Annotated in this window: 51 protein-coding genes (1 of these 51 running past the window's edge); 4 read left to right on the top strand and 47 right to left on the bottom strand. The window is 44.3% G+C overall.

Annotated features, from left to right (window positions below; all coding sequences use genetic code 11):
• Nucleotides 1-153: 153 nt before the first annotated feature.
• The 7 genes from OCV47_RS07045 to OCV47_RS07020 all read right to left on the bottom strand — a co-directional run bounded on the left by OCV47_RS07045 (nucleotide 154) and on the right by OCV47_RS07020 (nucleotide 7,346).
• A complete protein-coding gene (locus tag OCV47_RS07045) occupies nucleotides 154-1,101 on the bottom strand; it encodes a glycoside hydrolase family 43 protein (RefSeq protein ID WP_262654491.1) in 948 nt (315 codons plus the stop codon).
• A gap of 18 nt (nucleotides 1,102-1,119) precedes the next feature.
• Entirely contained in the window at nucleotides 1,120-2,631 is a 1,512-nt protein-coding gene (gene arfA, locus OCV47_RS07040) for an arabinosylfuranosidase ArfA (RefSeq protein WP_262654490.1), read from the bottom strand.
• A gap of 20 nt (nucleotides 2,632-2,651) precedes the next feature.
• On the bottom strand, nucleotides 2,652-4,145 hold the full coding sequence (locus OCV47_RS07035; protein ID WP_262654489.1) for an alpha-L-arabinofuranosidase C-terminal domain-containing protein: 1,494 nt from the start codon (nucleotides 4,143-4,145) through the stop codon (nucleotides 2,652-2,654).
• Between the two features lie 12 nt (nucleotides 4,146-4,157).
• Entirely contained in the window at nucleotides 4,158-5,000 is an 843-nt protein-coding gene (locus tag OCV47_RS07030) for a carbohydrate ABC transporter permease (protein ID WP_262654488.1), read from the bottom strand.
• A 3-nt stretch (nucleotides 5,001-5,003) separates the two neighbouring features.
• The gene (locus OCV47_RS15860) at nucleotides 5,004-5,405 is read right to left on the bottom strand and encodes a carbohydrate ABC transporter permease (protein ID WP_331481261.1); all 402 of its coding nucleotides are present in this window, start codon (nucleotides 5,403-5,405) and stop codon (nucleotides 5,004-5,006) included.
• A complete protein-coding gene (locus OCV47_RS15855) occupies nucleotides 5,406-5,912 on the bottom strand; it encodes a carbohydrate ABC transporter permease (protein ID WP_331481259.1) in 507 nt (168 codons plus the stop codon).
• Nucleotides 5,913-6,026: 114 nt separating this feature from the next.
• Complete coding sequence (locus OCV47_RS07020; RefSeq protein WP_262654487.1) at nucleotides 6,027-7,346, bottom strand: ABC transporter substrate-binding protein; 1,320 nt, start codon at nucleotides 7,344-7,346, stop codon at nucleotides 6,027-6,029.
• A 244-nt stretch (nucleotides 7,347-7,590) separates the two neighbouring features.
• Here OCV47_RS07020 and OCV47_RS07015 point away from each other — a divergent pair, with 244 nt between their 5' ends.
• Nucleotides 7,591-8,616: a LacI family DNA-binding transcriptional regulator gene (locus OCV47_RS07015; protein WP_262654486.1), complete on the top strand. Its 1,026-nt coding sequence runs from the start codon at nucleotides 7,591-7,593 to the stop codon at nucleotides 8,614-8,616.
• Nucleotides 8,617-8,771: 155 nt separating this feature from the next.
• Nucleotides 8,772-9,536, top strand: a complete 765-nt coding sequence (locus tag OCV47_RS07010; RefSeq protein ID WP_262654485.1) for a transposase — start codon at nucleotides 8,772-8,774, stop codon at nucleotides 9,534-9,536.
• A gap of 51 nt (nucleotides 9,537-9,587) precedes the next feature.
• Here OCV47_RS07010 and OCV47_RS07005 read toward each other — a convergent pair whose 3' ends face one another.
• From OCV47_RS07005 to proS, 15 genes are all read right to left on the bottom strand, one after another.
• Complete coding sequence (locus OCV47_RS07005) at nucleotides 9,588-10,031, bottom strand: cytidine deaminase (protein ID WP_262654484.1); 444 nt, start codon at nucleotides 10,029-10,031, stop codon at nucleotides 9,588-9,590.
• An 82-nt stretch (nucleotides 10,032-10,113) separates the two neighbouring features.
• The gene (locus tag OCV47_RS07000; protein ID WP_117449702.1) at nucleotides 10,114-10,737 is read right to left on the bottom strand and encodes a cytidylate kinase-like family protein; all 624 of its coding nucleotides are present in this window, start codon (nucleotides 10,735-10,737) and stop codon (nucleotides 10,114-10,116) included.
• A 174-nt stretch (nucleotides 10,738-10,911) separates the two neighbouring features.
• The gene (locus OCV47_RS06995; protein ID WP_262654483.1) at nucleotides 10,912-11,622 is read right to left on the bottom strand and encodes an ABC transporter ATP-binding protein; all 711 of its coding nucleotides are present in this window, start codon (nucleotides 11,620-11,622) and stop codon (nucleotides 10,912-10,914) included.
• 13 nt (nucleotides 11,623-11,635) lie between these two features.
• On the bottom strand, nucleotides 11,636-12,394 hold the full coding sequence (locus tag OCV47_RS06990; RefSeq protein WP_256297648.1) for an ABC transporter ATP-binding protein: 759 nt from the start codon (nucleotides 12,392-12,394) through the stop codon (nucleotides 11,636-11,638).
• A gap of 4 nt (nucleotides 12,395-12,398) precedes the next feature.
• Nucleotides 12,399-13,490: a branched-chain amino acid ABC transporter permease gene (locus tag OCV47_RS06985; protein ID WP_117449700.1), complete on the bottom strand. Its 1,092-nt coding sequence runs from the start codon at nucleotides 13,488-13,490 to the stop codon at nucleotides 12,399-12,401.
• 12 nt (nucleotides 13,491-13,502) lie between these two features.
• Entirely contained in the window at nucleotides 13,503-14,378 is an 876-nt protein-coding gene (locus tag OCV47_RS06980) for a branched-chain amino acid ABC transporter permease (protein ID WP_262654482.1), read from the bottom strand.
• Between the two features lie 129 nt (nucleotides 14,379-14,507).
• Entirely contained in the window at nucleotides 14,508-15,653 is a 1,146-nt protein-coding gene (locus OCV47_RS06975; protein WP_262654481.1) for an ABC transporter substrate-binding protein, read from the bottom strand.
• Between the two features lie 186 nt (nucleotides 15,654-15,839).
• The gene (locus OCV47_RS06970) at nucleotides 15,840-17,159 is read right to left on the bottom strand and encodes an ABC transporter substrate-binding protein (protein WP_262654480.1); all 1,320 of its coding nucleotides are present in this window, start codon (nucleotides 17,157-17,159) and stop codon (nucleotides 15,840-15,842) included.
• 21 nt (nucleotides 17,160-17,180) lie between these two features.
• Nucleotides 17,181-17,846 carry a response regulator transcription factor gene (locus OCV47_RS06965; RefSeq protein ID WP_117449697.1) on the bottom strand — a complete coding sequence of 222 codons (666 nt, stop codon included), beginning with the start codon at nucleotides 17,844-17,846 and terminating at the stop codon, nucleotides 17,181-17,183.
• Entirely contained in the window at nucleotides 17,839-19,143 is a 1,305-nt protein-coding gene (locus OCV47_RS06960) for a sensor histidine kinase (protein WP_262654479.1), read from the bottom strand. The genes OCV47_RS06965 and OCV47_RS06960 overlap by 8 nt, the downstream gene beginning before the upstream one ends.
• A gap of 17 nt (nucleotides 19,144-19,160) precedes the next feature.
• Complete coding sequence (locus OCV47_RS06955) at nucleotides 19,161-20,120, bottom strand: sugar ABC transporter substrate-binding protein (protein WP_262654478.1); 960 nt, start codon at nucleotides 20,118-20,120, stop codon at nucleotides 19,161-19,163.
• 154 nt (nucleotides 20,121-20,274) lie between these two features.
• Nucleotides 20,275-21,246, bottom strand: a complete 972-nt coding sequence (locus OCV47_RS06950) for an ABC transporter permease (RefSeq protein WP_262654477.1) — start codon at nucleotides 21,244-21,246, stop codon at nucleotides 20,275-20,277.
• Nucleotides 21,247-21,277: 31 nt separating this feature from the next.
• The gene (locus OCV47_RS06945) at nucleotides 21,278-22,762 is read right to left on the bottom strand and encodes a sugar ABC transporter ATP-binding protein (RefSeq protein WP_262654476.1); all 1,485 of its coding nucleotides are present in this window, start codon (nucleotides 22,760-22,762) and stop codon (nucleotides 21,278-21,280) included.
• 144 nt (nucleotides 22,763-22,906) lie between these two features.
• Entirely contained in the window at nucleotides 22,907-23,785 is an 879-nt protein-coding gene (locus OCV47_RS06940; RefSeq protein ID WP_262654497.1) for a sugar ABC transporter substrate-binding protein, read from the bottom strand.
• 305 nt (nucleotides 23,786-24,090) lie between these two features.
• Nucleotides 24,091-25,530 (bottom strand): proline--tRNA ligase, encoded by a 1,440-nt coding sequence (gene proS / locus OCV47_RS06935; protein ID WP_256297665.1) that lies wholly within the window; start codon nucleotides 25,528-25,530, stop codon nucleotides 24,091-24,093.
• Between the two features lie 201 nt (nucleotides 25,531-25,731).
• On the opposite strand from proS, the gene OCV47_RS06930 reads away from it, so the two are divergent.
• Nucleotides 25,732-26,223, top strand: a complete 492-nt coding sequence (locus OCV47_RS06930) for a ribonuclease FAU-1 family protein (protein WP_262654475.1) — start codon at nucleotides 25,732-25,734, stop codon at nucleotides 26,221-26,223.
• A 41-nt stretch (nucleotides 26,224-26,264) separates the two neighbouring features.
• Here OCV47_RS06930 and OCV47_RS06925 read toward each other — a convergent pair whose 3' ends face one another.
• The 7 genes from OCV47_RS06925 to OCV47_RS06895 all read right to left on the bottom strand — a co-directional run bounded on the left by OCV47_RS06925 (nucleotide 26,265) and on the right by OCV47_RS06895 (nucleotide 31,704).
• Nucleotides 26,265-26,750 (bottom strand): deoxycytidylate deaminase, encoded by a 486-nt coding sequence (locus tag OCV47_RS06925; protein WP_262654474.1) that lies wholly within the window; start codon nucleotides 26,748-26,750, stop codon nucleotides 26,265-26,267.
• 19 nt (nucleotides 26,751-26,769) lie between these two features.
• The gene (rpiB, locus tag OCV47_RS06920) at nucleotides 26,770-27,201 is read right to left on the bottom strand and encodes a ribose 5-phosphate isomerase B (protein ID WP_117449211.1); all 432 of its coding nucleotides are present in this window, start codon (nucleotides 27,199-27,201) and stop codon (nucleotides 26,770-26,772) included.
• A complete protein-coding gene (locus OCV47_RS06915; protein ID WP_117449212.1) occupies nucleotides 27,182-27,667 on the bottom strand; it encodes an arsenate reductase/protein-tyrosine-phosphatase family protein in 486 nt (161 codons plus the stop codon). The genes rpiB and OCV47_RS06915 overlap by 20 nt, the downstream gene beginning before the upstream one ends.
• 16 nt (nucleotides 27,668-27,683) lie before the next feature.
• Nucleotides 27,684-28,730: an L-threonylcarbamoyladenylate synthase gene (locus OCV47_RS06910; protein WP_262654473.1), complete on the bottom strand. Its 1,047-nt coding sequence runs from the start codon at nucleotides 28,728-28,730 to the stop codon at nucleotides 27,684-27,686.
• A gap of 77 nt (nucleotides 28,731-28,807) precedes the next feature.
• Complete coding sequence (locus tag OCV47_RS06905; protein ID WP_262654472.1) at nucleotides 28,808-29,518, bottom strand: N-acetylmuramoyl-L-alanine amidase; 711 nt, start codon at nucleotides 29,516-29,518, stop codon at nucleotides 28,808-28,810.
• Between the two features lie 67 nt (nucleotides 29,519-29,585).
• Complete coding sequence (locus tag OCV47_RS06900; RefSeq protein ID WP_262654471.1) at nucleotides 29,586-31,286, bottom strand: glycosyl hydrolase family 18 protein; 1,701 nt, start codon at nucleotides 31,284-31,286, stop codon at nucleotides 29,586-29,588.
• A gap of 136 nt (nucleotides 31,287-31,422) precedes the next feature.
• On the bottom strand, nucleotides 31,423-31,704 hold the full coding sequence (locus OCV47_RS06895; RefSeq protein ID WP_262654470.1) for a hypothetical protein: 282 nt from the start codon (nucleotides 31,702-31,704) through the stop codon (nucleotides 31,423-31,425).
• A 457-nt stretch (nucleotides 31,705-32,161) separates the two neighbouring features.
• Between OCV47_RS06895 and OCV47_RS06890 the strand changes: the two genes are divergently transcribed.
• A complete protein-coding gene (locus tag OCV47_RS06890) occupies nucleotides 32,162-32,926 on the top strand; it encodes an adaptor protein MecA (RefSeq protein WP_262654469.1) in 765 nt (254 codons plus the stop codon).
• Between the two features lie 57 nt (nucleotides 32,927-32,983).
• Here the strand turns inward: OCV47_RS06890 and OCV47_RS06885 are convergent, their stop codons facing one another.
• The 18 genes from OCV47_RS06885 to OCV47_RS06800 all read right to left on the bottom strand — a co-directional run.
• Nucleotides 32,984-33,193, bottom strand: a complete 210-nt coding sequence (locus OCV47_RS06885) for a DUF1858 domain-containing protein (RefSeq protein WP_117449218.1) — start codon at nucleotides 33,191-33,193, stop codon at nucleotides 32,984-32,986.
• Nucleotides 33,194-33,335: 142 nt separating this feature from the next.
• Nucleotides 33,336-34,205: a patatin-like phospholipase family protein gene (locus tag OCV47_RS06880; protein WP_262654468.1), complete on the bottom strand. Its 870-nt coding sequence runs from the start codon at nucleotides 34,203-34,205 to the stop codon at nucleotides 33,336-33,338.
• A gap of 2 nt (nucleotides 34,206-34,207) precedes the next feature.
• The gene (locus OCV47_RS06875; RefSeq protein ID WP_117449249.1) at nucleotides 34,208-34,660 is read right to left on the bottom strand and encodes a MarR family winged helix-turn-helix transcriptional regulator; all 453 of its coding nucleotides are present in this window, start codon (nucleotides 34,658-34,660) and stop codon (nucleotides 34,208-34,210) included.
• Nucleotides 34,661-34,802: 142 nt separating this feature from the next.
• Nucleotides 34,803-35,873 (bottom strand): NAD(P)H-dependent flavin oxidoreductase, encoded by a 1,071-nt coding sequence (locus tag OCV47_RS06870; RefSeq protein ID WP_262654467.1) that lies wholly within the window; start codon nucleotides 35,871-35,873, stop codon nucleotides 34,803-34,805.
• Between the two features lie 11 nt (nucleotides 35,874-35,884).
• Nucleotides 35,885-37,603, bottom strand: coding sequence for an acetyl-CoA carboxylase carboxyltransferase subunit alpha (locus OCV47_RS06865; RefSeq protein ID WP_262654466.1), 1,719 nt, complete (start codon nucleotides 37,601-37,603; stop codon nucleotides 35,885-35,887).
• Nucleotides 37,600-38,937, bottom strand: coding sequence for an acetyl-CoA carboxylase biotin carboxylase subunit (locus tag OCV47_RS06860; protein WP_117449222.1), 1,338 nt, complete (start codon nucleotides 38,935-38,937; stop codon nucleotides 37,600-37,602). The genes OCV47_RS06865 and OCV47_RS06860 overlap by 4 nt, the downstream gene beginning before the upstream one ends.
• Before the next feature lie 16 nt (nucleotides 38,938-38,953).
• On the bottom strand, nucleotides 38,954-39,382 hold the full coding sequence (fabZ, locus tag OCV47_RS06855) for a 3-hydroxyacyl-ACP dehydratase FabZ (protein ID WP_117449223.1): 429 nt from the start codon (nucleotides 39,380-39,382) through the stop codon (nucleotides 38,954-38,956).
• Between the two features lie 17 nt (nucleotides 39,383-39,399).
• Nucleotides 39,400-39,828 carry an acetyl-CoA carboxylase biotin carboxyl carrier protein gene (gene accB, locus OCV47_RS06850; RefSeq protein WP_262654465.1) on the bottom strand — a complete coding sequence of 143 codons (429 nt, stop codon included), beginning with the start codon at nucleotides 39,826-39,828 and terminating at the stop codon, nucleotides 39,400-39,402.
• A gap of 21 nt (nucleotides 39,829-39,849) precedes the next feature.
• The gene (gene fabF, locus OCV47_RS06845) at nucleotides 39,850-41,088 is read right to left on the bottom strand and encodes a beta-ketoacyl-ACP synthase II (RefSeq protein WP_262654464.1); all 1,239 of its coding nucleotides are present in this window, start codon (nucleotides 41,086-41,088) and stop codon (nucleotides 39,850-39,852) included.
• A 2-nt stretch (nucleotides 41,089-41,090) separates the two neighbouring features.
• Nucleotides 41,091-41,828, bottom strand: coding sequence for a 3-oxoacyl-[acyl-carrier-protein] reductase (gene fabG / locus OCV47_RS06840; RefSeq protein ID WP_117449226.1), 738 nt, complete (start codon nucleotides 41,826-41,828; stop codon nucleotides 41,091-41,093).
• On the bottom strand, nucleotides 41,810-42,730 hold the full coding sequence (fabD, locus tag OCV47_RS06835) for an ACP S-malonyltransferase (RefSeq protein ID WP_262654463.1): 921 nt from the start codon (nucleotides 42,728-42,730) through the stop codon (nucleotides 41,810-41,812). Before fabD ends, fabG begins: the two co-directional genes overlap by 19 nt.
• Nucleotides 42,723-43,661, bottom strand: a complete 939-nt coding sequence (fabK, locus tag OCV47_RS06830; RefSeq protein WP_262654462.1) for an enoyl-[acyl-carrier-protein] reductase FabK — start codon at nucleotides 43,659-43,661, stop codon at nucleotides 42,723-42,725. Before fabK ends, fabD begins: the two co-directional genes overlap by 8 nt.
• 19 nt (nucleotides 43,662-43,680) lie before the next feature.
• On the bottom strand, nucleotides 43,681-43,905 hold the full coding sequence (gene acpP / locus OCV47_RS06825) for an acyl carrier protein (protein WP_262654461.1): 225 nt from the start codon (nucleotides 43,903-43,905) through the stop codon (nucleotides 43,681-43,683).
• A 30-nt stretch (nucleotides 43,906-43,935) separates the two neighbouring features.
• Entirely contained in the window at nucleotides 43,936-44,901 is a 966-nt protein-coding gene (locus tag OCV47_RS06820; protein ID WP_262654460.1) for a beta-ketoacyl-ACP synthase III, read from the bottom strand.
• A 282-nt stretch (nucleotides 44,902-45,183) separates the two neighbouring features.
• On the bottom strand, nucleotides 45,184-46,974 hold the full coding sequence (locus OCV47_RS06815) for an ammonium transporter (protein ID WP_262654459.1): 1,791 nt from the start codon (nucleotides 46,972-46,974) through the stop codon (nucleotides 45,184-45,186).
• A gap of 350 nt (nucleotides 46,975-47,324) precedes the next feature.
• A complete protein-coding gene (locus OCV47_RS06810; RefSeq protein ID WP_117449230.1) occupies nucleotides 47,325-49,436 on the bottom strand; it encodes a glutamine synthetase III family protein in 2,112 nt (703 codons plus the stop codon).
• Between the two features lie 276 nt (nucleotides 49,437-49,712).
• A complete protein-coding gene (locus OCV47_RS06805) occupies nucleotides 49,713-51,230 on the bottom strand; it encodes a C40 family peptidase (protein ID WP_262654458.1) in 1,518 nt (505 codons plus the stop codon).
• 199 nt (nucleotides 51,231-51,429) lie between these two features.
• A protein-coding gene (locus OCV47_RS06800; protein ID WP_262654457.1) for a cobaltochelatase CobT-related protein crosses the window boundary here: on the bottom strand, nucleotides 51,430-52,207 show its 3' end. Its footprint extends 962 nt past the window's final position; 778 of the gene's 1,740 nt are visible here — the last part of the coding sequence; its start codon lies beyond the right edge, outside the window — the gene reads right to left on this strand; its stop codon occupies nucleotides 51,430-51,432.

Genomic DNA, 52,207 nt, shown 5'->3' with positions numbered 1-52,207 from the left:
TTTAGCTACACGGCTCACTGGCGATTACCGTGACCGGACTTACACCGGCAAGTGTGGTCCAGCTTCGCTGGACACACGTCATGAAAAACGGGGCGAAGATCGTTCGCCCCATTATCATTGTTGTATTAATTTTGCTGTTTATAAAAGTGATTTCTAATACTTAAAGACCGGTCTTCCATCCTCTCCCCATGTGAGTTTCATCAGCATCGCATGACGATTCGGATTGTATAATGGATTGCCCTCAATCTTTTCTTCCGTTCTGGCATGATATACCATAATCGGATTTCCCTGCTCATCTTCTGTAAAGGAATTGTGTCCCGGTCCATAGATGCCTTTTTCCGCATTGGTCTCTAATACCGGGTAACGTTCCTTTTTCCACATAGCAGGATCCAACAGGTCAGCATCTTCCGATATACTTAACATACCCATACAATATGCTGCACCTGTTTCCGAAGCAGAATATGTCATATAAATCTTTCCATCGTGATGTATGACAGCCGGGCCTTCATTTACCCAAAAACCAATTCTTTCCCAGTCATAATCCGGTGTTGTTAACAGCACCTGCACCGTTTTCAACTTACAGGGATTTTCCATTTCAGCAATATACAGATTTGAAATCTGTTTTCCAACTCCTACTTTTTCTGCCCATATATAATAGTGTTTTCCACGATTTTCAAATACCGTACCATCCAGTGAGAATGCCTCAAATGAAAACTCATCTTCTTCTGCCCGGGTCATTTTACCTTTTTCCACCCAGTTCCCTGTCATAGGATCCTGATCTGCACATTCCAGAATATAAGGTCTGATTGCCCAAACATCATCTATATCGCCACCGGCATAATAGATGTACCACTTTCCATCCAGATAATGCAGCTCCGGTGCCCAGATATGTTCACTCATAATCCCTTTGTCATGTTTTTGCCACACTCTGACTTCTTCTGCATCTTTTAAGCCTGCCAGTGTATCACTATGTCTGAGTACAATCCCATCATAAGCCGGAATGGATGCTGTAAAATAATACGTGCCATCTGTATGCTTATACACATACGGATCTGCTCTCTGTAAAATCCATGGTTTGTTATATTCTAATTCCTGACTCATTTCTGCCTCCCGGATATCTTATTTTTTTAATCGAATCACATTCCAGGATGCTTTGGTCAGCATGGATGTCATTTTTCCATCTTCCATGGTACTTCTCTGTACAGGTTTTGGCATTACCAGTTCTTCTCCTGCACTGTTGCAGATTTTCATATCATTGCTTTCCAATACAATATGTTCTTCCAGATGATATCCCTCAAGACTGCGCAGATCTGTGATCAGTTCCATATCTTCTTTCGTGTTTCTGTTTACTGCGAAAATAGTCAGTTCTTCTTTTTCCTGATTCCATACCGCTACGCTGGAAAGATCTGTTACATTTTCATGCTCTTTTGTATCATGTACCGGTGTTTCAATTACTGGCTGAAGGACCATGCCCCGTCCATATCTGGATGCATGCATAAACGGATAGAAAATGGTCTGTCTCCAGGCCTTTCCGCCATCTTTCTCCGTCATAATCGGAGCAATTACATTTACCAGCTGTGCCATACAAGCCATCTTCACACGATCTGCATGTTTCATTAATGTAATCAGCATCAGGCCAACCAGAAGAGCATCTTCAAAGTTATACTGATCTTCCAGAAGCGGCGGTGCAATATGCCACGGATCTTTTTCCATAAATTCATCATCTGCTTCTCTTGTATGGAACCACACATTCCATTCATCAAAACTCAGATTAATATCTTTTTTACCACGCTTCTTTGCTTTTACAAAATCGCAGGTGGCAATAACAGAACGGATAAACTGATCCATATCATCCGATAATGCCAGGAAGTCTTCCGTATCATTGTTCAAATTTCCATAATACTGATGCATAGATACAAAATCCACATGGTCATATGTATAACCAAGTGTGGTTGCTTCCCATTCTGGGAACGTCGGCATATCCAGATTAGAACTTCCGCAGGAAACCAATTCAATGGAAGGATCTATCAATTTCATAGCTTTTGCCGTTTCCTGTGCCAGACGACCATATTCATGCATGTTTTTATGACCAACCTGCCAGTCACCATCCATTTCATTTCCCAGACACCATACTTTTACATTATGTGGATCTTTTACACCATGACGAATTCTCATATCACTGTATTTCGTTCCACCTGGATGATTGCAATATTCAAGCAAATTGCAGGCATCCGCCACACCTCTGGTTCCCAGATTCACTGCCATCATCATTTCCGAATTTGCTTTTTCCAGCCATTTGGAAAATTCATTTAAACCGATCTTGTTCGTTTCCAGACTTCTCCATGCCAGTTCCAGACGAGTCGGACGTTCTTCCACCGGACCCACACTGTCTTCCCAGAAAAAATTAGATACAAAATTTCCACCTGGATATCTGACGATCGGCACATTCAATTCTCTGACCATTTCCAGCACATCTTTCCGGAAACCATCTTCGTCTGAAAGTGGATTGCCCGGCTGATAAATACCATCATATACAGCTCTTCCCAAATGTTCGATAAAAGATCCATAGATTCTTTTATCAACTTCTGAAATTTTAAATGCTTTATCTATCATCATTTTTGCCTGTTTCATATTCTTCATTCCTCCTATCATTATTTTTCAAGAATTTGAATTATATTTACAGAATGTGGTTTTAATCTTACTGACATTCCAGATTGGAATGTTCCAAGTTCTTCATGCTGTATTGTTACCATTTCCCGATCAATGTCATTATAGGCTTCTGTACTCTCCCCGCTAATATAATGCAGGATCACCTGACCCTCAGCCTGTAATTCCAAAACCAATTCAAGTTCTTCTTCTGCCTGTTTATTAATCGCAGCCACTGCATATCCGCTTCTATTACTAAATGAAGTCACAAGTACATCTGCCTGCTTTACGCTTTCTGTCTCTTTGGCAACAGACATGTTCTTTACAGGTACATCCTCTGTCCATGAATCTACAATCTGATCTCCCAGATAGTTAACATACAGATCAAACACATAATATGTACTTCTTAAAACAATGCCTTTTTCATGTGTATAAATACATCCTCGGGTATTTACGATTGGTGCAAAATTAGCCATTCCCACAATATCACAATTTCGATTGCACATATTTAGAAAACATGCTGTAAATACTGCATCTGCCATCGTATACTGAGCATTTATATCATTCTTATCTCTTGGATAAAGATACTCTTCTTTTGTTATCCCCTGTTCGACAGAATGAACGCATGGATGATACCACTGTCTCAGATTCCATTCATCATAAGCTATCTTAATTTTTTTCTCCAGTCCTAAAGCTTCCAACAAACCACGGACTTTTTTTACTGAATCTTCCACATGTTCGGTATATACCATACATGCTTCGTAATTCGCAAAATCGTTCGTTTCATGTATTGGATCCCAGTAATCGTGAATAGATATCCAGTTCAGAAATTTTCCACTGTGTTTCAGAAGATTGATATTCCATTCCACATCTGTCAAAGCTGCTGCTGTGAGTTCTGTCTCAGGATCTACATGCTTTATCATTTTAGCAGCCTCTTCCACAAGACTTCCCCATTCCTCAGCAGATTTTGCACCGATTTCCCAGAAACCATAATTTTCGTTTCCAATGCTCCAATATTTTACTTTATATGGATCTGGATGCCCATTGGAAATTCTCCACTTTGCATATTTTCCTTCATGATCCAGATTACAGTATTCTACCCAGTCGCTCATTTCTTCTGCTGTACCGGTTCCTGCATTTGTACAGATGTATGGTTCACAGCCGATTTTCTGACACATCGATATATACTCATCTGTTCCAAATGAATTCGGATCTTCTACTCTCCATGCTTTGTCAAAAAATGGTGTTCTATTTGGCCCAACACCATCTTTCCAATGATAAGCGGATACAAAGCATCCTCCCGGCCATCGCAAAATCGGAACCTTAATTCTTTTCATTGCTTCCAGAACATCTTTTCTTAATCCTTCTTCATCAGATAGAGGATGATCCGGATCATACACTCCACCATATATCTGTCTGTGAAAGTGTTCAATGAAATGTCCATATATCATGAAATTTCTCTTTTTCCCAGGCTTACGTATATCTGCATATAATTTCATGATGTCTCCTTTCTATCCTTTTACACCTCCGGCTGTCATACCTTCGATAAAGTATCTCTGGAAACAGATAAATAAAATCAAAATCGGTATAATCGCAAAACAGGATCCCGCAATCAGTATGTCGTAATTATTTCCATATGGTGATAACAAGCTCTGTAATCCGACAGGAAGTGTAATCTTGTCAATCGAATTTGTCACAACCATTGGCCACAGGAAGTTATTCCAACTCTGCATTCCCTGATAAATACCCATTGCCGCAAAAGATGGTTTCATTAAAGGAATCATAATTTTGAAAAAGATACCATACTCGGTACAGCCATCCACACGGGCTGCATCCAGGAAATCCTTCGGAATACCTGACAAATATTGTCGGAAGAAAAATACCAGCATCGGTACAACCAGATACGGAAGGATAATTCCCCACATATTATTGATCAATTTCATCTTTACAATCAGACGATACAATGGCAGTAATATAACTTCTGTCGGAACCATCATAACAAGCAATACACAAAGGAATAAGATATTTTTTCCTTTAAAATCATACATAGCAAACCCATATCCTACACAGGCACTGAGAAATAATGCCAATCCCACCTGTACAACAGTGATGATCAAGCTATTCTTATACCAGATGAAATATGCATTCTGTCCACTGAATAACATCTTATATTCGTTTAGATTTGCATTTGCCCAATCAATGGAGAAATTCAATCCATAACGCATCAGGTCAGAACCAGGACGTAAAGATGATACTGCCAAAAGTGCCAGTGGTAACAGCGTAATCGCTGCAATCAAAATGAAGAAGATAAATAAACATATTGTAAAGATTCTCGATTTTTTTGTCATTGACATTGTTTATTCCCCCTTCTTACTTCCAATTGTACCGTTAATACGCAGCTGAATTACATTGACTACCAGAACAATCAAAAGGAAAATTACACCTATTGCGCTGGCAATACCAAGCTGATTCTGTTCAAATCCCATTCTGTACAACATACCAACCAATGTGGTTGCCACATTATTCGGGGACTTGTTTCCATTAAATAACATATAACTTTCTGAAAACATCGCCATACCACCAAAAATGGAAATGGTCAGTACATAGATTGTCGTCGGTTTCAGCAGTGGAATCGTGATATAACGAAGCTGCTGCATTCCTGTTGCCCCATCAATAGAAGCTGATTCATACAGATCTGCCGGTATCTGCTGTAAACCAGACAGATAATACATCATGTTTACACCTGTCCATCTCCACAGTCAAAGGAAGAATAATGTAATCCATACTGTAACCGGCTTTCTCAACCAGATAATCGGTTCTACTCCAAACAGATTCATAACCTGGTTCATAAAAGATCCTTCCAGTTCTCCGAACATCAAACGGAAAACCACACCTGCTACTACTACAGAAGTGAGTGCCGGTATAAATAAAATACTTCGAAATGTTCCTTTTGCTCTCATATGCTTACTGTTCAGCATAGCTGCCAGTATCATAGGAATCGGAATCATCATAATACAGGTTACTATGGTATAAAAGACACTGTTTTTCAAGCTTTTAAGAAATACTGCATTGGTCAGTATCTTGTAATTTTCTAATCCGATAAATGTTGTATTTGCACCTGCTACTTTCTGAAAACTCATAAGAATCATGCTTACAATGGAATATGCAAAAAAGATTGCAAACGTAAGTATAAATGGCATTACAAATACATATGGTGCTACTTTCTGTGAATATAAAAATTTCTTTACCACACTTTGTTTTTTCATATTTTCTCCTTTCATCACATAGGAGAGTTCCCCGTATGATTCAAAAATGCCGCGGGTTATCCTCCCGCGGCACCCTAATGGTTCTATGCCTGTAAATCAGACGTTTGATTTGGTTTAGTAAATAATGGAATCCTGTTCACCCTGAAGCAGTTCCATAGCATCCTGATCTACTGAAATTTCAAATGCATTTGAATATGTTGTAGATACCAATGTGCTGTATGTTGCTGAGTAAGCGCCAGAGATATTTGGTGCTGTAACGTCTGTTCCGTTTGCTTTCAGAACATCAAATGGATTGGTTGTGAAGTAAGCAAGGAACTTATTGTCTTTGTTGTCTGTGATTTCCGGATCATCCCAAAGTTCTGTACGGATAGGGTCAAATCCTAATTCATTCCATTCATATGTACATCCTTCTTTGGATAATTTTGCAAATGCAAGGAAATCTTTTGCAAGCTGTTCATTTTCTGTACCTTTAATTACGGATGTACCTGTACCACCCTGAAGGACTTCACGAACATCGCCTTCGTTCCAAACCGGGATTGGGTAAATAGCCATCTTGCCATCCAGATCTGCACAGTAATCTGTAAATCTTCCCATGTACCACAGCGGCATAATTACGGAAGCAACACCGCCATCATTCAGATGACCATACCATTCTTCTGTATGGAATCCACCGCCTGGAGCGATTTCGCAAACACCAAGGTTAATCATTTCTCTGATGTAATCGATAACTTCTGCATGCTCTTCTGTTACAAGATTTGGATTTCCTTCATCATCTACGTACTGAGCGTTCTTTTCCAGCATCATGCACTGTGGGAAGAACAGGTCAGATGTCTCTACTGCACACATTGGTTTTCCTGTCTTTTCCAGAACTGTCTTACCTGCTTCTACATAATCATCCCAGGTAACAATATCTGCAGGATCAACACCAGCTTCATTCATGATGTCCATGTTGTAATATGCTACTGTTGCACCAAGGTGGAAGTCTACACCATAATAGTTGCCTTCACTGTCGCCATACATGCTGACACGGGACATAACCACATCATCTTCATATGGTTCTACTGCATCATTGATTGGAAGCAGATATCCGTCTTTCAGGAAAGATCCATAGTAACCAATCTCAATATCTGCCATATCCGGTGCACCTTCACCTGACTGGCAGGCAATCAGAAGTTTACTGTGAGTAGAATGAGATTCTCCTGTAGTAACTGTCAGGTTAATCGGTCTGTCTGGATTCTGCTCATTCCATACATCTGCCATGGATGTCCAGAAGCCTACGTGCAATTCCTGGAATGTCCAAAAGCTAAGTTCTGTACCACCATCTACGAATGTATTCGTTCCCTGTGTAGATCCATCATCCGTCGCTCCTACACCAAAAGACATCCCAAGTGCCATTGCTGTTGCTAATGCGCCTGCAAGCAATTTCTTTTTCATGTTTTTTTCCTCCCTTAATTTGGTATCACGTTTTTTGTAATTATAGGTTAACGTTAATCCTATAATTTGTCAATTACTTTTTTGCTTATTTACGTCATTTTGTCAAAAGCATACAGTTTTTAAATCGTTATTTTGTACATTTTTGCATGTACAGAAGTGCTCTAGCTTGCTTATACTTGTTGATTTTTGTTTCTTTCTGTTATAGAATAATACTTGTTTTTTTAAGAAAGGGAGGAGTTGCGATTTGAGCCAGACAAACAAACGTGTTACATTAAAAGATATTTCGAATGCATGCGGTTACTCTGTAAATACCGTTTCCCGTGCACTGCGTAATGATAACAGACTTTCTCAGAAAACAATTACAAAGATTCAGCAGATTGCTGATGATTTAGGATATATGCGCAACATTATGGCCTCATCTTTGCGTTCCGGTCATACGAATCTGATCGCAGTTATCATCGAAGATATCCAAAATCCACACTACTCCGATATGATCTCTCAGATATCTATAAAGCTGCGGGCATATGATTATCACTTATTTATTCTTTGCTCCCAGTTTGAAGATGATTATGTGGAAAATGCCTTAAGCCTGGCACTTTCTTATAATGTCAGCGGTATTTTTTTGTTTCCGAAAATTGACAGTACCAGAGACGTCGACATCATTAACCAGAATCACATTCCTCTTGTCCTGATCGACCGTGAGACAGAGAAGAATTCGAATGATGTTGTGCGCTGTGATGACTATCAGGGAGGATATCTGGCGGGTCAAAGATTAGCCGGCGAAGGGCATCGCCGTTTTCTATTCCTGGCAGGACCTCAGACAAACCAGTCACAGATTTTACGTTATAATGGTTTTCTTCAGGCTATTTCCGATGCAGGAATTGATACAAGCCAGGTACGTATGCTTTCTCATACTCTGGTGGTAGATGCGATTTACTATGGCAATTTGGAATCTGTTCTTTTTCCTGTTGATTACACGGCTATTGTTGGTTTTAATGATACCAGAACTTATTCTGTTATGAATTTTCTTTTAAAAAACGGATATCGTGTGCCGGAAGATATTTCTGTCATCAGCTTCGACTACCTGCGACAGATGCAGCCTTATCTTCTTCCACTGACCAGCATTTCCGCACCACCGGATAAAAATATGGCTGACACGGCAGTGGAGCTTTTGCTTAGACGTATGACGAACCCAGAAGCCCCGGCAGAATCAGTTATCCTTCCAGTTATGATATATGACGAAGGTACCACTGGTACAGTACCGACTTAATCCATTGGGGACGGTGTTTTCTGGTTTTTTTACTGTCCCATCTGGTCAAATTCCATTTTCCTCTTGCATTATATATCAGATTTTTCTATAATGGCTCTTAACAATTCGCTTATTTTCTGAATTCATTTCTCAGCAGTTCATGAAAGGAGTCATTTATGCCGCGAAAGCCAAGAAAGCCAAGTAGTCTTTGCATTCATCATGTTATTCTGCGTGGTGTTAATCAGCAAATTATTTTTGAAGATCAATCTGATTATCTGCAGTTTATCAGCATTTTAAAACATTATAAAGAACGCTGTGATTTTAAGATCTATGCTTATTGTTTGATGAGCAATCATATTCATTTGTTGCTTGAACATACCACCACGGATCTTGAGATTATCATGAAAAAAATTGAAGTGAAATTTGTCAGATGGTATAATCGCAAATACCAGCGCACAGGATATTTATTTCAGGATCGTTTTAAAAGCGAGCCGGTAAATGATATGAGATATTTTCAGACAGTATTTCGATATATTCATCAAAATCCGCTTCATGCTGGTCTGGAGTCTGTTCCCGGAACTTATCCCTGGACCAGTTATCACGATTATGTCACTTCTGATTTCTCTTTTATTGATATCGACAAAATTCTTACTTTATTTCCAAGTCATTCTGACTGCATTCAATATCTGCATACTATTTCTGATCAAAACTGCATGGAATATTATTCTTCGTTTCGTCTTCCCGACAGTGAAGCTCTTAAAATTATTCAAGAGAAAACATCCTGCAATTCTCCGTCTGATTTTCAATGCCTCGATCTTTCTACCAGGAATCAATATCTCCACTCACTGCTGCTTTCTGGTATCTCTATACGTCAGCTCAGCAGGCTGACTGGAATATCCAGAACAGCAATAAGTAATGCCCTAAAAACGACTCATACATAAAAAAACGGAGTTTTCTTGCTCTAAAAAGCCAGAAAACTCCGTCCCAATGAACTAGATCAGATCTTCCGGGCCGAATCCCAGCGGAAGCAGTTCTTTTAGCTTATATATGTGATATTCGGTCTCAGACTTTGCCAGAATAATCTGAAAAGTCTCCGGATTGCAGAATTCCCGCATCACCTGTCTGCATACACCACATGGTGGACAATAGTCCCCTTCTCCCTTTGGTACAAACTTTTTATTTCCCACAATGGCAATGGCATCAAATTCTGTGATACCTTCAGACACTGCCTTAAAAAATGCGGTTCGTTCTGCACAATTAGTCGGCGTGTAGGATGCATTCTCAATATTACATCCCTGGTATATTCTGCCTCCTCTGGAAAGAAGTGCAGCTCCTACTGCGAACTGGGAATATGGTACATAAGCTCTCGTCTGAGCTTCAAATGCCTGATGAATCAGGTCTTCAATCATTTCTTTTTTAAATACCTTTGTTTCCATGTTTGCATATATCCTTTCTAAGAGACCATTGGGGACGGTGTTTTGTGGCTTTTGAAAGCCAGAAAACACCGTCCCCAATGGCTTATTTAAATCTGACTTCTATATATTTTTCAATGGCTTCTACGCATCCCTCGAATCCAAGTTTACTGCTGTCCAGGCACAAATCGTAATTTTTTGCATCATTCCACTCATGACCTGTATGATAACGATAATAATCTCCCCGGAATTTATCCGTTCTGGCTATGAACTTGGACAAATCTCCCACATTTTTCGCTGTACGCTCTCTCGCCTGCTCCAGGCAGTAATCCTTCGGTGCATGAACAAACACACTGACTACATTTGGCTTGTCAGCCAGCACAAAGTCTGCACAACGTCCAATGAAAACGCACGGACCTGCTTCTGCCAGTTCACGAATCACCTTGGCCTGATAATTAAACAGGTTCTGAGTGGAGGTAAAATCTGGGCTGGATGGTGGAATAAGATCTCCTATGGTATAGATCTTCTTGGAGATTCCGAACAAGCTTCCACTTTTCAGACGTTCATCTACTTCTCCAAATAATGCTTCGTTGATACCACTGTCATCTGCTGCCAGTCTCAAAATATCTCTTTCATGACACGGGATGCCATGTTTCTGTGCATACATCTGAGCGATTGTTTTACCGCCGCTTCCATACTGTCTTGCAATCGTAACAACTACATTTTTCATTGGATCCCCTCCCCGACTCTTTGTTTTTATGATAACATGAACTGATTCACGCTTCTCATTTTCAGTTTTATCTACTTATATTTTACCACAAAATAATGATAAAAAAAAGAAAAAAGGCCATTAGGAACGTAAGTTTCTGGCTGTTGAAAGCCAGAAAACTCCGTCCCCAATGGCCTATTCGCCAAGATATGCTTTCTTAATGGAATCATCATTCAACAGATCTTTTGCATTGCCATCCAGAGAGATCTTGCCGGTCTCCAGGACATAGGCACGGTCTGCAATAGCCAGAGCTTTTTTCGCATTCTGCTCTACCAGCAGTACGGTTGTGCCGCTGGCACTGACGCTCTGAATAATATCAAAAATCTCATTTACCAGAATCGGCGAAAGTCCCATGGATGGTTCATCCATCAGGATGATTCTTGGCTTGCTCATCAGGGCGCGGCCCATTGCAAGCATCTGCTGTTCGCCACCTGACAGAGTTCCTGCCATCTGGTTCTTTCGTTCTTCCAGTCGAGGAAAACGCTTATATACCATCTCCAGTGATTCTTCGATCTCATTCTTATCTGATCTGGTATAGGCTCCCATCTTCAAATTCTGATAAACAGAAAGCTGCGCAAAGACACGTCGTCCTTCCGGTACATGGGCCATACCAAGTTCTACGATCTTGTGTGCCGGCGTCTTTGTGATATCTTTTCCTTCAAACATCACCTGACCGCCTTTTGGAGTAAGCAGTCCGGTAATGGTATGAAGGATGGTAGTCTTTCCTGCTCCATTCGCTCCGATCAGAGCAATGATTTCACCTTCATTTACATGGAAAGAGACACCCTTGATTGCATGAATCATTCCATAATATACCTGTAAGTCTTTTACTTCCAGCATTGCCATCGTTTCGTTCCTCCTATTCCCCAAGATATGCGGTGATAACCTGTGGGTCGTTCAATACCTCTGATGTGGTACCTTCTGCCAGAACTTCGCCAAAGTTCAGCATGGTCAGTTTCTCACAGATACCGGAAACCAGTTTCATATCATGCTCAATCAGCAGAATAGTCATATCGAACTCATCTCTTACAAATCGGATCATATCCATCAGTTCCCCGGTTTCCTTCGGGTTCATACCTGCTGCCGGTTCATCCAGCAGCAACAGCTTAGGATCTGTGGCAAGAGCACGGGCAATCTCCAGTCTTCGCTGCTTACCATAAGGAAGATTGGCAGCATTGGTCTCTGCCATATCTGCCAGATCAAATACCTTCAAAAGCTCCATGGCTTTTTCATCCATCAGCGCTTCTTCTTTTTTATACTTAGGAGTATGGAAAATACCTGCCAGGGCAGAATACTCATGATGATTATGCATTCCCACTTTTACATTATCCAGAACACTCATTTTAGAAAACAGTCGAATGTTCTGGAAAGTACGTGCAATACCTGCCTTGCTGATCTCGATATCACTTTCTCCTGTGATATCTTTGCCATCCAGAAGGATACTTCCTGCATCTGGCTTGTATACACCGGTCAGCAGGTTAAATACAGTCGTCTTACCGGCACCGTTCGGCCCGATCAGACCATACAGCTGATTTTTCTCAATGGTAACATGAAATCCATTTACGGCGCGCAGACCGCCAAAGGAGATTCCCAGATTTTTTACTTCCAGCATTGCCATAACTTTACGCCTCCTCCTTTGCGTTTTTGTGGAATACACGTTCCCGCCATTCGATCATCTTCGGACTCCAGCTGAAGAGCATGATCACGATCAGCACGATGGCATATACCAGCATACGGTTATCACTCAGGAACTGCAGCACTGGATTGCTGCCGAGCATCTGCAGCTTTCTCAGGAAATAGTCCAGCACCAGATTCAGTACGATCGGGGCGATAACAGATCCACGGATATTACCGATACCACCAAGTACCACATAGACCAGAATCATGATAGACATATTATAACCGAAGTTCTTCGGTGTGGCACTTAAGGTAGACAGGTTGTGTGCATACAGTGCACCACCGATACCGGCAAGACCTGCTGATACCGAAAATGCCATCAGCTTGTATTTCGTCACATTGATACCGATAGATTCTGCGGCAATACGATTGTCACGGATGGACTGAATCGCACGTCCATCTCTGGAATTAATCAGACGCAGAACAATAAACAGTGTGATCAATACCAGAACAACACCGATCACAAAAGTGGAATCCTTCGGAATACCTGTAATACCCTGTGGACCATTCACGATAACCTGTCCATCTGGTTCCATTCCCAGAGAGAGGGTATCCTTCATAGAAAAATGAAGTCCATGGCTGTCTTTTCCGATAAATAATACATTTACCAGGTTCTTGATGATTTCACCAAAGGCCAGTGTCACGATGGCCAGATAGTCCCCCTTCAGACGCAGTACCGGAATACCAATCAGAATACCGAAAACAGCTGCCACAAGAGCACCTATGATCAGTGCGATAATAAAACGTACCAGACTGTTCGTAATAACATTTTCCATACATTTTGTAAAGAACACACTGCTGAATGCACCTACGCACATGAAGCCCGCATGTCCAAGACTCAGTTCTCCTAAGATACCTACTACCAGATTCAGAGAAACTGCAAGAATTACATAGTAACAAAACGGAATCAAAAGTCCGGATAAGGAACTGGACATATGTCCGGTAGCAGAAATGATCTGCATAATCAGAAAGCCGATGATAACGATACCGTAAGTGATCGCATTCTGTTTTGCTGTTTTTGTTCTCATTGTGTTCATATCTCTGCCTCCTTATACCTTTTCCTGAATCTGCTTGCCTAACAGACCGGTTGGTTTTACCAGAAGCACTACAATCAATACTGCGAACACGATTGCGTCTGCCATCTGAGAAGAAATATATGCTTTTCCAAAGATCTCGATAATACCAAGAAGGATACCACCGATCATCGCTCCAGGAATGGATCCGATTCCACCGAATACAGCTGCAACGAACGCCTTAATACCAGGCATGGATCCTGTGTATGGTGTCAGGGATGGATAAGCAGAACAAAGCAGTACGCCTGCAGTCGCAGCCAGGCCTGAACCAATGGCAAAGGTCAGTGCAATGGTTGCATTTACATTGATACCCATCAGTTGTGCTGCCCCCTTATCTTCTGATACAGCCAACATAGCCTGACCTGGTTTTGTCTTGTTAATGAATAAAGTCAGTCCCACTACGATCACGATACACGCAAGAATCGTTACCATAGTCTCACCGCTAATGTTCAGTCCTGCCACTTTTAATGCAGGAATCTTCACCACTGACGTGAAGGACTTGGTGTTGGAACTCCAGAATAACAGTGCCAGATTCTGTAACAGATAGCTGACACCAATTGCTGTAATCAGTACAGCCAGTGGGGATGCTGCGCTGCGCAGCGGTCGATAAGCCACTGCCTCGATCACCATACCAAGAACCGTACAGATCACTACGGATAAAAGAACTGCCGGGATAGCCGGCATCCCTGCTGCGGTGGAATAAAATACTACATATGCGCCCACCATGATAACATCGCCATGGGCGAAGTTCAGCATCTTGGCAATTCCGTATACCATGGTATAGCCAAGAGCTATGATCGCATACACACTTCCGAGACTGATTCCACTGATCAGATAGTTCAGAAAACTCATAATACACCTCTCACTCTAAATAAGAAAAGAAGGGGTTGCCACCTGAAAGGCAACCCCTGTGTTATCCATATACTTTATTACGATACCCACGGATTGTTTCGTGCTACGCACTCCCACAATCCTGGTATCTTACATGGCTGTGTAAGCGCCATCCTTAATTACAACTGCTTTTGGCTCTTTGTTTGGTTCGCCATCTGCGCTCCAGGTCATGCCTGATCCGGTAAGACCATCGTATGTGATCTCTGTCATTGCTGCTTTCAGTGCATCGCAGATTGCAGAAGCATCCATATCTGGTGTGATACCAGCTTTTTCTGCTGCTGTTTTGATGATGTACATTCCATCATAAGCATCTGCTGCGAACTGGATTGGTGTTTCACCATATTTTTCTTCGTAAGCGGAAACGAATGCTTTTGTCTGTTCATCATCTGCATCTGCTGCGAACGGTGTCAGAAGCATTACACCTTCTGCAAGGCTTGTATCAAATCCTTCTACTGCAAGAAGTCCGTCCAGGCCATCACATCCGAAGAAAGTAGGTGCATAATCCATACCAGCTGCCTGTGTCAGAATCAGAGAAGCTTCTGTGTAGTAGATTGGCAGGAATACCATATCTGCTCCGGCATCTTTTGCTTTCTGAAGCTGTACAGAGAAGTCTGTCTTGCTGTCTTCTGTGAAAGCTTCTGCTGAAACAATCTCAAATGGCTGATTTGCTGACTCTGTTACAAAATTGTTGTAAATACCTGTGGAATATACGTCTGAGCTGTTGTAGATAACTGCTACTTTCTCAGCCAGTTTGTTCTCACCAATGTACTGTGCGGAAGCAGTACCCTGGTTCGGGTCAGAGAAGCATACACGGAATGCATTGTCTCCTGAAATACTCTCTACTGCTGATCCTGAAGGTGTCAGCAGGAACATATTATCATTAGAAGCTTCGCCTTCTACTGCGGTACAAGGTGTAGATGTTACAGTACCAAGCAGCATCTGCATGCCCCAGTCCTTTAAAGTGTTGTAAGCATTCACAGATTTTTCTGCATCATGCTCATCATCCTGGAAGTTGAACTCGATCTGGTATCCGTTGATACCACCTGCTGCATTGATATCATCTGCTGCCATCTGAGATGCGTTCATAACTGCCTGTCCATATACGGCAGCACCACCTGTGATAGGTCCGATTCCACCAATCTTAAATGTGTCATCTGCAAATGCTGTAGTGGAAAAACATGTTGCTGTCATAGCAACTGCTGCTGCTACGCTGACTGCTTTTGTTAACTTTCTCATAATACCTCTCCTCCTGTCATATCGACTTCTACGAATCTCTTCGTATTTATTGCATTAATAATACCCTCGTCATTTTCTTTTTGTCAATAGCTTTTTGCCGTTAGTTAAAGGATATCTTGCATTACTTTCATGTGTTTTGTGCATTATCGCACTGATTTCATGCTTGTCTATACCAGATTACAGAGATTACTGAATCAGATAACCATTTATGGTGCGCTGAAGAATCTTCAGATTGCTGTCCACATCTTTATCTTCTTCCAGTATTTTCTTAATCTCACTGTCCGTCAGTGCCATAGCCTGTTCATATTTTTTGAACTGTGGTTCCACATGTCCTTCTTCAATTACCTTGCCCAGAAGCTTTCCATTGATGACCGTATCTCCCTCTTCCATATCTTCCTGTACGATCTGCTCCATCTGCTTGGATTCCGTTACGTTTTTCAGTACCGAAGCTCCCTGCGAATCATAAAAAATATTCATCTGTGTTTCTTCATCATAGGTCAGCAGTTTCAAAAATTCCCACGCCATTTTTTCTTCTTTTGTATTGGCACTGATCCCCATCAGCAATGAATTCACCTGAGAAATATTGCCCCCTCTGGATCCTGCCGGCATGGTGAGACAATCCCATTGAAAGTTCGCATATTTACGGATCTTATAGGGATAGGTCTTATAAGTCCGGTATTCCGCAAAGGTCAGTGGCATAAATGCCACCCGACCACCGTTAAAGTCTTCCTGTGAGATCTTCTCTCCGTTATAAAGTTCATTGATACTTCTCACATACTTTACCGCCTCGCTCACCTTCACATCCGTCAGTTCCGCTTCGGTTCCTTTCTTATTAAAGATACCGCCGCCATTGGAACACAGTGCATCCATCCAGTCATAATTATAAGTTCCGAACTGATCCAGCACTCCATCTCCGTCTGTATCTCTGGTTACTTTTTTACAGATCTCATACAGATCATCCCAGCTCCAGTCTTCTCCCGGCATATCGATGCCCTCCTGGGTCAGCAGTGTCTTGTTCACAAACATCAGTGTCGGTACCGTCTCATAAGGCAGCGCATACTGTACCGATTCATACTGTCCGTTGACAAACGCACTGGTAAAGTACTTTTCCGGGTCAAAGTCTGTGTCTGTCTCCATCAAACTTCCCAGATCTTTCATCACGCCCATTGATGCAAACTGATTAAAATCTGTACCCAGTACCATAAAAATATCCGGTTCCTCACCTGCCAGCAGCTTTCTGGAAAACCATTCAGAATAATCATCCTTTCGGATTCCGCTGTAATAATGTACTGTCACGCCTGGATGCGTCTGTTCAAATTTCGCAATTGCTTTATCAATGATCGTAAATCCATTGGCCTGAGCCACATCCCAGTTGCTTCCGGTAAACATTCCAAATTCCAGTGTTATATGATTCTGCCTGTTCTGAAGCTGACAGATTCCATAAATCGCCATCCCTGTCAACAGCCCAGCAGCCACCAGGGTCATAATTTTCTGTTTTCGTTTCATTCATTTTCCACCTTACCCGGTCTATGTCAGGTGCTTGCCTGCATTGGTCTGCACTGCCCAGATCGCCAGCTGAGTACGGTCCCGCAGATCCAGCTTATTCAGAATATTACTGAGATAATTCCGTACGGTACCGTCTGAAAGATTCAGCGTATCTGCAATCTCCTTATTGGCAGCTCCCGTACCCACCTGAGCAATGATCTTCCATTCCGTTTTGGTCAGTTCCTCCACACCTTTTCTTCCCACCGGTATCGTATAATCCGTCTGCGCCATCTGGGAAAACAGTCTCAGCACCTTCGTGGCAATATCCGGGTTAATCATGGCTTTTCCGCTATATACCGTCTTGATGGCATTCTCCAGTTCATCCATGGAAACACCCTTCAGCAGATACCCACTGGCGCCGAACTTCAGTGCATTATATACGTATTCATCATCATCGAACGTTGTCAGAATGATAATCTTTACTTCCGGATAGTTTTCTTTAATGATCTTCGTACACTGTACTCCGTCCATCTTCGGCATACGCACATCCATCAGGATAATATCCGGTTTTTCCTTCCGTACGCTGCAGATCACCGCCTGCCCGTCTTCCGCCACATCACATACGGTAATATCCGGCTTGCTGTTTAATACAATCTGCAGACTCTGTCTGATCAGCTCCTGATCATCTGCTATTAATACTTTAATCATAATTTTCCCCCCATCGTATCGGTATCTGTGCTGTCACGGTAAATCCGTCACTTCCGTCAAATTCTACTGTTCCATGCAGCATCTCAATCCGCTCCCGGATATGCTTGGTGCCAAATCCACTTTTGATCTCCTTGGCGCCTATCCCGTCGTCTCTGATAGACAACGTGATCTCATTATACTGACGTCTCAGCGTAATCCAAATCTTTCCTGCCTTTCCGTGGCGCACAGCATTGGTGATGCTCTCCTGAATGACACGGTAAATGGCATTTTCTTCGTCTTCATCAAACTTCAGATGCTTTTCTTCTGTGGAAAAATAAATCTTCACATCTGAGGCCTGACTCATATCCGTGATCATTTTTCGTATAGCCGCATCCAGGCTAAGTCGCTCCAGGGCATCCGGACGCAGTTCATTTACGGAACGACGCACATCCCTGATTCCCTCTCTGCTGACTTCCGACAACAGCTGTAGCTGTTTCTTCGTCTGCTCTGGGCTGATATCGATCAGTGCCAGGCAGGCATCCAGCCCGGTGGCGATCCCTGTCAGGGTATGTCCCAGTGTATCATGAATCTCTCTGGCCAGACGATTTCGCTCTTTGGTCTGAGTCATTTTTTCAGTCATGCTGGCATATTCCTGCAGCTGCTCATTGGCCGTCTGAATCTCATGATACAACTCATTGATCTGCTCAATGGTACCTCTCTGGGCATTGATCACGTAGACGCAATAGACAATAAACAGCACTACATTAAACGAAATCAGAATATTAAAAATTCCATAAAGCAACTGTTGTGTATTTGCCGGATAGTACTGTATGTAAGAACTCAGATGATACAGTGGCATATAAATAGAAAGCAATTCGTAATCTGCCAGCACATAGCCTCCGATAGCCAGTGCCACCAGTGTCACCTTCATTTTCCCTCCTTTTACCAGGGAAATCATTGTTGCAAACAGAAACAATAACAGTCCGTTATAATTAAAATTCAGTGTATAGATAACCATGAAGCACAGAACCAGATCAAAGAGCATGGAGCATACGATGAGCCGGTAATTCTTTACTATCTGCCGGAACAAAAAAGACACTGCCAGCAGGCACATAGCTATCACGCAGTAGTTTCTCACGTGCTCTGGATTTTCAGGAATTGCCGTGACTCCATCCAGAAAGCTTCTGGCCTCGTACCGGTCAATAATCTTCTTTGTTGTATAGTTGATAAAAGTGGAAATCAGTATCACTGCTGCCACATTCAGTGCCAACATGGATGCCTGCAGAAGCACGACTGTTTTATCTTTTTCTTCGTTCACCTTCTTCCACCTCTTCCCTATCTGCCCCAGCCACTGATCTCATAATCATCCAGATTCTCCTGGGTAATCATGTAGGGTGCAATACTGATATATTTTTCCACTGCTTTTCCCGCCAGACAGTCATAGGCGGTCTGTGCCGCCACTTCGCCAATCTGGCGCGGATCCTGTCCACTGGTTCCGGTCACCAGCCCAAGATTCAACATAGACTTAAAATCTGGCGACCCGTCAATTCCATAGATCAGAACATCGTTGTCCTTGTGATACTGCTGCAGGGTAGCCAGCGCTCCCAGTGCAGATGGGTCATTTCCTCCCAGTACCACCTCACATTCCACGCCTCTGTTCAGAATGGTGGCCATGGCATCTGCACTGTCTTCAAACTCACCCTGACCACACTTTCTGGCTACGACTTTATAATTTTCGCTTTCTGCAGATGCTTCCACGGTATCGATAAATCCCTGCACACGGTTGGAGATGGAAGTCTGAGTCGGATTATCCAGCACCACGATTCTGGCTTTGTCCAGTCGCTTCATCATATCTTCTGCACACTGCACACCAGCCGCATAGTTGTCTGTCTCAACGATCGAAGCCACATACTCACGATTCTTTACCACCGTATCCATATTGATGACAATCACACCTTTTTCCTGACATGCTTTCAACGCCGGCTCTACTGTTTCCCAGTCCACCGGATTCAAAAAGAGAACTTTAATCCCCTCATCCAGCATTTCCAGAATCTGTTCATTCTGTTTTTCCTGATCCTGACATGGATTACGTGAAATCACAATATCTCCGTTTCCTTCCACTACATTTTCAATGGCTTCATGGAGCACATCAAAGTACGGATTATTTCGCGTCATATAAGTAGCTCCAAATATCCGCGGATCGTGTTCCCCTTCCACCACCTCCGCTGCCCTGCAGCCCGTCAGGGCAGTCGCAGCTGCCAGCAGCACCACTGCTAAAATCATTTTTCTGTTCATATATTCTCCTGGGTCTTTTGCTTCACGCACCTAAATATTCTGATTAAATTTTATGTCTGAAAGATGAGTGGGTCAAGCGTTTTCACATATTCATCAAAAAAATCCCTCATGCCATATAACATGAGGGATCTGATATTTCACTAAAAAAGGAATTTTATCTTCCTGCTTTTTTATTTCTTACCCAGTCTACGTATACTGCCAGCAGAATTACAAGACCTTTTACAATGTACTGCCAGTTGGAGTCTACACCCATCAGGTTCAGACCATTGTTCAGAATACCGATGATCAGGACACCGATCAGAGTTCCACCCAGTGTACCGGAACCACCACTCATGGATGTACCACCTACGACTACGGCTGCGATGGCATCCATTTCAGCGCCATCACCGGCCGTCGGCTGTCCGGAATACAGACGGGATGCAATGATGACACCTGCGATACCAGCCATGATTCCTGTGTATGTATACACGATGAATTTTACTTTTTCTACGTTGATACCTGAGAATTTTGCTGCCTGTGCATTACCACCTACTGCGTAGATGTGACGGCCAAGCTGTGTTCTGTTTACCATAAATACTGCGAAGATGAAGACAATAATCATCAGGACTGCAGGTACAGGGAACGGTCCGATATAGCCTGCTCCCGGCCATTTGAACATATCTTCCATACAACGAATCGGTGCACCACCTGTGATAACCAGGGCAATACCTTTGGCAATGTTCATGGAAGCCAGTGTTACGATGAACGGCGGGATATCTGTCTTGCAGATGACCAAACCATTAAATACACCAACCAGTGCACCAACCAGAACCGCCAGAATAAATCCAACGATGATTGGCAGATGGAAATATACGACAGCACCTGCTGCCACACATCCGGAAAGTGCGATTACAGAACCAACTGAAAGTTCGATTCCACCAAGAATAATAACCATGGTCATACCGGTTGCCAGGAACATATTGGATGCATTTTGACGAAGAATATTGAATAAGTTCTTCGGGGTCATGAATGTGGTTCTTGTTGTCGGGTAAACTACCATAAATACGCACATTGCAATCAATGCAATGATAATACCGATATTGTCTTTAAAATATTTGACGATTCCATTTTTTACTCTGGATGCCATAATTCTCCTCCTTAAAATACGATACGATTTTTTATTTTGCTGCAAGCTGCATGATTGCTTCCTGCTCTGCTTCCTCGTGATTCAGACATCCGGTAACGCGTCCTTCGTTCATAACATAGACACGGTCACTCATGTTGATAATCTCCGGAAGTTCAGAAGAAATCATGATAATGGACATACCTTCCTTTACCAGATCATTCATAATAGAATAGATCTCAGCTTTTGCACCAACGTCCACACCACGGGTCGGCTCGTCCAGAATCAGTATCTCCGGACTCGTAGCCAGCCAGCGGCCAATCATAACCTTCTGCTGGTTACCACCGGACAGATTACCGATGACCTGCTCCTGGCTCGGTGTCTTGGTTGCCATCATATCAATATATTTCTGAGTAATTTCTGTTTCTTTTTTGCTGTTTACATGAAGATGACTGATGAACTGTCCCAGCACCTCAATAGTGGAATTGAACCGTACACTCTGTACCTTATAAAGTCCCTCTTCCTTACGGCTTTCCGGAACCAGTGCAATTCCATACTTTAACGCATCTACCGGAGACTTGATCTTCACTTTTTTGCCTTTCACATAAACATCGCCGGTCATATGCTCTGCCAGTCCAAAAATGGCTTTCATCGTTTCGCTTCGTCCTGCCCCAACCAGTCCGGCAAAACCAATGATCTCTCCTTTATGGAGTTCAAAGCTGGCATCCTGTGCCATCTTTCCATCGGATATATGTTCACATTTCAGGATCACCTCTCCCGGCTCCAGGAAGTCTCTTGTATAATAATTTGTCAACTCACGTCCTACCATCAGGGCAATCAGAGCATCTTTATTAGTCTCTTTTACCACTCTGGTACCTACTGTCTGACCATCTCGCATGACAGTGACGCGGTCACAGATTTCTTCCAGTTCACTCATCTTATGTGAGATATAGATAATACCTACCCCTTTCTTCGTCAGGGTACGCATAGTCTCAAATAAGAAACCGACTTCTTTATCAGATATGGATGATGTCGGCTCATCCATAACCAGAATCTTGGAATTAAATGAGATTGCTTTTACGATCTCTACCATCTGCTGCTGGGCGATCGTCAGCTTCTCTACCAGTGTGTCTGCATTGATATTCATCTCATAAGCATCCAGAAGCTCCTGAGCATCCCTGGACATCTTCACACGATCTACATTCATCTTCGTGCCCGGTTCCCGTCCAAGGAAAATATTTTCTGCAACAGTCATATATGGCACCAGAACCAGTTCCTGATGCACAATGGAAACACCCGCCTGGCGGGCAGCTACTACATCGTTGATCTCTGCCTTCTGACCATCGATAAAGATCTCTCCCTCTTCTGCATGATAAATACCACCTAATACCTTGATCAATGTAGATTTACCCGCACCATTTTCTCCAAGAAGTGCATGTACTTCTCCTGCTTTCAGCTGAAGGTTTACGTTCTGCAGAGCCTTAACTCCAGGGAAGGATTTGCTAATGCCCTTCATTTCCAGTAAGTATTTTTCACTCACCAATCGCCACCACCTGTCTTTTTTCATACTTTCCATGACACAGAAAACACATCTCTTCTGTGTCATGGAAAAGGCTCTGCCCGCTTAAGGAGCAAAGCCCTTTTTCACTTCGTTATCAGATTTTATAACATCATGCCGGCCGGCTTACTGCCATCCGTCTGTACCATAATCGTCTACGTTGTCAGCTGTTACAAGGAATGTCTCGATCGGAATGTATTCTTCTACTTCTTCACCATCTAACCATTTGTAAGCTGTCTCAGCGATTGTCTTACCAATTGTGATTGGGGACTGTGCTCCGGTACCTTCCAGCATCGTATCTTTCAGAAGAGCTTTTACGTCAGGAGATCCGTCAACACCATAAATCAGTGGAGTAACGCCTGCTGCATCAGCTGCGGCATATGCGCCAAGAGCTGTCGGGTCATTTCCGCCGAAGATAGCAACTACATCTGGGTTAGCTGTCAGAAGGTCAGTAGCTTTTTCGTTAGCTACCTGCTGGTTACCCTGAGCATCCTGCTGTCCAACTACGTTGAATTCTACGCCAGATTCTTTGATTGCATCCAGGAATCCGTTTGTTCTGTCTGTTACAGACTGCATGGTAGGGGAATCCAGAACCAGGATATCTCCACCATCTGGAACCTTCTTAGCCAGGTCTTCACCACAAACATAACCAGCGTTGTAGTTATCAGATCCTGCATAGGATACCAGGTAGCTCATATCACCAACTTCTGTATCGAAACCAAACATTGGGATGTCAGCATCTTTTAACATATCCAGTCCAGGAATGATACCGTCAGCATCTACAGGGTTCACGAACATCATTTCAATTCCTCTGGAGATCAGATCTTCGATCTGGTCAACCTGTTTGTTGGAATCATTGGCCGGATCCATTGCTACCAGTTCATCACCGTTCTCTTCTACTACTTCCTGAATCGCACCCTGAAGAGCTACGAAGAATGGGTTTGTACCATCCATACATGTGTAACCAACCAGTTTACCTTCTGCACTGGCGCTCATAGCCATCATACTTCCCAGAGCTGCTGTACACATTAACGCTGTTACCACTTTTCTTTTCATTTTTCAATTACCTCCCAAGTAATTATTTGTTATCTATAATATAAATTTTTTGCATATTTTTTGCACCTGCACATTGTAACATTTTTCATATGACATTTGTCATTTTCTACATCGAAACAATCAAAAAGCACACAATGAATGCCTGCATCTTTGGCATTATTGTGTGCTTTTCATCATTTTTCACATATTGTTGATTTGTCTTTTAGTTAATATGATATTTTATTTTCTGTCATATTGCCTTTCTGTAGTCCAGCTTAGTATGCCTTGCCCCAGTATACCATAGCCTTGGCAGGCTTCTTACAGTAAATGCACTCACAGGTAATCTCTTCCTGTTTAAATGGAATACAGCGGGATGTCACACCAGCTTCTTCTTTTAATGCATCCTCACATGCCTGATCTCCACACCACATAGCTTTGATAAATCCCGGCTTATTTTCAGCAATATCCTTGAACTCTTCCAGTGTCTTAGCTGTATAAGTATGGGATTCTCTGTGTGCTCTTGCTCTCTCCAGCATGTCCTTCTGCATAGTTTCCAGAACTTCTGCCACCTTGCTGTTCAGTTCTTCCAGAGATACTGCAATCTTTTCTCTGGTATCACGACGAACGATCACAGCCTGTCCTGCTTCGATATCCTTTGGTCCCAGCTCGATACGTACCGGAATACCACGCATCTCACTCTCAGAGAACTTCCATCCCGGACTCTTGTCAGAATCATCCATTCTCGCACGAATACCGGATTTTACCAATGCTTCCTTCACTTCAGCAGCCTTATCCAGAACGCCTTCTTTCTTCTGCTGGATCGGAATCACCATAGCCTGGACCGGTGCAATGTGCGGCGGCAGAACCAGTCCGCTGTTATCGCCATGTACCATGATGATGGCACCGATCATACGGGTAGTCATACCCCAGGATGTCTGGTGTACATATTTTAAAGTATTGTCTTTATCTGTATACTGAATATCAAATGCTTTTGCGAATCCATCACCAAAGTTATGGCTGGTACCGGACTGCAGTGCCTTACCATCATGCATCAGAGATTCGATCGTATAAGTTGCTTCTGCACCTGCGAATTTTTCTTTGTCGGTCTTGCGTCCCTTTATAACCGGAATCGCCAGTACTTCTTCACAGAAATCAGCATATACATTCAGCATCTGAATGGTACGTGCCTCGGCCTCTTCTGCTGTCGCATGAGCTGTATGTCCTTCCTGCCACAGGAACTCTCTGGAACGAAGAAATGGTCTGGTAGTCTTCTCCCATCTCATAACAGAGCACCACTGGTTATATACCTTCGGAAGATCACGGTAAGAGTGGATATCATTTGCATAAAAATCGCAGAATAAGGTCTCAGATGTTGGACGTACACACATTCTTTCCTGAAGTGGTTCCAGTCCTCCATGGGTAACCCACGCTACTTCTGGTGCAAATCCTTCTACATGATCCTTTTCCTTCTGAAGCAGACTCTCAGGGATCAGCATTGGCAGATATACATTCTCTACCCCTGTCTCTTTGAATCGTCTGTCCAGTTCATGTTGAATATTTTCCCAGATTGCATAACCAGCCGGCTTGATAACCATACATCCCTTTACACTTGTATAATCAGTCAGCTCAGCTTTTTTTACAACGTCTGTATACCATTGTGCAAAATCCTCTTCCATAGAAGTAATGGATTCCACAAGTTTCTTTTCCTTTGCCATTGCTTGTCTCCTCATTTTATCATTCTCAATCACAATTCCAATGTGTCCATTCATGGGGCTCTTTTCCTGTCTGCCCGGACACTGTACTCCCATTTTATTGCAAACACCGGATTTCGTCAAGAATCTCCTATATTTTTCTGGCATTTCCCACTGTAGTGTGCTAAATTAAAAAGAAAAGCGCTGTCGCGGAAAGGGGTTTTTATGAACTCTCCTGTTCTTTATCGAAAACGTCTGATTCCTGCTGAATGTGTTCTTCTGGATAAAGATAAAGTCATCCGATGTACGGATGACTATCTGATTACTTCCTGGGACACCATACGCCCCAAAAAAGATCTGAAACGTGGCATCTCTGCTTTCTTCTGGAAGCAGGGTGTGAAAGTCAGCAAGTTCTATGATCATCAGGATCATCTGATCTGCTGGTACTGTGACATCATCACCCATGAATATCATCCGGAAACCAATACCTATATCACCATCGACCTGCTGGCCGATGTTCTGGTCTATCCAAACGGACAGGTAAAGGTGGTAGATCTGGATGAACTGGCAGATGCTGTGGAACAGCACCTGATCTCACAGGAGCTTCTGCTTACTGCACTGCGGCAGCTGAATACACTATTGTCTCATATCTATAGTGGGAAATTTTCTGAATACCAGGAATATATCGACGAGGTGACCAGTGGGGACGGAGTTTAATGGCTCTAAAGAGCCATTAAACTCCGTCCCCATCGGCTTTCTCACACATTCAACGTGATTTTTCTTTCCGATCTCTGATACGGGATCATCTCTACTCCTGCCGACTTCAGCATCCGTTTGGATGCCAGCACATTGGTCTGATCCGCATATTTATCTGAATCATAGACCAACTTCTTGATACCAGCCTGAATAATCGCTTTGGCACATTCATTACAAGGGAACAACGTCACATACAGTGTTGCTCCTTCCAGGCAGCCTCCCCGGTAATTCAGAATGGCATTCAGTTCGGAATGGGTGGTGTACAGATATTTGCTGTCCAGTCCTTCTGCATCTCTGCTCCATGGATATTCATCATCGGAGCATCCCATCGGGAATCCATTATACCCCATTGACAGAATCTTGTTATCCTGGCTGACAATACAGGCCCCTACCTGCGTATTCGGATCCTTAGACCTCATACTGGCCAGAATCGCCACTCCCATAAAATATTCATCCCATGTAATATAATCTTTACGCTTATCTGACATACTGTTCACCCTGTTGATTTTATTCCTGTTCAATCAGGTCAATTCTTCTCTTATGACGTTCTGCATTGGAGAATGGAGTATCCAGAAATGTATCTACGATCTTCAGAGCCAGTCCAGGGCCTACCACTCTTCCACCCAGTGCGAGAATATTGGCATCATTATGCTGTCTGGTTGCTTCTGCTGTAAAACAGTCTGTACACAGTGCAGCGCGAATCCCTTTTACTTTGTTGGCCGCAATCGAAATACCAATGCCGGTTCCACAGATCAGTATTCCTCTGTCACATTCACCAGACTTAATCGCTGTTGTCACTTTTCTTGCATAGATCGGATAATCAACTGCTTCCTCACTGTCACATCCAAAGTCTTTATATTCCAGTCCTCTTTCTTCCAGATGCTTTAAAATCTCTTTCTTTAATACGTAACCGCCGTGATCACATGCTACTGCTATCATGTTCTTCGTCCTCCTGTAATAATACATTTGTTAATTTTGAAATTATAATTTCCAGTACATCAAAGCAATGCCCATATTCTTCCAGTGCTTTTCCATGAGGATCATAGATGTCTTCCTCATCCTCCATCTTGCTGTATTCTGATATGGTATACAGGTTACGCACCTGTTCTCCATATTCTTCCTGTATCTTTTCTTTCTGTGTCTTCTCCATGGTCAGAATCAGCGTACGCTCATCAAAGTCATCTGCGGAAAACTGTACAGCTTCATGTTCCTCCAGTTCTAGATTGTGCTGCACCAGAACATCTCTTGCTTTTGGATTCACCGGCTCCGGAAACAGCACAATCATTCCTTTCGAATCTACCAGAATATCTTCCAGCAATAACTTATGCTGCAGGATGGCCTCTGCCATCGGTCCTCTGCAGGTATCACTGTGACTTACAAACAATACTTTATCATACTTCTTCATCTATCTTTCCTTTATACTATACCCGAATAATCTGATGACCGGCAGCCTTCACCATACGGTTCATAATCGCCTGTCCCAGATTTGGTGTCTCAAAAGCCTCTGAGAAAATACAGCTCACCTGCTGTTCATCAAACTCTCGCAAGACCGCGTAAAGATGTCTGGATATGCTCAGTTCATCACTGCGGCTTCCCATGGACTTTACCGCACCGCCACAGTAGCGGTGTCTGGTCTCATCCGATGCGATCACGCCCGGGCAGTTTCCCTTCTTTAATTCTTCGCAGATACGATCGTTAATATAAGAAATAACGTTTTCTTCTTCTCCTTCTACAATCACCATATCTGCCTTTGGTGCATAGTGCTTATAACGCATGCCTGGTGCCTTTGGGCGCTGCTTGCAGTCTGCAGACAACAGTGTCGGGTCAATCTCCACCTGACCGACCACTTCCTCCAGCATAGCCTTGTTAATGTATCCCGGTCTCAGGATCGTCGGTACTCCGGTACTTAAATCTACAATGGTGGATTCTACTCCGATGCCAACGCTTCCGCCATCCAGAATCATCTCTATCTTTCCATCCATGTCATCTGCTACATGCTGTGCCGTAGTCGGACTTGGTCTGCCGGATGTATTGGCGCTTGGTGCTGCGATGTAACCGCCTCCGGCTTCTATCATCTTCAGTGCTACCGGATGATTCGGCATGCGCACAGCTACTGTATCCAGCCCGCCGGTAGTTCCATATGGCACAATCTCTTTCTTCTGAAAAATCATGGTCAGGGGACCCGGCCAGAACTTATCTGCCAGCTTCACAGCTTCCTCCGGTACCGTCTGTACAATCTTATACAAATCCTCCATTCTGGCTATATGTACAATCAGGGGATTGTCAGAAGGTCTTCCCTTTGCTGCATAAATCTTAAATGCAGCCTGTTCATCCAGGGCATTCGCTCCAAGGCCATATACAGTCTCTGTCGGAAATGCCACCAGGCCACCTTCTTTCAGAATCTTTCCTGCCTGCGCCATCTCTTTTTCATCTATCTGATTCGTCATATCTGCTATGATCGTCTGCATGAATATTCGCTTCCTTTTTCTATCAATTACTTTTAAGTATACCATTTACAGAAAGGTAACGCAATAGAGGTTTTTCTTCAGGCAGTATGTAAAAACTTTTGTACCCCTTCACAAATTGCCTGTGCTATTTTTTCCTGATACACTTCCTTCATCAGCTTTTCTGCTTCTTCTGTATTACTTAAGAAACCACATTCCACGATCACAGTGGGAATCTCCGTTTTTCTTAACAGATAATAAGTGTCATTGGCTTTGCCCGCCCTGGGTCTGGCAATCTCCAGATTCTGATTGAGCGTTTCCTGCAGAATCTCCGCCAGATTTCGTCCTTTTACAGAGGTTTCATAATAAAATACCTGTGGTCCACAGATTGATTCCTGTGTATAACTATTCTGATGAATGCTGACTGCCAGATCTGCTTCTGATTCATTTATCAGACTGCATCGCCGCTTCATATCCTGTTGCTTTTTATTCTCTTCTCCATCATCATATAGTCCCTGATCCGTCTCTCTGGTCATAAGAGTTGAAATCCCTGCCTGTTCCAACTTTCGCTGCACTTTCCTGGCTATTTCCAGATTAATATCCTTTTCCAGTGCTCCATTGATGCCGACTTTTCCAGAATCAAATCCACCGTGTCCGGCATCCACCACTACTTTTCGAACTTTTGCTTCCTGTGAAACCGCTGCTGTGGTCTGATGACGCATCTGGCGCATCTGCGCTCCCAGCCTTCCTACATAAAATGCCCCTGCCAGTATCAGCACTGCCATCATCAGTTCCAATCGTCTTTTTCCCATAAAAAATCCCACTGCATCATTTTTTACTAATGTATGCAGTGGGAAAGATTTTTAGCAACTTCCAGTTCTAACTTATATATTTGGCAATCAGATCCCATACAGAATCATCTTCCAGACCCAGCTTCCATTCCGCAACACCGCCCAGGTCATAGTTCTTGATCAGTTCCAGCTTCCTGGTCAGCGACTCTGTATCTTCCAGCCAGATCTGATATAATTCTCCACTCTCGCCATTAAACTGTGCATAGTTCTGTCCGGTTGTCTCATCCCAGGAGGCTTCCACCTGATTATTCTCCAGTGTCTGCTGTGCCTGATTCATACCCATAGCTTCACTTGTCACCGTTGTTGTTCCATCCTCATTGGTTGTGGTGCACCATAATCTGGTATAGAACGGGATACCACTGACCACCTTCTCCGCTGCCACTTCCTGAAGTGTATTCTGTATACCCTCTTCCTCAAAGGACAGGCTGGCCACGGTTCCTGCTTCCTCGGAACCGGCATAATGCTCATCATATCCCATAATCATCAAATAATCACACACCTCACCAAGAGCTTTTCGATTATAATGAGCTGTAAAATCCATCGGCACAGGTACATCTACTGATAATACGATTCCGTTCTTACGGCACATCACGGACAGTTCCCGCATGAACTGGATGTATCCATCTGCAGCATCTTCTGAGATATTTTCAAAATCCACATTAATTCCATCAAAACTATACTCTATTGCTGCTGCGATCAGTTGATTTTCGATCTTATTTCTGGCTGATGTACTGTTCATCACTGCTGTAAAATCAATATTCTCACTGAAATTATCTACCAGTGGCCATACTTCCATATGATTACTGTGTGCCGTATCTACATAATCTGCCAGAGCCAGTGAATCCAGTGTACCATCATTAGACGCAATACTGAACCAGGTTGGTGAAATCGTATTCACTTTTTTTACATTGGCAATATCATAAATAATATTGTAATTAGCATCCATGCTGGTAGTCTGATGCCATACCAGATTAATCTTGTAGTCCTTCTGGATATTCGTATATTCCGGTGCCACAAAATCACTGATGCGTGTCTCGGTTCGTTCTTTTACCAGACGATCATTCTTTATGTAGCCGATGTATCCATCCTGTGTCAGGATCTTGGTCCAGTCTTCCATCGGTTCCAGAATGCGTACTACTTCATTCTTCTCCACTTCCCTGAGAATTGGGCTCTTGATTCCGCCCAGGTTTCGCACTTTTCCAGCCTTACGGATACTGGCCACCGTCATATCTCCCCATTCATTGTTGATTACAATGCGGTCAGGATCATGGAACGTCTCATAGGAAATATCTGTGTACTGCTTTACAAAGTCCAATGCGATGTAGGTCTCTGTGCCGTCAATCAGCACAATGTTGTAGTTCAGGCTCTGTGTCTTTCCATCTGCTGTATAACTGTTGCTGCCTGCCGGTATCTGTACGACATCCGTCGGCATGGTATATAGCATCGTATTGTTCTCCGAATCCCAGTAGAAGTAATCATTCAAAACCTCTTTGACTGCCTGATAATCCACATAGGCTACTTCATTGAGGATCTTTCCTTTATAAGGAAGTATCTCACTTCCTGCTACAATAGCCGCTTCTCCCTCATGATCCAGTCCAAAATATTCCTGGCTGCTCATAACTTCAGAAGACGGGGTATATTTTTTTATCACTCTGGTAAGGAAACCGATTCCTGCTACAATCACAATCAAAAGAACTATTGCCAGAACCGGTGCCGCCTTTTTCTTCATGCTGATACTCCTCCATATTTCAATACCTCTTCTGGACAAAAGTATAGCATACTTTGCAGCATACATCTAACAGTTTTCGACTTTTTCAGAAAAACTTTATATAAACTTAAGTTTTCTGTTCAGGGAATTCCGCTGTTTATCTTCTTTCTTTTACGTTATCCTTTCTGATCCGGTCGAATCCAATTCCGCATACCTTCTGATTTCCGTCCAGACGATAATCTCTCATATAGTCTGACTCTTCTCTGACGTAATTTGCAATGCCATAGCTGGTGCTGGGTTCTCCGTTCAGCCATAAAGAAAGTCCGGCATTCTGGTAACCTTCCAGTTCTTTATACAGGCTGCTTTCCTTCACCTTCTCCCTGCGTCGTTCAAACATCTCTTTTGTATAATACGGTCTTCTGTATTCGATGTTTCCCACTTCTTTCTGTCTCTTTTTCGAACCGATCCACCGGAGATGCTGCCTGTGATATATTTCAGAATATCAGAATACTGTATAATAACCCCTGAAAATTTCCTCTTAGAAACGGCATGGAAAAAGATTCTTTTACTAAGAGAAGACGTATATTGCGCTATTCAGTTGTAATGTTGTTATCAATAATTGAATTCATGCGAAGACAATCGCATGTAAGAAATAGTGTGCAGAAGAATCTGCTGACGTTAAAAAAGCTCCTCCTTCCCTCCGTGTTTATAATATGTGTCTTCTCTTATTATTGATTATATAGCACACATCTCTGTTTTGCAAGTGTTTTTATAATAATTTTATAGTGCTCTGCCAGTATTCCACTTTACATTTTTACGCAAAGTAGGATATACTGTAAACAGAAAGGTTGCTGTTATCAGTGACCTTTCCAGATATCAGGCAAGGAAGTGATTTCATGAAAATTGAAAGACTGAATGAAAATCAGATACGCTGTACACTGACCAGAGAAGATCTGGCTGACCGCAAGCTGAAGCTCAGCGAACTGGCCTATGGTACAGAAAAAGCGAAATCCCTTTTCCGGGAGATGATGCAGCAGGCCGCTTATGAATGCGGGTTTGAAGCTAACGATATCCCTCTTATGATAGAGGCGATTCCAATATCTGCCGATTCCATTATCCTGATTATTACCAAAGTAGAGGATCCTGAGGAACTGGATACCCGCTTTGCCAAATTTTCACAGAGTAATGCATCGGACGACAACAGTGATATCCTGGGTGCACTTTCTGCTATGAAACCAGAAGGTGCTGATGATATTCTGAATCTGTTTCAGAAAATTCGAGATGCTCACAAGGCATTGACCTCCAGACCCGAAGCTGATGATACGCAGACAGAGGGATCGGATACAAAGGAAGAGGATCTCTACGTAGAGTTAAAGAAGATCTATGGTTTCCATCAGCTGGATGATGTGATCCGTGCAGCACATATTCTCCAGGGCAGTTATACTGGTATGAACTCTCTTTATAAGGATACATCCGATGGAACTTACCATCTGGTTCTGAATAAATCTTCCCATTCCCCGGAAGAATTTAACCGTATCTGCAATATGATCTCCGAATATGGCACCAGCTTAAAGTATTCTGCCGGAACAGAAAACTATCTGGTGGAACATGGTGAGGTAATTGTACTGGAGAATGCTCTCCAGAAGCTGGCAGCGATCTGATAACAGAACAAAAAGGATTGACGTATAAATCGTCAATCCTTTTTTCTTATCATTCTCTTATTTGTCAACGCTTTCCAGATATGCATTCAGTCTTGCTACTACAAGATCTACAGGAAGACCGTGTACCATAGATGCCTCTTCCAGAGATTCTGCCTGAGAAGATGGGCATCCTACACAATGCATTCCACTTGCCATTAATACACCTGCCATATTTGGATCTAACTGAAGGATTTCGCCAATCAGCATATCTTTATTCACTTTTGCCATTTTTATTACCTCCTGGTATTCTGTATTCTACTTCTGTGTTCTGCCATAATATTACTTAGACGAAACACTCTCGCCCTCGATTATAAAGCCTATTTTCTCTTACGTCAAGGGGATCCCATACCGGACAGACACAGTTCTTGCCTTAGCTGGGATCTGTTACTCTTACCGTTCTGATAAACGTCCTCATCTTCTCCAGATTGGCCAGTCCGTCTTTTCGTCCCAGCTGATATACTTCTTCCAGTTTTTCCGGATCGTTTTCTGTTCTGGATATGGTGATTGGTTCACTGGGCCGAATGACCAGGACCTTTCCGCATTTTTCCTGTTCCTCCACCTGCAGGAGTTCCTGATTATATATCACATGGCGCTGCTTCATGGCTCTGGCCACTTCCGGATACTTGTGCAGTACCGTTTTAAAAAGAGGAATCATCTTATTTTTCTTTTTCCGATAGGTCTTATCTCTGGTCAAAATCACGATATTTCGCTCATATCCGATGCTGCGAAACCATTCAATCGGAATGGAATCTGCAATTCCCCCATCCAGAAGCCGGTAACCATCCACCTCGACAATGTTGGACAAAAGAGGCATGGAAGCCGATGCCCGGAACCATTCCAGATCTTTGTCTTTTCCGTTGGTACATTTATGATAAACAGCTTTTCCTGTAGTCACATCGGTTCCAACTACATAGAACTCCACCGGATTCTTTTTAAATGTCTCTGTATCAAAAGGATCCAGCTTTTCCGGGATCTCATGATAGCAAAACTCTGTGCCAAAATAGTCTCCTGTTTTCAGCAGAGAATGAAATCCTGCATATCGGGGATCCCGGCCATATTTCTTATTATAACGGATGGTTCTGCCGATCTGCTTTGATTTGTAATTACAGCCAAATACTGCTCCGGCAGAGACTCCTACAGCTCCGTCCACCCAGATGTTATTCTCCATCATGACATCCAGCACACCTGCTGTATACATGCCACGCATGGCACCGCCTTCCAGTATCAAACCTGTCTTCATAGTTACTTACTTCCTTTTCCATATCCTTTAAAGAAATCTGACAGTGCATCCAGTGTCTTCACCAGTACCGGGACTTCTTCATCCGTCAGCTTTTCCATTACAGCACTGGTCATCTGACGATGATAATCCGCATGATGCTCATAGGCAGCTACCCCTTTTTCCGTCAGTTTTACAAAAACCACTCTCCGGTCTTCCTCGCTGCGATGGCGTTCCACATAATTCTTCTTCACCAGATGGTTGATCGCAGTGGTAAGAGATCCAACAGTTATATTCAGCTTGCGGGCTACTGAGGACATATTGCTGCCATCCCCCAGACCGATCGCTTCGATGACATGCATATCGTTGTTGGTGATATCCTTGAATTCATCGGTGATGATCGCCTTTTCCTCCAGCACCCACACCTCATTAATCAGATTCACCAGTATATAATTGATCTTTTCTGCTGCGTTATCCATTCTCTCTCCCATGCGTACTACCATATCTTTCTGAAATTCCTGTTTGCAATCATTATATCCTCTTTTTCTGTTTTTAGGCAACTGTTTTTCTAAACATTTCAAACTCCATCTCAAAACGGTCAAAGAATGCAGACAACTCTCCTCATTCTTCCCCCAGCAGTTCCCTTACGACTTCTTCCACCGTTTGTATTTTCTGTGCCTCCCACGCTTCTGCCCCGCAGAACAGCAGTGCCTCATCCACTTCACCTTTTGCCGCATGGATCAGGGCATCTGTGATGCAGTATGGGATCTCTGCCGGCTTGCAGTGTTTCAGACATCCATGACATTTTTCCGGCCGGATCTGTTCTCCGTTCTGTATCTTTTTCAAAAAAGGATTTAAAATAGCCCGACCAGGCATCCCCACCGGACTTTTTGTGATGACGATGTCTTTTTCTTGCGCCTGAAGGTAGGTTCTCTTATATCGAATATCTGCATCGCATTCTTCTGTCGTAACGAATCTGGTTGCCACCTGAATGGCATCCACACCAAGATGGAAGGCATGATCTGCCTGTTCCCTGCTGCCGATTCCGCCAGCCAGTGCTACCGGAATATATTTTTGTGCCTTTTCGGCAAATTCCTTTACCGTATCCAGGATCCGTTTCACTTCTTCATCAAAGTTTTTCTTTTTTTCCTGCATATATTCTATCAGCTGCTCCGCAGAAAATCCCAGATGACCGCCAGCCAGTGGTCCTTCTATCACCAACAGATCCGGCAGCCGATGATATTTTCTGTCCCAGTACTTTAAAATCAGACGGGCAGATCGTTCCGATGAGACAATTGGAGCCAGTGCTGTCTTTGCGTTTTCTGTAAGAGCCGGCAAATCCATGGGCAGTCCCGCACCGGACACAATCAGATCTGCACCAGCCTGTACTGCTTCTCTGACATAACGCTCATAGTGACGCATGGCAACCATAATGTTAAATCCAATCACACCTTTCGGTGCAGTCTGTCTGGCTTTTTCATACTCCTGATGCATGGCACGCACATTGGCTTCTTCTGTATTTTCATCAAAATCCGGTTCGCGAAACCCGATCTGTGCCGCAGAGATCATCCCAACGCCACCACATTTTGCCACGGCTCCGGCTAAGTTTCCCAGGCTGATGCCAATTCCCATGCCACCCTGTAGAATGGATTTTTGCGCAATTCGCTCTCCAATCTTTAACTGTCTGTCCATATTCCTCTCCTCTACATTTTCCGGAATCTCTGATAGCGATGCTCCGTCAGTTCTTCTTCCAACATGTTTCCATATTGATTCAGGAATCGTTTTATCTCCTCTTCCATTGGACCGGTCACAAGATACAGATTTTCCCTGCTAAAGCCTTCTGGCTCGGAAATCACGTTATCCACAATTCCCTGTTCTTTTAAACAATCCGATGTGAGTTTCATTACTTTTGCCGCTTCTTTTGCTTTTGTACTGTCTTTCCACAGAATGCTGGCAAAGCCTTCCGGTGACAAAATGGAATAGATGGCGTTTTCCAGCATCCACACTTCATCAGAGGTTGCCAGAGCCAGCGCTCCGCCGCTGCCGCCTTCTCCAATAATTACGGTCAGGATCGGGACCTTCAGAGCCGACATCTCATAAATATTCCGTGCAATGGCTTCCCCCTGTCCACGTTCCTCTGCCTCAATTCCGCAAAAAGCTCCCGGTGTATCCACAAAACAGATCACCGGTCTGTGAAACTTTTCTGCCTGTTTCATCAGGCGCAGCGCTTTACGGTAGCCATCCGGCTTCGGCATTGCAAAATTGCGCTGTATATTTTCTCTGGTACTTCTGCCTTTTTCCTGTGCAATGACCGTTACAGCTCTGTCTCCAAAGGAAGCAATTCCACCAATGATGGCAGAATCATCCCCATACAGACGATCCCCGTGAAATTCCTGAAAATTCGTAAATAATGCCTGGATATAGTCGCTTCCAACCGGGCGGTCTTTCTTTCTGGAAAGCAGCACCCGGTCCCAGGCCTCCTTCTTCTGTACTGATACATGAGATCTCTCAGTTCGATCTTCCGATGATTTCAATTCTGCCGCTTCCTGGCTTTGTTCTTCCCAGGCTGCTTTGCCATGCATCTGCAGCAGATTTCCCAGTACTTTTTGCATCCGTGACCGCTCTACAATTGCATCCAGGAATCCATGCTCCAGCAGAAATTCTGCTCTCTGGAATCCCTTTGGCAGCTTCTGTCGGATAGTCTGTTCAATGACACGTGGTCCTGCAAATCCAATCAGTGCGCCTGGCTCTGCCAGAATAATATCCCCCAGCATGGCAAAACTGGCCGTCACTCCTCCTGTGGTTGGATCCGTCAGCACACTGATATAAAGCAGTCCCGCATCACTGTGACGCTTCAACGCTGCGGAGGTCTTTGCCATCTGCATCAGCGAGGTAATCCCCTCCTGCATTCTGGCTCCTCCTGAACAACAGAACAGAATCACCGGAAGCTGCTCTTCCGTAGCCCGTTCCACAGCACAGGCAATTTTTTCTCCAACATTTTCTCCCATACTGGCCATCAAAAAACGGCCATCGCATACTCCAATGACCGTTTCTGTTCCATGAATGCTTCCCTTTCCGGTCACAACCGCTTCATCCAGCCCGGTTCTGGCTTTCATGGCAGCCAGTTTCTCCGGGTATCCACGATACTCCATCGGATTCTGCTCCGGCATAGTCTCATTCCATTCCTGAAAGCTGCCTTCATCCAGAATCATGTCCAGGCGCCGGTATGCAGGCACATGAAAATAGCCTCCACATTTGGGACAGATATAGTATCCCTGTTCTGCGTCTTCTGCTATGATCGCTTTCCCACACTGATTGCATTTTCGCATCAGCCCTTCCGGCACTTCCGGGCCGGCCTGTCTGTGTGCGATTCGTTTCATGGAAGTGCCGCGGTTTTTCTTAAACATATTATCCAGTTTCATAATGATATCCTTCTGATAAAGTCTGTGTCTGTAGTTCCATTTACAAAATCCGGATGAGTGACGATTCCATACTGATAATCTACATTCGTATCAATTCCTTCGATAATCACTTCGCCAAGTGCGCTGCGCAGCTTATCTATGGCTTCTTTCCGATTGTGTGCCCATACAATCAGCTTGGCAATCATGGAATCGTAATATGGCGTGATGGTATAGCCGCTGTAAATGGCTGTATCGATCCGTACCCCTTTTCCACCTGGAAGATACATATCCTGAATCGTTCCCGGTGACGGTCGGAAGTTCTTTTCCGGGTTTTCCGCATTAATACGGCATTCAATGGCATGACCGGTAATGTGAATATCCTTCTGGGTAAACTGAAGCGGCTCTCCTGCCGCAATACGGATCTGCGCTTTGATCAGATCAATGCCTGTCACACATTCCGTTACCGGATGTTCTACCTGAATACGAGTATTCATTTCCATAAAATAAAAACTGCCATTTGGTTCCAGAAGAAACTCAATCGTTCCGGCATTGGTATAACCTGCCGCCATGGCTGCTTTCACAGCAGCATCTCCCATCTTTGCCCGTAAATCTTCTGACAGAGCCGGAGAAGGTGATTCTTCAATCAGCTTCTGGTGATTCCTCTGGATCGAACAGTCACGCTCTCCCAGATGCACTACATTACCATACCTGTCCGCAAGAATCTGAAATTCAATATGCCGCGGATGCAGCACCAGATGTTCCAGATACATGGTGTTGTCATGAAAAGCATTTTCTGTCTCTTTTTGTGCCATCTGAAATGCAGCTTCGAACTCTTCCGGTGTATAGACTTCCCTCATGCCTTTTCCGCCACCCCCAAGGGCTGCCTTAATCATGATCGGGTATCCGATCTCCTCTGCCAGACGTTTTCCTTCTTCTGCTGTATACACGGCTTCCTGGCTTCCAGGAATCACTGGTACTCCTGCTGCAATCATGGTATTTCTGGCTTCCTGTTTATTCCCCAGTCTGGCAATCGTTCCGGAATCCGGTCCAATAAACGTGATGTTGCACTGTTCACAAAGTTCTGCAAACCTGCTGTTTTCAGACAGAAATCCAAATCCTGGGTGAATGGCATCCGCTCCGCTGACGATGGTTGCACTGATGATGCGCTCCATATCCAGATAGCTTTCGGAAGAAGCTGCCGGCCCGATACAGATGGCTTCATCTGCCAGTTTTGTGTGCAGTGCTTCTTTGTCTGCTTCCGAATACACTGCTACCGTTTCAATCCCCATTTCCCGGCATGCACGTATAATGCGAACCGCAATCTCCCCGCGGTTGGCAATGAGTATTTTCTTCATCGCATATTTCCTCTTCTTATCCCACCATAAAGGTCAGTTCTGCACTGACTACTACTTTTCCATCTACGGAAGCCACTGCTTCTCCCACGCCTACCGGTCCTTTGGACTTTATAATCCGGGTCTCCAGGCGCAGTTTATCTCCCGGCACGACTTTTCCACGGAACTTGCACTTTTGAATTCCGCCAAAATATGCCGTCTTTCCTTTGTTTTCTTCCATACTTAAAATAGCCACTGCTCCTGCCTGAGCCAGAGCTTCCACGGTGAGCACTCCAGGCATCACCGGTTCCTGTGGAAAATGTCCGGCAAAAAATTCTTCCCGATAAGATACGCATTTGTATGCAATGGCATACTGTCCCGGTTCATAATCTTCTACATAATCCAGCAGCAAAAATGGATGCCGGTGAGGAATGATCTGCTGGATCTGCTTAATATCTAAATGTTTCATACTCTGTCCTTTTGTTACTATTCTAATCGGAACAATGGCTGACCATATTCTACCGGCTGGCCATTTTCCACGAATATCTCTGTTATAGTTCCGTCATAATCACTTTCGATCTCGTTCATCAGCTTCATAGCCTCTACGATAGCCAGTACCTGGCCTTTTCTGACGGTGTCTCCCACCTGCACGAAAGCCTCTGCATCTTCTGCCGGTGCGGCATAAAATACTCCTACCAGCGGAGAAGTGATTACTTTCTTCGTTTCTGTCACTGGCTGCTTCTGCTCTGTATGATCAGAAGCACTGATCTCTGTCACCTGTTCCTTCTGCTGAATCACAGTTTTTCCCTGCTTCTTTTCCAGTCTGACTGTCATACCGCTTTCTTCATAGGAAAATCCGGTCAAATTCGATGCAGAGACAGTATTGACCAGTCGGATTATCTGTTCAATATCCATGTTCGGCTCCTTTCCGGTCTGTTATCCTCTGTATTTCTTCAAAACTAATGACGCATTGTGTCCGCCAAATCCCAGGGAATTCGTCATGACACAGTTCAGTTCTTTTTCTACTGGTGTCCCTAAGGTATAATTCAGATCGCACTCCGGATCCGTTTCTGTCGTTCCCACCGTCTGATGAATATAACTGTCTTCTATGGATTTCACACAGGTGACAAATTCTACGCCACCGGCTGCTCCCAGAAGGTGACCAATCATGGACTTGGTGGAATTGATATACAGATCTTTTGCTGCATCCCCAAAGGCCAGCTTCACTGCTCTGGTCTCAAACAGATCGTTATGGTGCGTACTGGTTCCATGGGCATTGATATAGTCCACTTCCTCCGGCTTTACTCCTGCCTCTTTCATGGCATATTCCATGGCTTTGGCCGCACCGCTTCCGTCCTCACATGGAGAAGTAATATGGTAAGCATCCCCGGTGGCCCCATAACCTGCCAGTTCTGCATAGATATGTGCATTTCTGGCCAGTGCATGCTCCAGTTCTTCCAGTACCACCACGCCAGCTCCTTCTCCCAGGACGAATCCACTGCGGTCTTTGTCAAATGGAATAGATGCCCTGGCAGGATCTGAGGATGTAGTCAGTGCTGTCAGATTGGTAAATCCGGCAATAGCTGTTGGTGTGATACTGCTCTCTGTTCCCCCTGCCAGCATTACCTCCGCATCTCCATACTGAATGGCCCGAAGTGCATCCCCGATACAGTTGGTACCGGAAGCACAGGCTGTCACCACATTGGTACACTTTCCTTTCAGGCCCAGCTGAATAGATACATTTCCGGCTGCCATATTGGAGATCATCAGTGGCACCATGAGCGGATTCACCCGTCCAGGTCCTTTCGTCAGGATCTTTTCATATTCTTTTTCAATGATGCTTAATGATCCGATTCCTGATCCGATGGTGACCCCCACACGAAATGGATCTTCCTGTTCCATATCAAGTCCGGCATCTTCAAACGCCTCTTTTGACGCTGCTACCGCAAACTGGGAAAAGGTCTCCATTCTGCGGGCCGCTCTTGCATCCATGCGTTCTTTCGCATCAAAGTCCTTCACTTCTGCTGCCAGTTTTACTTTATAATTGGTTGTATCAAATTTTGTAATTGCTCCAATTCCGACTGTTCCTGATTTGATGGAATGCCAGAATGCATCCACCGTATTCCCGATGGGCGTCACAGCACCTAGGCCGGTTACTACGACTCTTCTTTTCATATTTAGATCATCCCTCCGTCTACATGCAGTACCTGTCCGGTGACATAGCGGGCATCCTCGGATGCCAGAAACGCCACAGCCGCAGCTACATCCTCCGGCTTTCCGAACGTCCCCATAGGGATCTGTTTTCTGCTGTTTTCTTTTACTGCATCACTTAGTACTGCTGTCATTTCCGTGTCAATAAATCCCGGTGCAACAGCATTGACTGTGATGCCTCTGGAAGCCAGCTCCTTCGCAGCCGACTTTGTCAGACCGATAACACCCGCCTTAGATGCCGCATAGTTCGCCTGTCCCGCATTTCCTGCCACGCCTACCACAGATGCCATATTGATGATATGCCCCTTTTTCTGCTTTAGCATGTAGCGGGATGCAAAACGGATCATATGAAAGGTTCCCTTTAAATTGGTATCGATGACACGGTCAAAATCTTCTTCTGACATACGCATCAACAGGCCGTCTCTGGTAATTCCTGCATTATTCACCAACACATCAATGTGACCATTTTCTTCTATTACTTTTTCCACAAACCGCAGACAGCTGTCGAATTCTGCCACATTGCATTGATAAATTTCCGCCCGGCCGCCTGTCTGCTCAATCTGATTCTTTACTTCTATAGCTGCCGCTTCTGAGCCATTATAATTGATGATGACTTTGTAACCGTCCCCGGCCAGACGCAGGGCAATCGCTTTTCCGATTCCTCTGGAAGCACCGGTAACTACTGCTATTTTCTGTTCTGACATATCTGCTCCAAATCTTCCCAGCAGGATACATGATGTACCTGCACATTTCTATTTATTTTCTTTAAAAATCCTTCCAGGGTCTTTCCCGGTCCGATTTCCACAAAAGTATCCACACCATTTTTCAACATATATTCCATGCTCTGCATCCAGCGTACCGGCGAATACATCTGTCGCACCAGAAGTTCCGGGATCTCCGATGCATCGGTAATCTCACAGGCATTCACATTTGTCACATACGGAATCTGCAGTTTCTGAAATGTTACCTGCTCCAGTTCCTGTCTCAATGCAGCTCCTGCCGGTTCCAGCATCGGGGAATGAAAAGGCCCACTGACATTCAGCATCAGTGTCCGTCTGGCTCCGGCCTCTTTTAACCGGGCAGCTGCCATCTCTACTGCAACTGTTTTTCCGGTGATCACGATCTGCCCAGGGCAGTTGTAGTTCGCGATGGTAACGTCTGGGATCTCATTCAGAACTTCTTCGATCTTCTTTTCATCCAATGCCAGAATGGCACACATGGCACCTTCCCCAGCCGGTACAGTATTCTGCATCAGCATCCCTCTTTTTCGTACCAGCCGAATGGCATCCAGATTGCTCATGGCACCTGCCACTGCAATGGCTGCATATTCTCCCAGACTCAGACCTGCAGTGATATCCGGCTTTACACCACGGCTCTCCAGTTCCCGGCACATGGCCAGATAAGTCGTCACCAGCGCTGCCTGGGTATATTCTGTCTGATCCAGTCTGGCATTTTCTTCAAAACAGAGAGCTTTCATATCCAGCCCCAGTGCTTCACTGGCTTTCTCAAACAGCTTTGCTGCCTGTGAACTGTTCTCATAAAAGTCTTTTCCCATGCCACATTTCTGAACACCCTGTCCTGGAAAAAGAAATGCTGTCTTACTCATACATTCCCGTTCCTTTCAACAGTGCATCCGTCTCTGTCACCAGCTTCTGAATCAGTTCCTGGCAGGATAACTTCTCTTTCACCAGCCCGGCAATCTGTCCGGACATCACACTGCCATTTTTCACATCGCCTTCCACTACCGCTTTCCGCAGTCCGCCAAGTGCCAGAAGTTCCAGTTCTTCCATACTGGCTCCGGCATTTTCCAGCGCCAGATATTTCTTTGTCATATCATTTCGCAGGGCACGTACCGGATGACCGGTGGTTCTTCCGGTTACTCTGGTATCAATGTCTTTGGCACGAATGATCATGTCTTTATAGTTCTCATGCACCTGCGATTCTGTCGTTACAACAAAATGTGTTCCCATCTGCACACCTCTGGCGCCCAGCATAAAGGCCGCTGCAATGCCTCTGCCATCACCGATTCCTCCGGCTGCAATTACCGGAATCTCCACGGCATCCACCACCTGTGGCACCAGCGTCATGGTAGTGCTTTCGCCCACATGTCCACCAGATTCACAACCTTCTGCAACCACCGCATCGGCGCCTGCCCGCTGCATTCTCTTTGCCATAGCCACAGAAGCCACAACAGGAATCACTTTTACTCCGGCTTCTTTCCACATCTTCATATATTTTTCCGAGCTTCCGGCACCGGTGGTCACCACCTTCACGCCTTCTTCCACAATGACTTTTGCCACATCATCTGCATAAGGACTCATGAGCATAATGTTCACACCAAATGGTTTATCTGTCAGTGCTTTCGCCTTCTGAATCTGTTCTCTGACCCAGTCCGCCGGCGCACTGGCTGCACCGATCAGCCCAAGTCCGCCAGCTTCTGATACAGCTGCCGCCAGATGATGTTCCGCTACCCAGGCCATGCCACCCTGAATGATCGGGTATTCGATTCCAAGTAATTCTGTAATCTCTGTCTTCATATCAAAAAAACCTCTCGTCTTATTGATGCTCCTCTACGTATTTTGCAACGGCTCCAACCGTTGTCAGTGTCCCCAGGTCTTCTGTTGGAATCTCCACTCCAAACTCTTCTTCCAGTGCCATCACCAGCTCAAACAGATCCAGGGAATCTACGCCCAGATCTTCTTTAAAAGAAGCTTCCTCTGTGATGGTGTTGATATCAATATTTAAGTTTTCTGCGATCATTTCTCTGATTTTTTCAAACATGTTTCTAATCTCCTTTTTTCTATTTTGGGGTTACCACTCAAGAACACTGGCTCCCCAGGTCAATCCCGCCCCAAATCCGGCGAGTATGATCTTCTGTCCTTTTTGAAGTTTTTGATCCCGGTTCATTTCGTCCAGCAGAATCGGTATGCTGGCCGATGAGGTATTGCCATATTCCTGCATATTCATCGGGAATTTTTCCAATGGCTGCTGAAGATGCCTGCTGACTGCTTCTACGATCCGGCGGTTGGCCTGATGCAAAATTATCCAGTCAATCTCTTCCAGCCTCAATCCGTTCTTATCCAGCACTTCACGAATCACTCCCGGCACCTGACGCACAGCAAATTTGAATACCGCCTGTCCATCCATCTGCATCTGATATTCTTTCGGATGAGACATCTGCCATTCTTTTGCTCCGTCAAGATAGCTTCTGCATCTGAGTGCCTCTCCTCTGCTTCCATCTGAATGTGCTGCCGGTAGAAAGCCTGTACCTTCTTCAGACCGCAAAACTGCTGCCCCTGCTCCGTCTCCAAACAAAATGCAGGTTCCTCGATCCCTCCAGTTCACCAGATGAGACAGACATTCACTTCCGATGATCAGTGCACTCCGATAGATACCAGTCTGAAGATAGGCCTGTGCATTCTGATAAGCCAGTACAAATCCGGTACATGCTGCACTTAAGTCATAACACACGGCATTCACTGCACCGATCTTTTTCTGTACCTCACAGGCTACGCCGGGAAGTACCACATTGGAAGAAATCGTGGATACAATCACCAGATCAATCTCTTCCGCTGACACCCCTGACTGCTTCAACGCTTTCTGCGCCGCTTCCACAGCAAGAGACACACAAGTCTCCTCCTTTGCGATATGTCTTCGGACAATACCGGTACGTTCACGGATCCATTCATCACTGGTATCCACGATTTGAGACAGATCATCATTATCCAGAACCTTTGTCGGAACCGCAGATCCCGTTCCGCATATTACTGCTTTCATGAAAATCTCCTTCTCGTATATGTGAGTTCATATATTTGGGTCTCATATATTTTTAAATTAAATATATTTGACTTTCAAAGTATATATGCAGATATTTCATTTGTCAAGTATTTTTATTATCAAAATAATATTTTCTTTTAATAGCGTTCTCTGTTCTCGCACTGCAGACGGTTTTTTTCGTCTTCTGATAGTTCCTGCAAACACATAGAAAAGCCCCCGCTTTTGGCGAGAGCTTTTCCTTTATCCAAATATTTGGGAGGTTGGATTTTATTATTTTATTTTTTATTCTACATCTTCCAGTGCTTCGAAGTCTTCTTCACCGGTACGGATCTTTACGACTCTGTCAACATTGTATACAAAGATCTTGCCATCTCCGATGTGGCCTGTATACAGGGTCTTCTTTGCAGCTTCGATGACATCTTCTACCGGAATAGATGCTACGATCACTTCGACTTTTACCTTTGGAAGCAGGGTTGCATCGACTTCAGCACCACGATACATTTCACCTGCACCTTTCTGGATACCACAGCCCATTACCTGCGTGACAGTCATACCAGTTACACCGAGGTCATTCATAGCCTTTCTCAGAGCATCGTAACGGGACAATCTTGCAATAATAACCACTTTGTGAATACCAGTATCGACTGCCGGTGCGGTATTGACCACTTTAACAGCAGCATCTTTCTGTGCTTTTGTTGCAGTTTCGTAGTCATCAGAACCGATCTGTGTACGGTCATTTATTTCCATGATCATGGTGTTGGATACATCCATGATAGAAAATCCTGCATATGCACTTGTCAGGCCATGTTCCATAGCATCCAGTCCGACGATTTCTTCTTCTTCGCTAACACGAAGTCCGAAAATGGCTTTGATAATCAGGTAAGCAATAGTAATCGTTACTGCAGTCCAGGCTGCTGTAGCCAGCATACCTTCCAGCTGCAATCCCAGCTGATGGAAACCGCCGCCGTAGAAAAGTCCCTTTCCTGCGATCTGGTTAGCACCAAAGTTCACGCCGTCTCCATAGCCTCTTGCAAATGCAGGAGCAGTATCAGTTGCAAATAAACCAACTGCGATGGTTCCCCAGATACCATTTAAGCAATGTACTGCTACGGCACCTACCGGGTCATCAATACGAAGTACATAATCCAGAAGCCATACACCAAATACAACCAGGACACCTGCTACAGCACCGATGATGATGGCACCAAAAGCATCACATACATCACAAGGTGCGGTAATGGCTACCAGACCTGCCAGAGATGCATTCAGGCACATGGATACATCTGGTTTGCCATATTTGATCCAGGTGAAGATCATACAAACAACGGTTGCAATAGCTGGTGCAATAGTAGTTGTTACGAAGATAGATCCAAGTTCTGCCACAGATGTAGCTGCTGCACCGTTAAATCCATACCAGCCAAGCCAGAGAATGAATACACCCAGGCATCCAAGTGGAAGGTTATGTCCAGGAAACGCATTGACTTTCGTGATCTTTCCCGATTTATCTTTTGTAAATTTACCGATACGAGGACCAAGCATTGCTGCACCGATCAGGGCTGAGATACCACCAACCATGTGGATGCAGTTGGAACCTGCAAAATCATGGAATCCGATCTGTGCCAGCCAGCCGCCGCCCCAGGTCCAGTGTGCTTCGATTGGATAGATCACTGCAGAGATAATAGCGGAGTAAACACAGTAGGAAATAAATTTTGTTCTTTCAGCCATGGCACCGGATACGATGGTGGCTGTAGTTGCACAGAATACCAGATTGAATACGAAATTGGACCAGTCAAATTCTGCGTAATTTGTGAAAATATCAAATCCCGGTTTGCCGATAATTCCCAGCCAGTCTTCGCCGAGAAATAATCCAAAACCAATTAAAATGAATACAACCGTGCCGATACAAAAGTCCATCAGGTTCTTCATCAGAATGTTTCCTGTATTCTTCGCTCTGGTGAAGCCTGCTTCTACCATGGCGAATCCTGCCTGCATCCAGAATACCAGTGCGGCACCGATCAGGAACCAGACGCCGTATACTTCACCGGAAATTGCACTTAAAATTTCTTGTGTCATAATTTTCTCCTCCTCTTTCCCCATATTCCAGAACCTTTCCGATCCTTGAAGCTCCCTTCCCAGGAACAGGTTTCTTCTGATACGAAAAAAGCGAACCGCAGGCAACTGGCCAAAATCTCTTTCGCCGTCAAACACCTTCGTTTCGCTTCTCTGTCATATGGATTAGAAAAAGCGCCATAGACCTTCGATCTATAGCGCCTTTGCTTTTATGTACTGCATGATACCACTCTGAAAATGAAAAGTCAATGCAGATTTTATACTTTTTTTAGATTTGTCTGGTTTGGAGAATTTTGTCTGTAATTCAACAGAACAAATCTACAAAATCACAATAATCGATTTTATGAATCTAATTACACTTCAAACAACAGATCTCCATAAGATGGCATTGGCCACATCTCTTTGTCCACGATCATCTCCAGCTCATCCACTGGCACACGCAATGCTTCCATAGCAGTGCAGACTTCTTCGTAATAATATACTGCCTGCTCTCTGCCGACCTCCATCTCCGTGGCACGATCGGTCACCTCAGTCAATTTTATCAGCCTCTTCTTCGTCTCTGACAGGAGATGTGCAGATTCCCGGAGCATATCCATCGGTACGTCGGTCTCTACACCTGTCTGATTCATGGTATTGACCGTATCGGACAGACTCTTGTTGAAGCGCAATACCGCCGGAATAATATGCTTGCTGGCAATATCAATCATGGCTCTGGCTTCGATATTGATGGCCTTGGAATAGCCCTCATACTGGATCTCCGCACGGGACTCCAGCTCAGTTCTGGTAAATACATGGAACTTTTCAAACAGATTCACTGCCTTTTCTGTTACCAGCGCAGGAATCGCATCTACCATGGACTTGATATTTGGAAGACCGCGGCGCTCTGCTTCTGCTACCCATTCCTCTGAGTAACCATTGCCATTAAAGACAATTCTCTGATGCTCACTGGCATATTTTTTGATCAGGTCATGTACTGCCACGGAGACATCCTCTGCCTTTTCCAACACATCGCAGGCATCGGAAAATGCCTCTGCTACGATGGTGTTGAGCACTACGTTACATTCCGCTACAGAGTCTCTGGAACCAACCATACGGAATTCGAACTTATTACCGGTGAACGCAAACGGTGACGTACGGTTACGGTCTGTTGCATCCTTAGCAAAATCAGGCAAGGTCTTTACACCAGTATGTAAAGTACCTCCCTTTAAGCTATGAGTTGCTTCTCCGGTATCAATCAGCTGCGTCAGCACATCCTGCAGCTGATCTCCCAGAAATACAGAAATAATCGCTGGTGGTGCTTCATTGGCTCCCAGACGGTGGTCATTTCCCACATCGGCCGCAGATTCTCGCAGCAGATCTGCATGTTTGTCTACAGCACGTAAGATACAGGTCAGGATCAGTAAGAACTGGATGTTCTCATGAGGCGTCTTGCCCGGATCCAGGAGATTAATACCGTCATCAGTGGTCAGGGACCAGTTGTTATGCTTACCAGAGCCATTCACTCCGGCAAATGGCTTTTCATGAAGCAGACACTGAAGACCATGTTCCTCAGCCACACGCTTTAGTGTCTCCATGATGATCTGGTTGTGATCTGCTGCTACGTTACACTCTGCATAAATCGGTGCCAGTTCATGCTGAGCCGGAGCTACTTCATTATGCTGTGTCTTGGCAGATACTCCCAGCTTCCACAGTTCTTTATTCACATCTTTCATAAAAGCTGCAATACGGGGACGGATAACACCAAAGTAATGATCATCCAGCTCCTGTCCCTTAGGAGGCATCGCTCCAAATAAGGTACGACCAGTGAAGATCAGGTCTTTTCTCTTCAGATACTTGGCACGGTCTACGATAAAATACTCCTGTTCTACACCAACAGACGGTTTCACCTTGCGGGATGTGGTATTGCCCAGAACTCTTAAAAGACGCAATGTCTGAGCCTGAATGGCTTCCATCGAACGAAGCAGCGGTGTCTTCTGATCCAGTGCTTCTCCTGTGTAAGAACAAAATGCAGTCGGGATACAGAGAATAGCTCCTGCGGCATCCTGTCTGACAAATGCAGGTGATGTACAATCCCAGGCTGTATAGCCTCTCGCTTCAAAGGTAGCACGTAAGCCCCCAGACGGGAAGGATGATGCATCCGGTTCTCCCTTGATCAGTTCTTTTCCAGAAAACTCCAGCTGTACAGAGCCGTCAGCCTTTGGTGCCGTGATAAAAGCATCATGTTTTTCTGCAGTAAATCCAGTCAATGGCTGGAACCAGTGTGTGTAATGTGTCGCACCCTTTTCGATTGCCCATTCTTTCATTGCACCTGCAACAACCTCTGCAATCATCGGATCCAGTTCTTTTCCATCGTCAATGGTCTTGTGAAGTTCCTTGTACACCTTTTTCGGGAGCTTTTCCAGCATCACTTTGTCATTAAAGACATTCTCACCAAATAGCTCCTGTACATTTATGATTTCGCCCATATGTCCTCCTTATCGTATCTGTTCAGTCCCTTCACAGATACGATGCCAAAATTCAATAAAATCGCCTTTGGCGATGGAATTTTGGCCCGCAGCCTTCCGGATTTTGGCATTTACATGCCAAAACACCTCGCGGGACAGTGGCTTCTGAACAGTTACACAATTCCTATGTCAAGAATCATACTCGATTTATACCAAAAATGCAAGAGGTCACTGCAAGGGAATTACAGTGACCTCTCTTTATGTATTTATTGATTATCTGATTGGCTTGTTTTAAGACTAACCGATATAGTCAGAAGCTGATGTCGGCGTTCTGTAGTTTACATCAGATACGATGATGCCTGTGGTAGAACTGCTGGCATGTACCACCTGTCCATTACCAATGTACATACTTACATGTCCGATACCGTAATCTCCGCTTCCTGAGTAGAATAACAGATCGCCTGGCTCCAGCTGGCTTAAGTCAACGGGCTTACCACCCTGAGACTGTGCTCCGGCTGTTCTGCTGATGTTAATACCAAAGTTTCCAAGTACAGACTGTGTAAATCCGGAACAGTCTGTTCCATTTGTCAGGGAAGTACCACCGTATACATACGGGTTACCCACAAACTGTAATGCATAATCTACAATCTGCTGTCTCAGCGAAGAAGAACTGCTGTCAGTTGTATTTGTCACCTCTGAAGTATCAATTCCTGCTCCCGCTACTGTATCATAAACTGTCTGATCTGCCGCTGCCGCTTCATTCTGTGCGGTCTGAGTCTGATTTGCCGCTGTCTGTGCATCTGCTGCTGTCTGCTGTGCATAAGCCTCTGCATTAGCAATTGCATCTGCATCTCCTGTACTGTAAGCTTCATCCAGTGCTACCTGTGCATCTGCTGCTACCTGTTCTGCATAAGCCTGATCTGCTGCTGCCTGGTCTGCTGCTGCCTGTGCCTGATCTGCATAATCACTCTGGCTCTGAAGATATTCGATCCATGCCTGATTCTGTGCTTCCCATTCAGCCTGCTCAGCTGCTAACTGCTCCTGATACAGTCTTTCCTGCTCATCCAGCCATGCCTGGTATGCTGCCTCTTCTTCTGCAATTCTTGCTTCTGCTTCCTCGTGTGTCTCACCCTGTGGAAGATAGGATGCATAGCTTACATAATCTGCACTTACATATCCTTCTGTCGATCCTGTGGAAATCTTTGCCCATCCTCCCAGGTCTTCTTCCAGATATACAATCTGGTCTGCTGTCACCGTATCTACTACGTCTGCATCCTCAGAAGGTTCGGAACGAACCATCAGTGCTTCTGCATTGACCTGTGCTACCGGTGTTGCTGCCTGCTCTACTACTGCCGCTGCGTCTGCTCCTGTGGTCATCAGATACTTGGCTACATATCCGGTACAGTTACCAGACTGAATATAATACCAGTCTCCTTCTTCTCCAAGGATGGTCGCACAGTTGTTCTCATATAAATATCCGACTACATCAGAGTTCGCATCTGCATTCGCTCTGATATTGAAAAATGTCTCGTCTCCAGGCTGTGCCACTGCAACAGTACCGATCAGACTGCTGTCCTGAGCTGCCTCTGCGGACTCGGTATTCTCTTCAGATGCCGTACCTTCTGTCGTGCTCTCTGTCTCTTCTGTCTTCTGTGTATCTTCTGCTGCCGCTTCCTTTACATTAACAGTTGTGCTGACACCTACCAGATTCGTTCCGGCCGCAAAAGCTGCCATAGAACTGCTTCCTGCCAGCATACTGCCTGTCACAAAACAAGCTGCTGCTCTCATTACATGCTTTTTCATTCCCTTGTTCATCAAAATCAATCCTCCAAATACCCAATCAATAAATACGAAATACATCCAATCAATGCATAAATATTACATAAATGTTACATTTATTACGTTCACATCTTAACATATGGGAATTGGTTTGTCAACAAGTTTTACATTTTTTTTAAGTTTCATGGAAATTCAGCTTATTCTGTAACATCTTTGTTACATTTTGGAATTAATTTTACCAGTCCAGAAGTTTTTGCAGATACTGTCCTACCACATTGGAAAAATTACGAATGTCCTTAATATAAGCAAAGTCTTTTCCAAAGATTCGCTTCTCAGCCTGGAGATCCTGCTCTTTTCCCGCAAATACCCCCAGCACATACACACCCTTATTCCTTGCCTTCCGTACTTCCTGGGCGGTATCCTTTACTGCGTAATCTCCACAATACGGCTTTGGATTCCTGCTGTTTGGCCGGTTCACCACCACATCATTGGGCCGGCCATCACTTAAGACAATTAAGATTTTATTTTCCTCTTCCCGTTGCAGCAGGGAATCTGCCGCTGCCCGGATGGCCAGACCATCCCGGTTATTGGAAGATGTGGTATACTGTAAAATCTTCCGGTTTTCACTTTTAGGCGCATCATATTCCCGGAACCGCTGCATGACAGTATAATCCCAGAACGTGCAGAAGCTCATCACCCGGTGAGGAATCTGTACATTGCTCAGTGCCTCACTGATGATAAAAGCCTGCAACGCTACCTGGCTCTGACGGTCTCTCTGGGAACCGCTGGCATCCATCAGGATGTCCACTACAAAATCGGTCTCATTCTGGCGAATCACACGCCGGAACAATTTCGTATCCTCCGTTCTTCCCAGCTTCCACAATCTGGATGGGATAATACTTCCATACTCCGACAGCAATTCCTCCTGCTGGGTCCTTGTAACCAGTGAGCGCTTCAGATTATGCGTCATGATATCTACATTTCGTTTCACCATGTTCTTGCTGTTACGTAAC

It is taken from the genome of Muricoprocola aceti (assembly GCF_025567005.1).
In the GTDB taxonomy this organism is placed as follows: domain Bacteria; phylum Bacillota; class Clostridia; order Lachnospirales; family Lachnospiraceae; genus Marvinbryantia; species Marvinbryantia aceti.
Note: the sequence above shows the minus strand (reverse complement) of the source record. Positions and strands in the feature narration are given on the sequence as shown.

Excerpts from the sequence above, each read along its gene's own strand:
- OCV47_RS07005 (WP_262654484.1), bottom strand. The coding sequence starts at position 10,031 with ATGGAAACAAAGGTATTTAAAAAAGAAATGATTGAAGACCTGATTCAT.
- OCV47_RS06820 (WP_262654460.1), bottom strand. The coding sequence starts at position 44,901 with ATGAAAGCAGTAATATGCGGAACGGGATCTGCGGTTCCGACAAAGGTT.
- OCV47_RS06885 (WP_117449218.1), bottom strand. The coding sequence starts at position 33,193 with ATGGCAAAAGTGAATAAAGATATGCTGATTGGCGAAATCCTTCAGTTA.
- OCV47_RS06870 (WP_262654467.1), bottom strand. The coding sequence starts at position 35,873 with ATGGACAGACAGTTAAAGATTGGAGAGCGAATTGCGCAAAAATCCATT.
- accB (WP_262654465.1), bottom strand. The coding sequence starts at position 39,828 with ATGGATATTGAACAGATAATCCGACTGGTCAATACTGTCTCTGCATCG.
- OCV47_RS06890 (WP_262654469.1), top strand. The coding sequence starts at position 32,162 with ATGAAAATTGAAAGACTGAATGAAAATCAGATACGCTGTACACTGACC.
- OCV47_RS06995 (WP_262654483.1), bottom strand. The coding sequence starts at position 11,622 with ATGGCAATGCTGGAAGTAAAAGACTTACAGGTATATTATGGAATGATT.
- OCV47_RS07035 (WP_262654489.1), bottom strand. The coding sequence starts at position 4,145 with ATGAAATTATATGCAGATATACGTAAGCCTGGGAAAAAGAGAAATTTC.
- OCV47_RS06810 (WP_117449230.1), bottom strand. The coding sequence starts at position 49,436 with ATGGGCGAAATCATAAATGTACAGGAGCTATTTGGTGAGAATGTCTTT.
- OCV47_RS06915 (WP_117449212.1), bottom strand. The coding sequence starts at position 27,667 with ATGAAGAAGTATGATAAAGTATTGTTTGTAAGTCACAGTGATACCTGC.
- arfA (WP_262654490.1), bottom strand. The coding sequence starts at position 2,631 with ATGAAACAGGCAAAAATGATGATAGATAAAGCATTTAAAATTTCAGAA.
- OCV47_RS07030 (WP_262654488.1), bottom strand. The coding sequence starts at position 5,000 with ATGTCAATGACAAAAAAATCGAGAATCTTTACAATATGTTTATTTATC.
- fabD (WP_262654463.1), bottom strand. The coding sequence starts at position 42,730 with ATGAGTAAGACAGCATTTCTTTTTCCAGGACAGGGTGTTCAGAAATGT.
- fabG (WP_117449226.1), bottom strand. The coding sequence starts at position 41,828 with ATGTCAGAACAGAAAATAGCAGTAGTTACCGGTGCTTCCAGAGGAATC.
- OCV47_RS06900 (WP_262654471.1), bottom strand. The coding sequence starts at position 31,286 with ATGAAGAAAAAGGCGGCACCGGTTCTGGCAATAGTTCTTTTGATTGTG.
- OCV47_RS06905 (WP_262654472.1), bottom strand. The coding sequence starts at position 29,518 with ATGGGAAAAAGACGATTGGAACTGATGATGGCAGTGCTGATACTGGCA.
- fabZ (WP_117449223.1), bottom strand. The coding sequence starts at position 39,382 with ATGAAACATTTAGATATTAAGCAGATCCAGCAGATCATTCCTCACCGG.
- OCV47_RS06940 (WP_262654497.1), bottom strand. The coding sequence starts at position 23,785 with ATGATGGCTATGAGCGCCAGTGCAGAAGGTAAACTGGTTGGTTACACA.
- OCV47_RS06970 (WP_262654480.1), bottom strand. The coding sequence starts at position 17,159 with ATGAAACGAAAACAGAAAATTATGACCCTGGTGGCTGCTGGGCTGTTG.
- fabF (WP_262654464.1), bottom strand. The coding sequence starts at position 41,088 with ATGAAAAGAAGAGTCGTAGTAACCGGCCTAGGTGCTGTGACGCCCATC.
- OCV47_RS06925 (WP_262654474.1), bottom strand. The coding sequence starts at position 26,750 with ATGTCAGATAAGCGTAAAGATTATATTACATGGGATGAATATTTTATG.
- OCV47_RS06805 (WP_262654458.1), bottom strand. The coding sequence starts at position 51,230 with ATGAACAAGGGAATGAAAAAGCATGTAATGAGAGCAGCAGCTTGTTTT.
- OCV47_RS06985 (WP_117449700.1), bottom strand. The coding sequence starts at position 13,490 with ATGAACACAATGAGAACAAAAACAGCAAAACAGAATGCGATCACTTAC.
- OCV47_RS06930 (WP_262654475.1), top strand. The coding sequence starts at position 25,732 with ATGAACTCTCCTGTTCTTTATCGAAAACGTCTGATTCCTGCTGAATGT.
- OCV47_RS06965 (WP_117449697.1), bottom strand. The coding sequence starts at position 17,846 with ATGATTAAAGTATTAATAGCAGATGATCAGGAGCTGATCAGACAGAGT.
- OCV47_RS06910 (WP_262654473.1), bottom strand. The coding sequence starts at position 28,730 with ATGCAGACGATCATAGCAGATATGACGAATCAGATAGATGAAAAAGAG.
- OCV47_RS15855 (WP_331481259.1), bottom strand. The coding sequence starts at position 5,912 with ATGAAAAAACAAAGTGTGGTAAAGAAATTTTTATATTCACAGAAAGTA.
- OCV47_RS06860 (WP_117449222.1), bottom strand. The coding sequence starts at position 38,937 with ATGAAGAAAATACTCATTGCCAACCGCGGGGAGATTGCGGTTCGCATT.
- OCV47_RS06880 (WP_262654468.1), bottom strand. The coding sequence starts at position 34,205 with ATGAAGACAGGTTTGATACTGGAAGGCGGTGCCATGCGTGGCATGTAT.
- OCV47_RS07045 (WP_262654491.1), bottom strand. The coding sequence starts at position 1,101 with ATGAGTCAGGAATTAGAATATAACAAACCATGGATTTTACAGAGAGCA.
- OCV47_RS06990 (WP_256297648.1), bottom strand. The coding sequence starts at position 12,394 with ATGGCAATGCTGGAAGTAAAAAATCTGGGAATCTCCTTTGGCGGTCTG.
- OCV47_RS06815 (WP_262654459.1), bottom strand. The coding sequence starts at position 46,974 with ATGACACAAGAAATTTTAAGTGCAATTTCCGGTGAAGTATACGGCGTC.
- fabK (WP_262654462.1), bottom strand. The coding sequence starts at position 43,661 with ATGAAGACAGAGATTACAGAATTACTTGGAATCGAATACCCGATCATT.
- rpiB (WP_117449211.1), bottom strand. The coding sequence starts at position 27,201 with ATGATAGCAGTAGCATGTGATCACGGCGGTTACGTATTAAAGAAAGAG.
- proS (WP_256297665.1), bottom strand. The coding sequence starts at position 25,530 with ATGGCAAAGGAAAAGAAACTTGTGGAATCCATTACTTCTATGGAAGAG.
- OCV47_RS06875 (WP_117449249.1), bottom strand. The coding sequence starts at position 34,660 with ATGGATAACGCAGCAGAAAAGATCAATTATATACTGGTGAATCTGATT.
- OCV47_RS07020 (WP_262654487.1), bottom strand. The coding sequence starts at position 7,346 with ATGAAAAAGAAATTGCTTGCAGGCGCATTAGCAACAGCAATGGCACTT.
- OCV47_RS06865 (WP_262654466.1), bottom strand. The coding sequence starts at position 37,603 with ATGAAACTGGATAATATGTTTAAGAAAAACCGCGGCACTTCCATGAAA.
- OCV47_RS06975 (WP_262654481.1), bottom strand. The coding sequence starts at position 15,653 with ATGAGAAAGTTAACAAAAGCAGTCAGCGTAGCAGCAGCAGTTGCTATG.
- OCV47_RS07010 (WP_262654485.1), top strand. The coding sequence starts at position 8,772 with ATGCCGCGAAAGCCAAGAAAGCCAAGTAGTCTTTGCATTCATCATGTT.
- acpP (WP_262654461.1), bottom strand. The coding sequence starts at position 43,905 with ATGTTTGAAAAAATCAGAGAAATGATCGCAGAAAACTTAAATATTGAT.
- OCV47_RS07000 (WP_117449702.1), bottom strand. The coding sequence starts at position 10,737 with ATGAAAAATGTAGTTGTTACGATTGCAAGACAGTATGGAAGCGGCGGT.
- OCV47_RS06980 (WP_262654482.1), bottom strand. The coding sequence starts at position 14,378 with ATGAGTTTTCTGAACTATCTGATCAGTGGAATCAGTCTCGGAAGTGTG.
- OCV47_RS06955 (WP_262654478.1), bottom strand. The coding sequence starts at position 20,120 with ATGAACAGAAAAATGATTTTAGCAGTGGTGCTGCTGGCAGCTGCGACT.
- OCV47_RS06950 (WP_262654477.1), bottom strand. The coding sequence starts at position 21,246 with ATGGCATCCAGAGTAAAAAATGGAATCGTCAAATATTTTAAAGACAAT.